Annotated in this window: 50 protein-coding genes; 8 read left to right on the plus strand and 42 right to left on the minus strand. The window is 43.9% G+C overall.

Going from position 1 to position 57,671, the window contains the following annotated elements; translation table 11 throughout:
• The 8 genes from H509_RS28230 to H509_RS26055 all read right to left on the minus strand — a co-directional run.
• The coding region (locus H509_RS28230; protein WP_028546581.1) for an alpha-helical endospore appendage domain-containing protein at positions 1-464 on the minus strand (464 nt) is incomplete at its 3' end.
• 48 nt (positions 465-512) lie between these two features.
• On the minus strand, positions 513-1,622 hold the full coding sequence (locus H509_RS0119625) for a YheC/YheD family endospore coat-associated protein (RefSeq protein WP_028546582.1): 1,110 nt from the start codon (positions 1,620-1,622) through the stop codon (positions 513-515).
• Positions 1,619-2,998 carry a YheC/YheD family endospore coat-associated protein gene (locus H509_RS26050; protein WP_051287430.1) on the minus strand — a complete coding sequence of 460 codons (1,380 nt, stop codon included), beginning with the start codon at positions 2,996-2,998 and terminating at the stop codon, positions 1,619-1,621. Before H509_RS26050 ends, H509_RS0119625 begins: the two co-directional genes overlap by 4 nt.
• A gap of 363 nt (positions 2,999-3,361) precedes the next feature.
• Positions 3,362-4,285: an MBL fold metallo-hydrolase gene (locus tag H509_RS0119635; protein WP_028546583.1), complete on the minus strand. Its 924-nt coding sequence runs from the start codon at positions 4,283-4,285 to the stop codon at positions 3,362-3,364.
• Positions 4,286-4,317: 32 nt separating this feature from the next.
• Complete coding sequence (locus tag H509_RS0119640; RefSeq protein WP_028546584.1) at positions 4,318-5,004, minus strand: hypothetical protein; 687 nt, start codon at positions 5,002-5,004, stop codon at positions 4,318-4,320.
• 30 nt (positions 5,005-5,034) lie between these two features.
• Positions 5,035-5,397, minus strand: coding sequence for an alpha-helical endospore appendage domain-containing protein (locus H509_RS0119645; protein WP_051287432.1), 363 nt, complete (start codon positions 5,395-5,397; stop codon positions 5,035-5,037).
• A gap of 39 nt (positions 5,398-5,436) precedes the next feature.
• On the minus strand, positions 5,437-5,739 hold the full coding sequence (locus H509_RS0119650; protein WP_028546586.1) for an alpha-helical endospore appendage domain-containing protein: 303 nt from the start codon (positions 5,737-5,739) through the stop codon (positions 5,437-5,439).
• A 212-nt stretch (positions 5,740-5,951) separates the two neighbouring features.
• Positions 5,952-7,058 (minus strand): YheC/YheD family endospore coat-associated protein, encoded by a 1,107-nt coding sequence (locus tag H509_RS26055; protein WP_036698204.1) that lies wholly within the window; start codon positions 7,056-7,058, stop codon positions 5,952-5,954.
• Between the two features lie 454 nt (positions 7,059-7,512).
• Between H509_RS26055 and H509_RS0119660 the strand changes: the two genes are divergently transcribed.
• Positions 7,513-8,421 carry a pentapeptide repeat-containing protein gene (locus H509_RS0119660; RefSeq protein ID WP_425414251.1) on the plus strand — a complete coding sequence of 303 codons (909 nt, stop codon included), beginning with the start codon at positions 7,513-7,515 and terminating at the stop codon, positions 8,419-8,421.
• 208 nt (positions 8,422-8,629) lie between these two features.
• Here H509_RS0119660 and H509_RS0119665 read toward each other — a convergent pair whose 3' ends face one another.
• From H509_RS0119665 to H509_RS0119700, 8 genes are all read right to left on the minus strand, one after another.
• Positions 8,630-9,283 carry a FusB/FusC family EF-G-binding protein gene (locus tag H509_RS0119665; protein WP_028546588.1) on the minus strand — a complete coding sequence of 218 codons (654 nt, stop codon included), beginning with the start codon at positions 9,281-9,283 and terminating at the stop codon, positions 8,630-8,632.
• A 377-nt stretch (positions 9,284-9,660) separates the two neighbouring features.
• Positions 9,661-10,671: an ABC transporter substrate-binding protein gene (locus H509_RS0119670; RefSeq protein ID WP_028546589.1), complete on the minus strand. Its 1,011-nt coding sequence runs from the start codon at positions 10,669-10,671 to the stop codon at positions 9,661-9,663.
• A 234-nt stretch (positions 10,672-10,905) separates the two neighbouring features.
• Entirely contained in the window at positions 10,906-11,256 is a 351-nt protein-coding gene (locus tag H509_RS0119675) for a VOC family protein (protein ID WP_028546590.1), read from the minus strand.
• Positions 11,257-11,505: 249 nt separating this feature from the next.
• On the minus strand, positions 11,506-13,788 hold the full coding sequence (locus H509_RS0119680; RefSeq protein WP_028546591.1) for a PA14 domain-containing protein: 2,283 nt from the start codon (positions 13,786-13,788) through the stop codon (positions 11,506-11,508).
• A 383-nt stretch (positions 13,789-14,171) separates the two neighbouring features.
• The gene (locus H509_RS0119685; RefSeq protein WP_028546592.1) at positions 14,172-14,651 is read right to left on the minus strand and encodes a DinB family protein; all 480 of its coding nucleotides are present in this window, start codon (positions 14,649-14,651) and stop codon (positions 14,172-14,174) included.
• A 239-nt stretch (positions 14,652-14,890) separates the two neighbouring features.
• Complete coding sequence (locus H509_RS26060; protein WP_051287438.1) at positions 14,891-15,886, minus strand: LacI family DNA-binding transcriptional regulator; 996 nt, start codon at positions 15,884-15,886, stop codon at positions 14,891-14,893.
• Between the two features lie 171 nt (positions 15,887-16,057).
• Positions 16,058-19,423, minus strand: a complete 3,366-nt coding sequence (locus H509_RS0119695; protein WP_028546593.1) for a GH36-type glycosyl hydrolase domain-containing protein — start codon at positions 19,421-19,423, stop codon at positions 16,058-16,060.
• 154 nt (positions 19,424-19,577) lie between these two features.
• The gene (locus H509_RS0119700; protein WP_028546594.1) at positions 19,578-21,743 is read right to left on the minus strand and encodes a glycoside hydrolase family 3 N-terminal domain-containing protein; all 2,166 of its coding nucleotides are present in this window, start codon (positions 21,741-21,743) and stop codon (positions 19,578-19,580) included.
• 157 nt (positions 21,744-21,900) lie between these two features.
• On the opposite strand from H509_RS0119700, the gene H509_RS27810 reads away from it, so the two are divergent.
• Positions 21,901-22,044 carry a hypothetical protein gene (locus H509_RS27810; protein WP_157277846.1) on the plus strand — a complete coding sequence of 48 codons (144 nt, stop codon included), beginning with the start codon at positions 21,901-21,903 and terminating at the stop codon, positions 22,042-22,044.
• Positions 22,045-22,099: 55 nt separating this feature from the next.
• Here the strand turns inward: H509_RS27810 and H509_RS0119705 are convergent, their stop codons facing one another.
• Genes H509_RS0119705 through H509_RS0119720 form a run of 4 tightly spaced genes read right to left on the minus strand, consistent with a single transcriptional unit; the run spans position 22,100 to position 26,365 of the window.
• Positions 22,100-23,695 (minus strand): type 2 periplasmic-binding domain-containing protein, encoded by a 1,596-nt coding sequence (locus H509_RS0119705; protein WP_028546595.1) that lies wholly within the window; start codon positions 23,693-23,695, stop codon positions 22,100-22,102.
• 55 nt (positions 23,696-23,750) lie between these two features.
• Positions 23,751-24,650 carry a carbohydrate ABC transporter permease gene (locus H509_RS0119710; protein WP_028546596.1) on the minus strand — a complete coding sequence of 300 codons (900 nt, stop codon included), beginning with the start codon at positions 24,648-24,650 and terminating at the stop codon, positions 23,751-23,753.
• Positions 24,651-24,665: 15 nt separating this feature from the next.
• Positions 24,666-25,628 carry an ABC transporter permease gene (locus H509_RS0119715; RefSeq protein ID WP_028546597.1) on the minus strand — a complete coding sequence of 321 codons (963 nt, stop codon included), beginning with the start codon at positions 25,626-25,628 and terminating at the stop codon, positions 24,666-24,668.
• Complete coding sequence (locus H509_RS0119720; RefSeq protein ID WP_245596195.1) at positions 25,625-26,365, minus strand: alpha/beta hydrolase; 741 nt, start codon at positions 26,363-26,365, stop codon at positions 25,625-25,627. The genes H509_RS0119715 and H509_RS0119720 overlap by 4 nt, the downstream gene beginning before the upstream one ends.
• 395 nt (positions 26,366-26,760) lie before the next feature.
• Between H509_RS0119720 and H509_RS0119725 the strand changes: the two genes are divergently transcribed.
• The gene (locus tag H509_RS0119725; protein ID WP_245596196.1) at positions 26,761-27,750 is read left to right on the plus strand and encodes a serine hydrolase domain-containing protein; all 990 of its coding nucleotides are present in this window, start codon (positions 26,761-26,763) and stop codon (positions 27,748-27,750) included.
• An 89-nt stretch (positions 27,751-27,839) separates the two neighbouring features.
• Positions 27,840-28,169 (plus strand): hypothetical protein, encoded by a 330-nt coding sequence (locus H509_RS0119730; RefSeq protein WP_028546600.1) that lies wholly within the window; start codon positions 27,840-27,842, stop codon positions 28,167-28,169.
• Positions 28,170-28,346: 177 nt separating this feature from the next.
• On the opposite strand, the gene H509_RS0119735 is transcribed toward H509_RS0119730, so the two are convergent.
• Both H509_RS0119735 and H509_RS0119740 read right to left on the minus strand, forming a co-directional pair.
• On the minus strand, positions 28,347-29,534 hold the full coding sequence (locus H509_RS0119735) for a hypothetical protein (protein ID WP_028546601.1): 1,188 nt from the start codon (positions 29,532-29,534) through the stop codon (positions 28,347-28,349).
• A gap of 191 nt (positions 29,535-29,725) precedes the next feature.
• Positions 29,726-30,442, minus strand: a complete 717-nt coding sequence (locus H509_RS0119740; RefSeq protein WP_051287440.1) for a YiiX/YebB-like N1pC/P60 family cysteine hydrolase — start codon at positions 30,440-30,442, stop codon at positions 29,726-29,728.
• Between the two features lie 489 nt (positions 30,443-30,931).
• On the opposite strand from H509_RS0119740, the gene H509_RS27815 reads away from it, so the two are divergent.
• Together H509_RS27815 and H509_RS0119750 are read left to right on the plus strand one after the other, a co-directional pair.
• Complete coding sequence (locus H509_RS27815) at positions 30,932-31,051, plus strand: YjcZ family sporulation protein (protein ID WP_211234366.1); 120 nt, start codon at positions 30,932-30,934, stop codon at positions 31,049-31,051.
• 274 nt (positions 31,052-31,325) lie between these two features.
• Positions 31,326-33,287 (plus strand): insecticidal delta-endotoxin Cry8Ea1 family protein, encoded by a 1,962-nt coding sequence (locus H509_RS0119750; protein WP_028546603.1) that lies wholly within the window; start codon positions 31,326-31,328, stop codon positions 33,285-33,287.
• 284 nt (positions 33,288-33,571) lie between these two features.
• Here the strand turns inward: H509_RS0119750 and H509_RS26065 are convergent, their stop codons facing one another.
• The 4 genes from H509_RS26065 to H509_RS0119770 all read right to left on the minus strand — a co-directional run bounded on the left by H509_RS26065 (position 33,572) and on the right by H509_RS0119770 (position 37,252).
• The gene (locus tag H509_RS26065; RefSeq protein WP_245596197.1) at positions 33,572-34,651 is read right to left on the minus strand and encodes a right-handed parallel beta-helix repeat-containing protein; all 1,080 of its coding nucleotides are present in this window, start codon (positions 34,649-34,651) and stop codon (positions 33,572-33,574) included.
• Positions 34,652-34,921: 270 nt separating this feature from the next.
• Positions 34,922-35,659 (minus strand): MBL fold metallo-hydrolase, encoded by a 738-nt coding sequence (locus H509_RS0119760; protein WP_028546604.1) that lies wholly within the window; start codon positions 35,657-35,659, stop codon positions 34,922-34,924.
• An 88-nt stretch (positions 35,660-35,747) separates the two neighbouring features.
• A complete protein-coding gene (locus H509_RS0119765; RefSeq protein WP_028546605.1) occupies positions 35,748-36,026 on the minus strand; it encodes a CD3324 family protein in 279 nt (92 codons plus the stop codon).
• Between the two features lie 173 nt (positions 36,027-36,199).
• Positions 36,200-37,252, minus strand: a complete 1,053-nt coding sequence (locus H509_RS0119770) for an LCP family protein (protein WP_051287442.1) — start codon at positions 37,250-37,252, stop codon at positions 36,200-36,202.
• Positions 37,253-37,567: 315 nt separating this feature from the next.
• Here H509_RS0119770 and H509_RS0119775 point away from each other — a divergent pair, with 315 nt between their 5' ends.
• On the plus strand, positions 37,568-37,915 hold the full coding sequence (locus H509_RS0119775; RefSeq protein WP_028546607.1) for an EamA family transporter: 348 nt from the start codon (positions 37,568-37,570) through the stop codon (positions 37,913-37,915).
• A 138-nt stretch (positions 37,916-38,053) separates the two neighbouring features.
• Here the strand turns inward: H509_RS0119775 and H509_RS0119780 are convergent, their stop codons facing one another.
• Positions 38,054-38,428 carry a TIGR02328 family protein gene (locus H509_RS0119780; protein WP_028546608.1) on the minus strand — a complete coding sequence of 125 codons (375 nt, stop codon included), beginning with the start codon at positions 38,426-38,428 and terminating at the stop codon, positions 38,054-38,056.
• Positions 38,429-38,506: 78 nt separating this feature from the next.
• On the minus strand, positions 38,507-39,433 hold the full coding sequence (locus H509_RS0119785) for a methyl-accepting chemotaxis protein (RefSeq protein ID WP_028546609.1): 927 nt from the start codon (positions 39,431-39,433) through the stop codon (positions 38,507-38,509).
• Positions 39,434-39,912: 479 nt separating this feature from the next.
• Here H509_RS0119785 and H509_RS27355 point away from each other — a divergent pair, with 479 nt between their 5' ends.
• The gene (locus H509_RS27355) at positions 39,913-40,068 is read left to right on the plus strand and encodes a DUF1540 domain-containing protein (RefSeq protein WP_084159300.1); all 156 of its coding nucleotides are present in this window, start codon (positions 39,913-39,915) and stop codon (positions 40,066-40,068) included.
• A 174-nt stretch (positions 40,069-40,242) separates the two neighbouring features.
• On the opposite strand, the gene H509_RS0119795 is transcribed toward H509_RS27355, so the two are convergent.
• The 14 genes from H509_RS0119795 to H509_RS0119860 all read right to left on the minus strand — a co-directional run bounded on the left by H509_RS0119795 (position 40,243) and on the right by H509_RS0119860 (position 57,615).
• The gene (locus tag H509_RS0119795) at positions 40,243-42,102 is read right to left on the minus strand and encodes an FTR1 family iron permease (protein WP_245596198.1); all 1,860 of its coding nucleotides are present in this window, start codon (positions 42,100-42,102) and stop codon (positions 40,243-40,245) included.
• A gap of 3 nt (positions 42,103-42,105) precedes the next feature.
• On the minus strand, positions 42,106-42,981 hold the full coding sequence (efeO, locus tag H509_RS0119800; RefSeq protein ID WP_028546611.1) for an iron uptake system protein EfeO: 876 nt from the start codon (positions 42,979-42,981) through the stop codon (positions 42,106-42,108).
• A 187-nt stretch (positions 42,982-43,168) separates the two neighbouring features.
• Entirely contained in the window at positions 43,169-45,532 is a 2,364-nt protein-coding gene (locus H509_RS0119805) for an S-layer homology domain-containing protein (protein ID WP_028546612.1), read from the minus strand.
• Positions 45,516-46,274: an Ig-like domain-containing protein gene (locus H509_RS0119810; protein WP_028546613.1), complete on the minus strand. Its 759-nt coding sequence runs from the start codon at positions 46,272-46,274 to the stop codon at positions 45,516-45,518. Before H509_RS0119810 ends, H509_RS0119805 begins: the two co-directional genes overlap by 17 nt.
• Before the next feature lie 101 nt (positions 46,275-46,375).
• Positions 46,376-46,579, minus strand: a complete 204-nt coding sequence (locus tag H509_RS0119815) for a hypothetical protein (protein WP_028546614.1) — start codon at positions 46,577-46,579, stop codon at positions 46,376-46,378.
• A gap of 385 nt (positions 46,580-46,964) precedes the next feature.
• Positions 46,965-47,894, minus strand: coding sequence for an EamA family transporter RarD (gene rarD, locus H509_RS0119820; protein ID WP_028546615.1), 930 nt, complete (start codon positions 47,892-47,894; stop codon positions 46,965-46,967).
• A gap of 105 nt (positions 47,895-47,999) precedes the next feature.
• On the minus strand, positions 48,000-48,677 hold the full coding sequence (locus tag H509_RS0119825) for a phosphatase PAP2 family protein (protein ID WP_051287444.1): 678 nt from the start codon (positions 48,675-48,677) through the stop codon (positions 48,000-48,002).
• A 14-nt stretch (positions 48,678-48,691) separates the two neighbouring features.
• Positions 48,692-49,831 carry an FtsW/RodA/SpoVE family cell cycle protein gene (locus tag H509_RS0119830; RefSeq protein ID WP_245596199.1) on the minus strand — a complete coding sequence of 380 codons (1,140 nt, stop codon included), beginning with the start codon at positions 49,829-49,831 and terminating at the stop codon, positions 48,692-48,694.
• A gap of 122 nt (positions 49,832-49,953) precedes the next feature.
• Entirely contained in the window at positions 49,954-50,490 is a 537-nt protein-coding gene (locus tag H509_RS0119835) for a hypothetical protein (RefSeq protein WP_036698210.1), read from the minus strand.
• Between the two features lie 75 nt (positions 50,491-50,565).
• Positions 50,566-51,978, minus strand: coding sequence for a sensor histidine kinase (locus H509_RS0119840; RefSeq protein WP_036698213.1), 1,413 nt, complete (start codon positions 51,976-51,978; stop codon positions 50,566-50,568).
• Positions 51,971-52,675, minus strand: coding sequence for a response regulator transcription factor (locus tag H509_RS0119845; RefSeq protein ID WP_028546620.1), 705 nt, complete (start codon positions 52,673-52,675; stop codon positions 51,971-51,973). Before H509_RS0119845 ends, H509_RS0119840 begins: the two co-directional genes overlap by 8 nt.
• 262 nt (positions 52,676-52,937) lie before the next feature.
• Complete coding sequence (locus H509_RS0119850) at positions 52,938-53,591, minus strand: helix-turn-helix transcriptional regulator (RefSeq protein ID WP_028546621.1); 654 nt, start codon at positions 53,589-53,591, stop codon at positions 52,938-52,940.
• A gap of 33 nt (positions 53,592-53,624) precedes the next feature.
• Positions 53,625-54,236 carry a superoxide dismutase gene (locus tag H509_RS0119855; protein WP_028546622.1) on the minus strand — a complete coding sequence of 204 codons (612 nt, stop codon included), beginning with the start codon at positions 54,234-54,236 and terminating at the stop codon, positions 53,625-53,627.
• Positions 54,237-54,453: 217 nt separating this feature from the next.
• A complete protein-coding gene (locus tag H509_RS0119860) occupies positions 54,454-57,615 on the minus strand; it encodes a hybrid sensor histidine kinase/response regulator (protein ID WP_028546623.1) in 3,162 nt (1,053 codons plus the stop codon).
• Between the last annotated feature and the right edge of the window lie 56 nt (positions 57,616-57,671).

Here is a 57,671-nt window from a genome sequence, read left to right on the forward strand (position 1 = left end):
GCTCCCGTAGCTCCTGCTTCGCCCGTTGCGCCTGTCGCTCCCGTAGCTCCTGCTTCGCCCGTTGCACCCGTCGCGCCTGTCGCACCTGTTGCTCCCGTAGCTCCTGCTTCGCCCGTTGCACCTGTCGCTCCTGTTCCTGTAGGCCCAGTAACACCTGTTCCTAGATCGCCAGGAATGACCGACAATACGGACTCTAATTTGTTATTTAACAAAATTTCAGTCTTAATCGCTTCCTGCAACGTTGATTTTACACTTTGGTCAATGAGCAATAAGTCACTGATTGTAGCGGGTACAGACAAACCTGGCAGCGAGCCTACTGCGTACTGTATTTTTTCCGCTTCAGCGTTAATAATATGACCTAATCCAAGCTCCTCGATGGCAATAGACGATAATAACAAATTAAATGAATCTTCACGTGTTAAAGTAATGCTCGGAGTAACATTTGGAATATTTGCTTGTGACATTGCTATACACTCCCTACTCAGCCTAATTTCTCCACACAATTCATCCGCTTATTCCTTATCTTTTTTCACACGCGCTAAGTAAGACGAATATTGAAATATACGTGTTAGCGATAACTTACGAATCTTCTTTTCATCAAATTTCATCGGACGTGCGTTCGCCTCAAACAACCACAACTTTCCTTTTACATCTACCCCAACATCAAGTGACATTTCACCGAGACTGTATTTCTCATTGCCTTCAATACAAGCGGCTACTTCAAGTGCACCCTGTTTAGCGCTCTTTATTACATCACTTGCCTTTTTGCCTCCAAATAAGGATCGAAGTAATGCAACCGGATTTCCTAACTTCCCTCCACGCGGCACATGAGTAGTAATACTTTTAGTACCAGCAATTCTAGCGCCTACACCTGTTACTTTCCAAACCCCATCTTTATTTTTTTGAACTAACAATCTCAGATCAAACGCTCTTCCTTTTATAGTCGCTAATGGAATCCCTTGTTGAACAATGTAGGCTTTGTTTCTGGCTTGTGCTCGAATAGTGTGCCATGCTTCTTGCTTAGAGGAATGGCGAACAGCTGACGTTTGAACATTGTTTTGAATTTTCACAACGTACGGCTGTGCATGGGTCGGCTCATAGGAAATGGTCATAATTCCTTTTCCGGAGTTTCCTGTTTCAGGCTTTAAGTATAAGTAATCAAATTCAGATAATAGTTGACGAAAGGAGGATTGAGTAAGCGGTTCTGTTGTCGGGAGCTGAATACGAGACAATGTTCCTTTTTTTAATCCCTCAAATAAGCGGCGCTTGTTGAAAAAAAAGGGATTGTAAAGCTTGATGTTTCCTGCCGTCAAACAGGCACGAAGCTTTTTTTTGACATATGCCTTCTTCTCCACCTTACGAGAAGGAAGACGGTTATAAATAACGGTAGGCAATGGAGATTTCTTTCTTTCCCATTTCTGAGAGGACTTCACATAATGATAGCCCCAAATTCGAGATTGACGCAGTCGAAGATCTTCAACAGTTACAATATAGGTGAGTATCCCCTTTGAGGTGCCTGTATTAATAATATCTTTAAAATTGCGGCGATCACCTTTAAAGCTGCGGCGCTTGTCTGCGGCAGTTAACACAGCTACGACCAGTGGTGTTCTACGCTTTTTCAATTCGTTGTCCTCCCACGGGCTTTTCCTAAATAAACGCAATGATTTACGATATATCTAATGGATGCTTTACCTCTCGCTTTTAGCGCTGGATGTTTAAATATAGCTCGCCCTGGCTTGGAATTGGCTTCAAACATCCAAATACGTCCAGACTTATCAATACCTAGATCAAAGCCGATCTCCCCAACTAAATGGGAATACTGCTGTTCGATTGCTTCGGCAAGCTGGATCGCGACCTGTTTAGCTTCTTGCAACAATTTAGTTGCTGATCTCCCCAAAGTTTGGGTAAGCGCCTGTTCAGGAGTCAAAATTTGGCCCCCGCTTCTTTGGTGTGTTGTAATACTGCCAAGGCCAGCCTTCTTTGCACCGATTCCGGCAATACACCAGCCCTTATCACCATCCTTATGGACGTGGACACGGAAATCTACTGGACAATGATGAAGCTCGAGTAGTTGAATACCCTGCTGTACGAAATAGTGCTTCAGTTTGCTGCCTTCTTGTTGGCGGAGAAACTTCATTACATCTTGTAACGCATGAAAGCTCATCTGTCGATTGACTCCATCTTGACGATAGCGCAGCAGAAATTTCTTATCTGGCAACAACGCAACCTTATAAATCCCAATGCCAAGACTTCCCGCCGTAGGTTTAAGATATACAAATTGATGGCGATTGAGCATTTGTTGCAGCTGTTTAACGGTCGGATTCACATAATATTCCGGTATATGTTTGTGCATCGCTTTATGTCTGGATACGAGTTGATAAACATCTGTTTTATTAAAATAACTCCAATTAAACACAGGTATATTGTTATTCTGAAATAATCGACGCAGCTTCAAAATGCCGACTGATTTCTCCATCTTTCGATTGAGCAGCCGATTGTATACAACATCAGGCAGTCGAGATAGGTGACGATTCCACCTTCCCCGTTCATCCAGAGTATAGGCGAGCACCTTACCTTCTCGAAGCCGTATATCGGTAGGACCAAAAATGATAAATTTCCCTTTGTGTAATCCCTCATTCACCAATTGCTTCATAAAAGGCGTACGCGAGCCAAAAGGATAATGAGTGGAAGAAAACACGACATCTGTCAGTATGCCGATCAGCGGTTTCGAGTGTACAGGGGATGGCGTCGAATCCATTACTGCGGAACTGCTTCGAAGTGATGGAGCTTCCGTTTCTGGCTCTCGCTTGCTTCTAACAACCACTTTTTTAACCCGTCTTCGTTGCTGCTCCACTGCAACCGGCTTACTTTCTCTTATTAGTTGTTCGTTAAAAACCGCTTGCTCCTTTCGTTTAAATTGTTCCAATATGTGATTGGAGAGTTGACTGACATTAACCGCATAATGCTTAAAGTTAGAGGATGAGACTGTGAAGCGCATAGATGTACCTCCTGCCATTCATTACATTCGCCTATCTTGTTGGAGGCTACATTATACGGAGAGGGAGGCCAAATGGTGACTGACGAAATGTTATGTCAATGTTTTAATATTTTACGTGCTGTCCATTGGAATATTACGCTGACTAGTAACGCTTACTAGATTACGATCGTAAGTTACTGTTGTCTGCTTGTCCAAAATGACTACACTTATATCCCGTAACACAGATTAACGTCTTCACGTTTGTACCTGTATGACTTAGCGCATACGGGTACATATGTGAAGACGTTATCTAGTTGGAGCTTTTTAGTTATTTTCATTATTAACATGTTACGTTATCATCCTTAGGAGGGAGAGGTATTACGACTAGGCAAGTATGACAGAGGCACGATCATAGTAATACAATATACCATCATTAACTGAAGCTCTAAGCTTTGAATCCTCATGTAATTCATTCAGATACGATCTAACGATCGTGTTGGCAAGGGTGAAATGACTCGACTTATTTTTTAGTTGATATTCCTTCATCACTCTTTGCACGATACCTTCCAGTGTCATCGGGTGCTCACTTATAATGCCAAATATAAATTGAGCCGTTTCATCGATAAGATGCTGGTGTTGTTGGATCAGCAACGTAACATCATTATACTTGCCGCCATGACTTAGCACATATGCTGCATACTTATGCGCTGTCAGCTTATTTAAGGAATCTTTAGCCCCTTTAATGTCTGTGTAATACAATAACTTCTGTTTAATTAAAGTTGTGTTTCCAAAAATAGCATCCGCACTATAAAATACCTGATCAGGAGTCACTATACCTACCATACCTGGAAAATGTCCTGGAAGTGCAACGACGGAGAAGGGGACCTCATCAATGACGATATCGTGGTCGCGATATGGGATGATGTCTGTTACAGCGTCCTTTACTATTCCCTCATCGAGTTCATTAGCCACACAAGGGATATATCCGGACAACCCACTCTCTAGCGCCCGATGTTCCAGAAATTGAGCTGTCCAGGAAGTAGCATATACCCTCAAGTCCGCATAAATCTTCTTCAAATGCGGAAGCCCACCCACCTGTGCCTGATGGCCATGTGTTACGATTACGGAAGAAATGTAGTATCCTTTTTTCTTCACAAAATGCTCGATTCGCTTTGCGGCGCTCTCGTTTGCCCCACTGTCAATTAAGACGGCAGCACGACTATCCTCATTAAAATAAACACCTACTGCCAAATTTGCGTCGTACATGTAACTATTTCCGTTAATCAGTTCTAACTTGGTATCTTTCATGGATGGATTCCCCTTTAGTCAAGGTTCCGTCTTCATTTTTGTTCATAAATCATACTCCCCACCTTTGCCTTAATAAAACTCGTCACAGGAGGAAGTTGCAAAGGACTAGCTTGTGACTTTTTGTTTGGTTGCTTTTTAATGAAAGTAGTGGCCTGCTGTGGTGGTGAATACAAGAGGGACACCTCCGGCTGAGGGAGGTTATCGTCTGTCTCGATCGTTTCCGACTCGACCTCTACTACGTTTGTATGCTGGTAAACTGTAACCACTTCGCTTGCCGTTACCTCGTCCTGTATGGATGGAGTAATTTGAAGCTCCTCAGATGAATTAAACGAATATGTTTGACTTTCTGTGTGATACTTAACGATAATATCTAATTTCACATTCATGAGATCCATATGTACAAGATTGTCAAACGGATTCTCGTTCATACTTTCTCGGATAAGCTGTGTTGAATTTATAATTTCGGAAATGATCTGCTTACTTTGAACATTTGGTTCGTCGCGCAGCTGTTCGGGCTGCATACCGCTGTTCCTACGGTCCTGAAATCGATGCAATTCCGTTATGATATGCAGCAGAGATCGCATATGAGATTCAAATACTACCGCTTCCTGCTCATTCGAATGCTGACGTCTCGAAAGCATTCCTCTGACTAAGTATAAAATTGCACTTTCCATACGGGAGAAAGGAATTTCGCTAATTCTACTATTGGAGTGTAGCATCCTTAACGCCTCTACTTTTTTTATTGATTTTTAATAATCAAACACATCATCTTGATATGAAGCTTCATGTTTTCGCCCTTCCTCTGACCTACTTATAGAACGATAGTCATGAACAAAAGATAACGTATCGAGTTTTTTTAGAAGCAGCCACTCAGCCATAAGCATCGTATCCAACAGCTGAATGACCGTATGATTAAACTGGATAATCTCCGATGTAGAGGGGCCTGTTGGAAAATCGAGGTTTTTACCAACAAACGCTAGAGCCTTATCAGCTTCTGTATTTATTAACTTGGACAACGCCTCTTCTTCTAAAGCAATTGCCTTAATTAAATGTGCTACCGCTTGATCCTTCGAATTGGTTTCCTCGTAAAAAGACTCGTCATTTATTTTCACAGTACTCCTCCTTCCTTCTGATCATATAAAAATTATAGATTATTCTTCGAAAAATTCATCACGTTCTTCCAATGAAATAACATCCTCCAGCTTAAACTGGAGCAGCATTTGATTTTTAATAACGTTACGCAGCATACGCTCAACACTGTGATTTATTCTTAACGCATCTTCCAATGTGACACAGTGGTCTTTTAAGATAGCCTGTATTTTTTCCCCTTCTGCATTAATAATATGGGACATCCCGATCTCTTCCAACGCAATTGAAGTAAGCAGCAAATTAATTACTTCGTTCCTTTTTAGGACGATTTCAGGTTTAATATCTGGAATATTTGGCATTGACATCGACAATCATCTCCCTTTAACCATTTAGATGATACAAACACACTCCACCCAAATCCATCACGCTTGTTTGCACTCGACATATTCTTATGAAGCTATCCATTTAATTATGAATGCAATTAATTTGGAAGTTGCCGTATACACCATAACATCCAGTGCAGCTCAAAGAGCGCATACCTATAAGGCACACGCTGAACGCAACCAAAAATCAACCACTATCGTTTGAGCTTATTTGCATATAACCACTTCGCATATCGGATAGGTTGAATAATCGCTTTATGATACGCCGCCTTGTCACCGATCCCTTTAAACACTTCCCGTGAAGGTTTTGGATTAACTTCCAGCAGCCAACAACGCCCCTGCTTATCAATCGCCCAATCCAATGCTAGCTCACATAAGGACCCATACTTTTTTTCCAAATACGCAGCGATGCGTATGCCCGCCTTCTCCATATTGTGCTGAATAGAATCGATGCGCTGCTGATTCCCAATCCAGCTTTGGAGCAAAGCCCTCATCGGAACGGCATGACCACCACCATGCAAATTGGAAGTAACACTTTTATAAGCCCCCACTCGACCTACACTTCCCGTGATCCCCCACTTCCCATGTTCATCTTTCTGGATAAGCATCCGATAATCATGAACCTTGCCATTCGACAGCTTCACCGGGATGCCCTGCTGCACTATATAACGATCCTGCTGCACCCAAGCTTCCATGTATGCCCTTAATCGATTCAGCTTTACATATTGCGGCGAAATGACACGACGGCTTCGGTTCCGTCCTTCTACATATACATATGAAGGATGTTTTCGTTTACGCTCAAGACGTAAAATCCCTCTGCCCCCTGTACCATTGATCGGCTTTACGTATACCATACCGGTTTTACTGAGCATGTCGTTAATATTTTGAGGTTCCCTATAAATGACCGTATGAGGCAGCAGCTTGTTGAACTCAGGAGTGTCAGATAATACGTTGTAAATTTTCCATTTATTACGCAGCGGTTGGTTAAGAAAAGTTAAATACCCGAATTTAGCACGGAAATGTTTCATAGATGAGAACTGTGCGGAGCGTTGATTACGGCATCTGTCAAAAATGAGCTGAGGCAATACGGACCACTTTCGTGTCCACTTACCCGTACCGGGGGTGTATACCATAACGTTTGCTTTTTTTCTAACATGATCTACATCTTGAGGTGTAAATACACACACATCCATGTCCATTTCATGTCCCGCCACAATCATTTGTTCATATACGTGACGTTCTTCAATGTCCCTCCTTTTATTTTTGTATAACGTTAAAATGCCTAATAATGGTCTTGACATGTGTGCACCTCTTATCATAGGTCGCCTGCATTTGTAGTTATCTGGGTAACCATTTTCCTCATATATAAAGCTTCTAGTTAGAAGTATACGCCGCTTACGATGGAAAAAATGGTGACTGCTTGTTGGAGTTTGAGCAACAAACAATCACCTATAATGTGTGTTTATTTTTTATTGTTCCAGACCTTCTATCACAAGGAAAAAAGGTCTATACAGAGCGTATACAGCAGAATATGTAAAATCAGGTTTAATGGTGCCTAAATCACACAGCACCCTATCGTTGCATTTCTATCCTAGTTTATTAAATGATGCTAAGCAAAGGAGCAAATAGCTAGCATTTTATTTCCTCCCTCGCCTGCGCTACAACTTGCTCTTTTTCGCTCATTTGCAGTAAAATAGGTTCGCTAGCTAGATCCAGGTTGACGTGATCTTTACTCTGGACTAACATATAAAAGTTATGAAATATGTTCAGATGGGGGAAATATTCAAAGTGGCGGATCAACCATATGTGTCTGAAACTTTTCTTGATGCGAATCGGCAGCAACTCCGTGCGAAGTGTGAGGACTGCTTTGGTTTATGTTGCGTAGCACTGCCCTTTGCCGCTTCAGTAGATTTCGCAGTAGACAAGCAGGCAGGATCACCTTGTTCTAATTTACAACCCGATTTCCGCTGTGGTGTGCATACTCGTTTGCGCCAGCTAGGCTTTCGAGGTTGTACCGTATATGATTGCTTTGGCGCCGGACAAAAGCTATCCCAACATACTTACGCTGGCCGTGATTGGCGGCATGCTCCTCAATATGCGCAGCAAATGTTTGACGTATTCCCCATCATGTGGCAGCTACATGAATTACTTTGGTACTTAACCGAGGCGCTTACGTTACAAGCCGCTCATTCTATTCATGCTACGCTTCGTGCAGCACTTTATGAGACGGAAAGCTTCACGAATCTTGACGCAGAAGCACTTGGCAAGTTAAATGTAGCAGCGCATCGGGCAAACGTAAATGCATTGCTTCTACAGGCGAGCGAGCTTGCGCGAGCGGATGCCGTTCGTTTGAACAATAGCACCAAAGGACACCGCAAGCGCACTTCGTACGGACGCGGTGCGGATCTGATCGGAGCAAAGCTGCACAAAGCTGATCTCAAAGGGGCTAATTTGAGAGGGGCTTACCTGATTGCAGCGGACTTGCGGGAGGCTGACTTGAGATGGACCGACCTTATCGGAGCCGACTTGCGGGATACAGATCTTCGCGGGGCAAATCTCACCACTACTATTTTCCTGAGTCAAGCCCAGCTCAATGCGGCAAAGGGAGATGCTTCTACCCAACTCCCGCCACACATGAACCGTCCCGCACATTGGACTGCGTAGCAGAGATCATGTAGGCATGCTGCAAGTATCCGGCATGCCTATAACAGGCAAGCACTTAGTATAGGGATAGGGATACTTCCTCAGGAGAAATGCGGCTTACGGAAATGGAGATTTCGCTTATCATTCATTAACGTGAAGCTTGCGGAACAGACGGCAGCTGTACCAAAAGAGGCTGCCGAATCACTTCGACAACCTCTCCAGCATCGTTTTATTTATCTATTATTCGATGGATAAATGTCTCCAATGCACTGACATCAGTTATATTGCTGTTGCATGTGCGGCTATCCACACACAAATAGTTACCGATTGCTTTATAATAATCAGAAGTTGCGTTAGCTGGCTTCGATCGAGTAATTGCGGAGAATAAAGCCACTTCCTCCTGCCTTTTGCACACAAAACAGGTACTCTTCCTGTTCAGGCGGGTAAATCTACCTTCAACACCAACGAGCTTACCAGCCAGATGGTAGACCAAAAACATCTTATTAGTCGCGATATCCGTCCAACCTAAATAAGAAAGTTGTCGATAATCAAGCGCTGCCAATGCGGGTACCTTCAGCTTCTTATTTTTAGGAAATAACTTCTGAAGCTGCTTCTCTGTCACCTGCCCAAATGCTAATAAGTAGGGCTCCAATGACCGTAAATAGTGTTGAAATTGCTCCACCGTGCTCTGTTCTGCAAAACTTGTCACCAAGTCACACGCTTCTGCAAACTCTGGGAACAATGCCATAACTTTGTCATGTGTACTGTATCTTATCGACTCAACGATCTTAGGATCAGATACTGTATTACAAGTATGCCGCAGTAATTCAACCTGCTTCTTGATAACATTATATTGATGGTTTCTAATAAATGGATTGACCATGCTTTTCAGCCCCTTATTTTGTAAATGAAAAAGAAAACAAGGTGCAAAGCCCATCATTAGAAACGATATCCGTTCTCACGGGCGACAATAATTCAATTCCACAACCTAATTGTCCAACCCCACGCAAAGTATCGCCCCTATGTTAGGCTTTGCATGAGTCGTTGCTCATTCTGGCAAACTGTGTTACCACCTCTTACCACCTCCCAGATATCGTATATTATATAAAAGATGCTGCTCTATTCGCAACTGATGTCAAAGCAGCTTCCCCTTATGAAGCTGGCACAAGTTACAGAACAGAACAAAATAAGCAAGCTGCCCAGCCAAAGGCTGAACCAGCTTGCTTGTATGTGCTCACTTGTTGATGTTGTTATGCCTATTTATTTGCTCAGCATTTTAGGAAGCTCTTCTAGCATCCATTGCCGCGTAAATGCATCTGAATCGGATCGTTGAATGTACATTCGGTATACATGTCCTTGCTTCACCGCAGGAAGTGTCTTCCAGACTGGGCTTTTTAATAGTGCCTCCGTTGATTGTTTAGCTTCATCATTCACAGGATCCAGTACAAAGATTCGATCCCCTGCAAACTCGCTCACCTTTTCGGCCGAAATCTCTCTGAAACCTTCATTGGCATCCAGAATGTTCTGAATTGGTGCAGTTGGTTTAAATCCACCTTCTGCATAAAGAAATTGTGGCAGCCCTGCTCTTGCCATGACAAACAATCGATCCCCAGGATAATACGTAAACACAGAAGCCGTCTCACCAGGCTTCAGCACGGTCGCATACAACTGCTTCCACATCTCTTCAGCTTTCTTGTTATAGGCTTGCAGCCATGCTTCTACTTCTTGCTTTTTATCAAAAATTGTCCCCAGTTCTTTCATTCGATAGTCAAGCGAACCAAACGTGTCAAACATAATGGTAGGTGCAATTTTGGAAAGCTGTTCGTACACTTTCTCGTCTGTATCCGCCACAATAATAAGATCTGGATTCAGGGAAGTCACTTTCTCCAAATTAAGCGGGAAACCAACGTTTTCGATGTTCGCTGCTTTCTCCTCATATACTCGGCCCTTTAGCTCGTCTCCATATATGCCGATCAAGGGTAAATTCAGTTCAATCAAATCCCCAGTAGTTTCTCCTGCAAACACGATCGCTTTTGGTGCTGTCGGTATGTCTACTTGATGCCCCTTGTAATCTGTATAAGTACGGGTAGGTGCCTGCTCGGAAGAAACCGCTTGTTCATTAGCGCTGCTATTGGCAGCAGTATCTGTTGAACTGCTGTTACTGGCCTGCGCTGGACCAGCTGCGTTGTCATTTCCTCCGCACCCTATTAATAAAAGTCCCATCACAGTAGTCAATGCGAAAACTGCAATTGTTTGTTTTACGCCTTTCATCACGATAATTCCCTCCTGCGTCAATTTAAAGCTATGTGAATGATAATCGTTATCACTCACATAGCTAACCTTAACTAACTTGGAGCGGAATCACAATGGACAAAATAAAGAACCCCATTTGATTTTGTACAATTGTAATGCATAATGAAGCTCGCCTGTGCGTGAAACTGATGGAAATGCTATTTAATAAATCCTTTCCTGTCAGCTACTCTCTGTTTGCAGCAAGTATGTACCTTACAAATAAGCAACGATGTTTATTAACTTGCCATATGGATCGCGGGCATAAAAACGGCGTACGCCCCATGACTCATTCACAGGACCATATTCAATTGGAAATCCTGCTGCTGTCATACGTTCAAATGCTGTATCCACATGATCAACTTCAATAGAAAGATCGGGTACCGGCGTACCCGCTCCTCCCTCTGATGCAAAGCTAACTTGAACGCACATCTCTTCACGTGAGCCATAAGAAGCGATCCAACCATGATCCATCAATAGCTCGAGTCCGAGTACATCCTGATAAAAACATTTGGCCGCTTCGATCTTTTCCGTCTCGATATTAGCAACGATTCGTATAACTTTCATAAGCAACCTCCATTCAAAGCCTGTCTAATCGGATCAAATACGAACACAATTATACTTGCTCAGTAAATAAAGTAATAATTGTAATACTTGCGCTCATAAACAACGCATACGGTTAGAAGCACCGCTAGCAAGTGCTCCTATCGTATGCTGTTTCGTTATTTATGAAGAGGTATAAGCAGATGGATGGTAAATGTACAATTCCGCGATTTCAGTAAGCTAAGTTATCCATAATCCGTTATACCTGCCAATTTAATCGTACAAGTGAATTTCTGCAACCTGGAGTATTCCATTGCTATTGTTGCTAAGATTCACTCTATAATAACGATAAGCGCTCGTATTGTTTATCGTGTATGACTTCGTCTGATAGCGGCTCGCAAAGCTCTCATTTGACCTTGTATCAAGTGCTGTCCAGTTCGTGCCGTCGTTCGAGCCAGACAACGTCCAATTCAATGGATCTCGCTCGGGAGCATCATTTGCTGAAGTAATCGAATATGATTTGACTGCATAGGCCGCGTTTCCTGAAAATTGATATTGAATGTAAGGATTGCTGTCAAATACAAGCCACTTGGATGCCTCGTTATGGTCGAACACATTTTCTTTTCCTTCACCAGGAGGACTGCTCAGGTTGCTTGCCGTCACTGTTCCGCCTACTGTAAGGCCTTGAGGCTGCTGGTTTGTTTTAAAAAATGGGCTATTATGGAGTGTAACCGCACTAACAGGGTCCCACACTGGAAGTTCGTTTTCTTTAAACATATAACCTCCTGCATCCTTTAACACAAAGAAGCGGTGCAGCCAGTCAAACCCACGCCACATAATCGAGTTTGGCCCACCCTCATGCGGGAGTCCTAACGCATGTCCAAGCTCGTGCAAAGCTGCCCCGTAGCCAATTGAGATGGCTTTCTGCACGGTAGTAGCCGGCTCGCCGACATAATCAGGATCAACCGGGCTCAGATCAGCAAATTTACTCTGTATTTGGGTCTCATCACTTGGGAACAACCATACTGTGGAGCCGCCAAACACACCATAATCACCGCCACCAAGCGCAGTATGGGCATACATATATTTAGCTGCGGCATCGTACTTTGTAAAGCCAACAAAAGCAAGATTTTTAGTGCCTGCTTGTGGATGCTGCTGCGGGATTAGTTCAGCTACTTCACTATAGAGGTTGTCTTTGTTGTAAGAAGTGTTGTAGTAGTAAGAGGTAGGATGATTACTTTTAAGTACGTGCACCTCGACTTTTCCGGTCGTCTGATTTTGCTCCAGATTAAACGTCTCCCGGCCATATCCGTTATTATTCATCGACTCAGCGGTAAACGATTGAATGACTTTCATGTAGGTGCTAAGCTTTGCCGCGTAGTCTTGCGGATCATTTGCCAATTGTGTTTGGTAATTTGTATTACCGTCACTTGGGACATACCAAAAAATACGAGTCTTTGCCTTGTTAGTTTGGGGGACGTAGTTTAATTTTAAAGTGGCTTGCTTCGTTCCGCTCTGAATGATCAGGTTGTTCTCACCTGGAACGAGATCAGCAAATACTTTGAACTGCCCTTGTTCCGAGATACCCTGCATCACCTTCGTGCTGCGATTGGATGAGGTATTGGTCAACGTAATAGTTGATGCGCTTATGTCGCTTACAAACCCGCGAATGAGCGGCAGCGAATATTGGATCGTTTCGTTGTTCGTGAAATTGGTTGCTTCAATATCAGAAGTTGCCAATGGGTAAAGCTGGGTCTGAGGCACGATGCTTTTTGCAGTAGACGTACTGCTCCAATATAACTTTGCTACTGCATCAAACGAATCATCGTAGAACTCTACTTTAATGGCGTACTTTTGCCCTGCTTGGAGCGCAATTGTTCCTGTATGCTCTGTCGCGGCATGGTTGTTCCATTGATCAATGAGCAGTTGATTGTTCACCCATAGGCGAATCCCGTCGTCGGACAGGGTAGTAAATGTGTAAGTTTCATTATGTTGTGCTTGAACTTCCCCTAGCCAACGGACCGAAAACAGATCCGCATCCATATTCGGTATAGGCGAGTTAGCACCCCAATCAAAGTTAATGATAGAGTCTAAGCGCTTTAACTTTAAGTTAGTCAAAGTTGGATTATCAAAGTAATACCCTGTTAAACCCGTACCATTCCCGATTGTTGGGGAAGTACCGCCACCACTCGTTACTGTAACCGTAACGGGCTGGCTGGAGGTGCTTCCATAGCTGTTAATCAGCTTAGCTATGTAGGTATACGTGCCATTCGCTTTACCCGTAATCTCTTTTGTTGAAGTTTGCGGGTTCGGTGAATGGTCTGTCAAAACAGTCGTATCAATCAAGTTTCCATTTTCATATAGCTCTAGCGACGTTCCGTTCTCTCCCCAATACATATTGGTAGAGATTTTGTAGCTGCCATCGCCATCCCAGTTATCATGTGCTAGAACGGGCGTGCCTGGCACGCCATTTGCCGCTGCTGCCACTGACCAAGGTAGAATCGTAAATACCAGTGCCATAACTACACTTAATATTGCCCACTTTGGAGACTTCATTTGCTTCTTTCACTCCTTCTACCATCTGTTCAAAGTTTAACTCGCAACAGAGCTCCCGCCCCCTTAGCAAGCAAGAAAGAGATATGGCTAGCTCATACATCGATATTGCTGCTACGATTGAGAAAATGGAAGTCTATTCCTAAAGAGTGTAATCTCATTTTCGTTGTTAATCAATATGTTTAATAAACAATTATAAGGAGAGACTGCTAGAAGAACGCGTTGTTATCAGTTTATGTGCATTCGGGCCATTGAGGTTTAGGACGATGACAGAAGATGCAGAATGATAGAACTGAAGGCGAACTGGGGACCAGATTATGATTACTTGAGAAAGCGTTAGCCTTTAACCAATTGCAACAAATCGGTAAAATATTGGGATTAAACAATTAATCCCATATCTTTGGGCGATTAATTCCCATTGTTCTCATATAGTCTAACAACTGCCCTGTATGAACAGCTTCGTGGTAAGGAATGCGTAATAACATATCCCCAAGCGTTCTAATAAAACCACCTGCTTCAAAGAGATCTATCTCGATATTAGCATAGTCGTTTATATGAATGGTTTTGATGTATTTCAAAAATTGTTCGCGGAAAGGTTGTACAAATTCAAGTTCATCTTCTACTGAAATAAATTCTTTTGTTGCAAAGGGATTAATTAAATTAGCAAGTCCCTTTTCACCTCTTCCTATAAGAACATGGTGATAAAGAAAGTCAGCTTGCAATATATGTCGAATCATTTCAGCACAAGTTAGAGCTCCTTCATCAGGTTTCCAACTTAACTTGTCTGCGGGTATTGCTCTCCAAACGATTATACTTCTACGCCTTACCTCTTCAAAATTAAAAAGGATTACATCCGTTGCATTCATCTCAACTTCACCCCTTCGCATCTATTTACAGGGATATTTTACCTCCATTATTATTAATCGGCAAGGATATTGTAATGGCTATTAAAAAGCAGCACCAATCAGTACGATTATTATGTAAGTGGACATTAAAATGACACATGCATATGCTCATTATTTTCGTATTTACTAACTAAAGGCCAGCAAACCGAATCCAAGACATATGCATGTGTTATATCTATCATTAAAATAAACTGTATATTTTAGGCGCCAGATGTATGCAGCTCAGATCTTTTCCTTTTCCGGACGGAGTCTCCTTCCACAAGCGTTACATAAATCCGTTCATGCTCCACTTTGTTGCCTGACATAATTTTAATTAGCTGTTCCGCTGCCAAAGCTCCCCATTTATGCTTGGAGTAATCAATAGTCGCGAGCGGCGGCTGCATATAACGTGTAAGTTCAATGTGGTCAAAGCCAATCACATGAACGTGCTCCCCAATACGGAGTTCTGTCTCTGCGAAGCGGCTGCATAGGCCAATTGCCATCTCATCGTTCAGGCAAAATACGGCTACGGGCGCTGTGTACTCCTGTAGTATTTGTTCCGCAGCACGTTCACCCCCGCTTTTTTTGAAATCACCTGCAATTTCGATCCATTCCACATCATCAGCCCGTTCCGCCACCATCTTTACAGCTTTCAACCTTTGATTAGAATCAAACGAGCCGGAAGGCCCCGTTACCACATAGATTTTGTGATGTCCCTGCTCAACCAAGTACTCTGTCGCCAACGTAGCCCCTGCCTTATTATCCAGCAGCACTTGATTAATGTTAGGGTGCTCCAACTCCCGATCTAGCACCACGATTTTATGATTACGATCTGCGTATTTGATCAGTTCCTCACTCGAAAACGTCTGATCCAATATGACAGCTCCATCAATCATCCGCTCGGGAAGCATACGGTGGGATTGCTTACCGCTGCATACGATCAGGTCGTATCCCTGCGCATTACATACTTCTTTCATACCACCGAGCAGTTCGCCGTATACATCTCCTTTAAAATCCGTTAAAAATACACCAATAATTTTCGATTCTCGCTTCTTTAGCGTCCTTGCCGCCGCATTCGGTACATAGTTTAACTCTTTGGCTACGGCCAATATTTTCGAACTGGTCTCGTCTGTCACTTTACTGCTGCCGTTCAAAGCATACGATACGGTTGAAATGGACACCCCCGCTTTTTTAGCGATATCCTTAATACTGACCACTGTTTCCCCGCCCCTCCGTCGGTTTACCAACAACCTTCTTTTATGTATGGGCATGGTATTGTACACCCGATAGTATGGTTAAAATGAGTTGTTCTCCTAGCTTGCGCCCAAGCAATTTCACCTTTCAGAGCGCCACTTGAGATCGTCTAGGAGAACACGTTACATGTACAATTACATATATATATCAATCTGGTTATGTCCTTGTGTCAGTTCGGATGCCAAATCGTCTTTCATAATACGTACGCCGCCTTGGCGATACGGGTTATTTATACGGGAAGTAGGAATCGCCTTTCCATTAATGACGATACGATGGACCGCCTCACCTGCAATATGGTAAACAAAGGTCACCTGTGCACCCGCGAACTGAAAATCAAACTTCATCCCGTCCAAACGAGCAGGTAATACAGGATCTACGATCAGATCGCCTGTTTCCTGCCGAATGCCAAGTGCATTGGAAATGAGCTGATTCATGTAAATTCCCGGTCCGCTGGAATAAATTCTCCAGCCGCCCTTCACTGCAACTTCTCCGCTGCGCAGTGCTTCCATATGCCCTTGTGCCTCATAACGTGTGCTGAATTTACCATCTGAGCTGCTAAAATAAGCATTGCTTTGACGAGGCTCCGCGTTTAGCACAACTTCGCCTATACCAACCGGGTTAATAATCGCAAGCCCGTCCCATACCTCATCTGCTTGGCCGAGCTTCGCCATTGCTTCCACGTAGCGAATATGCGCATGCACGTATTGAAGCCCCACTTCACGTCCAAAGTTGGACGCTTGCTCCGCACGCTTAAAGTGTGAGCTGACACCACCCGCGTATTGAGCGGGACGATCCATCAAACGCACGCCGTCAGGAAAAAACAGTTTATCCTTAATCAATTGATAATGGGACTGTGCCTGTGCTTGATTAAGCAGTTCCGCAATAATGCTGCGTGTCATTGGCAGCAAGCGGTATTGGATACCCGTATCCGTGTCAGTCGGATGCAGCATCATTTTTACTTGTTCAGGATGTTCCATATAGAGAAACCCTGGTATAACGTCTGTTTGCAGCATATAACGGTTATAGTCTCGACCAATACCAACTGCGATGTCAAGCAGTTCTGCCGCAAGCTCCGGCTCAACGGACAGCAGCGCGCTTGCAAGCTGACGCATCGTCTGATAAGTTAGCGCAACCGTCCAACTGCTGACCATGTACTGCTTCAACTGTGCATTTGCTGGCTGAAGCGTATCGTCCCAGTCACCATCCCCATATGAAGACAAGTACGTATCATGCAGGAAATGTGTTTGAATATAGTGCAGTTCTTTTTTTGCATGTTCGAGAATCGTTTCTTTGTTCTCACTAAATTGGAAGCTATGCTTAACGGTATACGGCACCTCTTCTTGCAAAATGCTGTAATCTTGTGTAGCCCTTAAATAATCACTAAGCACCTTCAGCGGCCAGACGATAATATCTCCATGACTTTCTTCCTGCTGAATCGCAAAATAACGATCGAACATAAACCACTGCGGCCAATTGCCATCCTCTTCATACTGATGTGTGTAAACCATTTTTATTATATCTCGTACTTGTTCAAACTTTTGTGTTGCCATAAAGTATTCAACAGGCCCTTGGCACACATCTCGAGTTCCCCAAGCCGCGCCTCCATACTGCTCCAACCCATGCGGTACTGAATAGTGAACCAGCATATTATGTGTGTACCACCAAGCAAGCGCGTTCACTTTAAATAGCTGCTCCGTCATCGCTTTACTCTCACTAGTGAGGTTGAATCCGTTCATGACGCCCTGATAAAATTCACGATAGCTTGTAATTTCTTCTTCCATGCTGCGCGTCGTTGGTGGAAGCTCTTCAGCGGACTGCAAACCTTGAATGGTGAGCGTCCACGCTGAGCTCTCATCAAGCTGCATAACGACAAGTGAAGCTTGCCCGCCCTGCAAACCATCGGCGAGCATCGTTTCATCACCTATAGTGACAGTTGCTCCCTCTACCCACATCCGATATTGGAGTTTAGGATACACGGAAGCACTCAACGACTTTTGATCTCCAGTAAATGTGAGCCTTCCTTCCTCCACTGTCATATGTACTGGAAGTTCGTACTCGTTCACATTCATCGTAACTTGATTCGTCACCACATATTTATAGGCGCGTCCAGACTCCGAACGGACGTGAAGACGCACTTCAGGTGTATCCAGTGCTGTATAGTTTGTAATGATCAGCATATCGGTTTCCAGCTTGTAGTACCAGCGCACATAGTTAAAGCCCATTTCAAATAAAGACGGCATCGTTAGAAGCTGGAACTGCTCTCCAAGCTTGACATAAATACGTTGTCCTGCCGTTTTCGGAATGTTAAGCGAGCTGCGGGCGTTACTCATCATTTTGTTATAGTTTGTGTTGCCAACGACGACATGTGAATTAAAGATGCCATACATATAGGATGTAGTTGTCATCACAGTAGCCCCAAGCTCAACATTGTTGCCGCTCATTAGGATGTGTCCATGAGGTCGTTCAACTAACAACTCTTTTTCCTTGCGTACAATATGCTCATATGTGTCCGTAAAGAAAGCAAGCAGTTCACCGTCTTGACGCTCCTCCTGATGGCATGCTGGAAAAAGCTCCTTTATTTCTGCTTCCGACATCAACATCGACTGTAGCGGCTTGCCAATGGACGCTTTTAAGCATACTTGTGGCAGTTCATTTACTGGCGCTGTCGTTTCAGTGGATAAATACGCTGTCCATGCTTGTTGAACCTCAGTCGTATAGGCAAGCTCGGTGACAGCAGCCGGATGATCTGGTTTAAAAAGACCATAGAACACAAAACGAGCATCACCATTTAACGTCACAAGGTCGGATTGCAGCGCTGTGTACGCAAATTCGTATTGATATATTTCGTTTGCAAGCTTTGCCTCACGCAAGCATGCTGGCACATTTGTTTCCTTGTAGGAAAGCCCGAAAAATTGAAATCCATCCGTCGAGTAACCAGTTGCTCCCGTCAGTGAACCTTGCTGAATATACGGAAATTGTCCACCTTGGGGCTGATTTTGCCGTGAACAGACCACATAACCGTTGCTCCCATTTTCAAATAGGGTGTGATCGATATACTGAGATAAATAAGCCTCATTACTGCGAACTGCCCCCGTGTCCGCGATACCGACGTCTTGACCGTAAATGACATCTATCTTTACACCGTGTCCTCGTGTCACCACGTCCCAGAACCAAATACTTTGATCTGTAAGCGCAAATGTTACCTCATATTCGATCTCTTCAACGATGCCTTTCCAAATCATGCTTTTTTCGTTTGCAAACACAGTGCTGTTCGAATGGATACCGAGAAGCGGGTAAAACGTAATGCCCGTTGCGCTATGAATGCGCAAATAAAGATTGTTTAAAGACCCGTCAATCGGACTTGTCATTAATTGGTTTATCATCGTGCGACCGCTTGCCGCCTCGTATAAATCACCACTACTCCAAAAAGTAAAGCGTACGTCGCCAGCCTCAATGTGCAGTTTGGAATCCGTTAATTTCTCTCTGTTAGTTGTTGTCATGTGGATGTCATTCCTCCTAGCTCCTAGCCTGAATGTCTGTCTCTGAGGATACCTCAGAAGATCTATATATAATGAATATAATGGCATCGCTTATAAAATGGATCGCCATACGGTATGACGAGCTCATGTACTTGCTAAATGATAATGATCCGCATCACATAAGCGTAAACGAACTCATCAGCGTGTCACGGCTGTTGCCGCCAACATACAGATGGAACGTGCCTGGATCACTCGTAAAACGTAAATCCGAATGATGATATCGCAACTGCTCTTCTGTCAGTTGGAACGTAACGACACGGCTTTCCCCTGGTGCAAGTTCAAGCTGCTCAAATCCTTTTAATTCACGAAGGGGACGAACTACTTCACCCGTGACGTCGCGAACATAAAGTTGAACGGTTTCCACTCCAGCAGTTAAGCCTGTATTCGTTACGTTGACACGGATAAAAAGGGGTTGTGCTGCCGACATCTCCTTGCTGGAAAGTGCTAGCTCGCTATATGCAAATGTTGTGTAAGACAGACCGAAGCCGAATGGCAGCAGCGGCTCGTTTGCGCTATCGATATACTTGGATACATATCGTTCTTCCAGCTTTAACGGATCAAGCGGGCGACCTGTATTAAAATGGTTATAATAAACGGGCACCTGTCCTACGGATTGCGGAAATGACATCGTCAACTTCCCGGACGGATTCACATGACCGAGTAAAATGTCGGCCACAGCAGCCCCACCTTCGCTGCCCGGGTACCAAGCTTCAAGCACCGCATCGACTTCATCCAACACACCGTGCAGATCAAGCGGACGGCCATTAAAGAGTACGGTTGCTATCGGTTTACCGAATGTTTTTAACTGTTTGATCAACGCCAGTTGCGCTTCTGGCAAACGGATATCGGTGCGGGAAGCACCCTCACCACTCATGGCGGAATCTTCACCGAGTGCAAGTACGATGACGTCTGCGCTTTGTGCGGCTTCAAGTGCGCTCGACAATTGCTCCGCAGACATTTGGTGCGGGCTGCATCCGGCCGCAACAAGCAAGGCCCCCTCCTGCATTCGTTCTGCCAATGCAGTGCTTAGCTTCGTCGCATCCTCTTTGACGCCCACACAAGACCACCAGCCCAAAATATCGTCGCTGTCTGCAAATGGTCCGATCAGCGCCACCTTGTGATGTGGCTTGAGTGGGAGTACGCCTTCGTTTTTAAGTAAGACACACGATTTAGCGGCCAAGTCATAAGAAGCTTGGCGGTGCTCCGCACAGAAAAGCACTTCCCCCTCACGTTCTGGGTCCGCCCCACGGAGCGGATTGTCAAACAGGCCGAGCTTTTCCTTTAACTGCAAGATCCGCAGCACCGCTTCATCTATAAGCGTTTCCGCAAGCTGCCCGCTTTGTACCAGCTCTGGAAGGTGCCGCACATAACAAGGCGTCATCATCTCGATATCAACACCCGCGCGCATGGCACGATATGCAGCCTCACGATCGTCGGCTGCTGCACCATGTGCAATCATTTCCCGAATGGAGGCCCAGTCCGATATGAGGACACCGTCAAAGCCCCACTCCCCACGCAGGATGCCTCTCATCAATTGCTCATTGCCAGTAGCCGGTATACCATCAACCGTGTTAAAAGACGACATCACCATCTCGCAGCCTTCGTCAAGCGCCGCTTTATACGCAGGTAAATAATACTCTCGCAATTGTCTTTCCGACATATCAACTGTATTATATTCACGCCCACCTTCAGGAGCTCCATACGCAGCAAAATGCTTCACACACGCAGCCATTCGATCCGTATTTTCTTTTAATTCGTCCTTCCCTTGATAGCCGCGAACAAATGCCCGTGCAAACATGCTGTTCAAATAAGGGTCTTCGCCTGTCGTCTCCATCACCCGTCCCCAGCGAGGATCTCGCACGAGATCGACCATTGGTGCAAAGGTGACATGGATACCCGATACCGCAGATTCTTTAGCTGCAATAGCTGCACTTTTTTCTGCAAGCTGTAAGTCCCATGAGCAGCCCATTGCAAGCGGAATTGGGAAAATCGTCTTAAAGCCATGTACGACATCCGCCATAAACATTAACGGAATACCAAGTCTGCTATGCTCCATATAAGACTTCTGCACTTGAATGATATCCTTTGCACCTGACAAGCCAAGCACAGAACCACTCGCGGCAACCATTTGCTCCGTAATTCCCATTTCTTCCATTGGACCTGTTACTTGTCCTTCACTGCCAGCACCCTCATGTAAATGAGCCGTAAGCTGCAATAGCTGTGCCGTTTTCTCTTCCAAAGTCATTTGCTGTAATAAGGCTGTTAATTGCTGATTATCCATGTTCTTTCCTCCACTGCTGTATTTGTAGAATAAGTTAATATTCGCGTTGAAAACGGGATGAAGTACATCAGTCTTCTCCTTTCTCAGGAACTTGCACAAAATCAAACTGCCGCCCACCTGCTTCTAGCCTCCCTGACTGATAACTTTCAGCAGAGCGGTGCAACAATTGCGAACAGACGTTGTGCAAATACCTCAATTAGAAGCTCCATCTGTTAGTCCTCGCATGGACGCTCTATCGGTCCGCGCTGTTGAAGAGAAGAACCCGGCCGCATCAGATGATGCTGCGCACCGGGTTCCATAGACTCGGGCCATCGGCATACGCCTCAGGCCAACTTCATATGGCAAGCAATATCGACTTACTTTAAGTTGTTTAGTTCATCCAATACCGGCTGTACAAGCGATTGCTTGCTCTCCACCCACTTTTTCCAGTTTGCTTCCAAATCTCCGCTTTGCAAAATCAGATTCGTATACTCTTTTTCATAATCAAAGGTCGCTTGATTTTTCACTTTAGAATCATACAATTGAACGGTCCAATCGTATTCAGCCAGCTTGCCGCCTTCTTTTCCCAATCTGGCTTTATCTTTAAAGTGAAGCACGGCTCTGTCACGATATTCCTTTTTAATCGCCGGGTTGATCATGCTGAAGTCATCACCCAACAGGTAAAGTCCTTCAAAGCGAGCAGGGTAAAGATCATCCAACGTTTTGCCTTCCGGCAGTAAGCTTACAAGTTCTTTATTGTCGTCATATTTCCAGTCTTTACCTTCAAAGCCCATGTTCAGCAGCATTTGTCCATCTTTAGAAGTGGAATAATCCAATAAGTCCATCACACGTTCGAATTTCTCTGTGCTGATGTTTGGCGAGAAAATCAGTGCTGACCAGAAATTAGCTTGCTCCAAGTTACGATATTTTCCATCTTCACCCAGCACAATAGCCGTTTGAACGACATCGTCACTTTCGATGTTTAAGTTCTTTTTCATATTGGTGTCTACATCTGTACGGAAAGAGGCCAGCCCACCAACACTTGTTACAGCGGCAGCACCTTTAACACGGAAGTTATCGTTGCCTTCATTGTTTTTCCATGTGTAGAACTCCGGATTCAGCAACCCTTCTTTGTAAGATTCCTGCATCAGCTTTAAGCCAGTAAGTGTCTCTGGATCAGCAGGCCCCCAATGATATTTTCCATCGTCACCTTTATAGAAAGCCGATTCTACTTTGGCATGCTCACTGTTTGGCATAATGATGTTTGTTAGTGCATCGGCCGCATTGTAAGAAATCGGAACTAGTTTTGAACCTACTTTCCCCGGATCTTTTTCCTTCACCAATTTGGCAAATGTCATCAGTTCTTTTGTTGTATAAACGTCCTTTAATTCAAAGCCTACCGCTTTGGCCCAATCCTTGCGCAGCGCGATAACCCCAATCTGATTCGTCAACGGATCAGCTGGTTTATTATCGTAATACACAGGACGCGGCAAAAGGTATGTGCCGCCCTTCATTTCTTCCAACTTATCGCCTAATCCTGTTAATTTGTATGCAGCCGCGACATTTGGCCAGCGTTCTTTCCAATCATCAGGAAACTTGTAGAACAATCCTTGATCGATATAGTTCATGGCATCGCCATGAATATAGTTCCAGGTTGCTACATCAGGCAAGTCTCCTGAGTTAATCCACAAGCGAAGCTTCTCGCCCCAGGAATCCCATTCCACAAAGTTGTAATCCCAATCGAGATTAAATTTATCCATCCAAAATTTGTGGAACTCATTGTCCAACTGGCCATCTTTAAGTTGAAGCGTACTTGCAACGGAAATTTTCAACTTATCTTTGTACGCTCCGTTGCTGTCCTTCTCATTTCCACCCTGCGCTTCTTGTTTTGAACATGCTGTCGCCATCAGCATAACCACACACATCGTTACGGCCAAAACTGATTTCCAAGACCACTTTTTACTTGTTTCCATGTTTTTGCGCCCCTTGTTGATTAGATTTTTGTTCCAAAAACCTATATCGCATTAATCAGGTCTTAATAGCCCCTGTTAATACCCCTTTAGCAAAATGCTTTTGCAGCATCGGGAAGAAGCACATAATCGGTACCATAGTCACAAATACCGCAGCCATCTTCATTCCCGTTGAAAATCCTTGCTTGCCAACCGAATCAACACTGGCCGCGTTAGAAGCGTTGGTAGACGATTCAACAATAATAGCTCGTAACACGTTCTGTAGCGGAAGCTGATCTGCTTTGCGCAGGAAAATCATGGCGTCATACCAACTATTCCAATAAGCGACCCCATAGAACAACGTAATCGTGGCCATAATTGGTGCAGCTAACGGCAAAACTACGGTCAACATAATTCGCCATTCGCCAGCTCCATCGAGTCGTGCAGATTCCATTAATGATTCCGGCAAACTCTGGAAGTAATTCATCATCAGAATCATATTAAATGCACTAAAGCTGCCCGCAAATATAACAGACCACAGCGTACCTGTAAGATGCATCGACTTCATCACGAGGTAAAGCGGTACGATACCGCCGTTAAAAATCATCGTAAAGAGAACTAAGAAAAAAATAATCTTTTTCCCTGGGAACTTGGCTCTGCTTAGCCCGTATGCCATACTGCTTGTCAAAAATAAACTTAAAGGCAGACCCACAATGAGCAGCTTAAACGTATTCCAATATCCAACCAATATACTGCCATCTGCAAACAACGCTTTATAGGAAGCGAGCGTCGGATTTCTCGGAAATAGCATCAATGGATTTTCGGCATATTCCTTTTGCGTTGAAAATGAAATCATGATGACGTTCCAGAACGGAATCAAAATCATAAAGCCTACGACCAGCAGCACTGCAAATATAAAATAGTCAAGGGCCGTCATTTTTCCTTTGCGGAACCCAGACCGTTTTCCTTTTTTACTCATCTCTTGCACCCCCTCCTATCGGAATAGACCGTCTCCGCCCATCATCTTAGCGACCCTGTCAGCAAGCAACAACAACGCCATATTTACTAGAGAACGGAATAAGCTTACCGCTGTTGAAAATGAGAAATCAGTTGCAGATTGGAACGTAATCCGATAAATATATACATCTAACACTTCCGATACATTTTTGGTTGCTGCGTTCGCCAAGTTAAAAATTTGATCAAAACCTGACGACATCAATCCGCCCACCGACAAAATAAACATAATTGTCACAGTAGGCAAAATGTTAGGCAGCGTAATACGGAACATTTGCTGCATTCGAGACGCGCCATCAATTTCGGCTGATTCGTATTGGTCCTGATCAATACCTGAGATAGCAGCTAAATAAATGATGGCTCCCCAGCCTGTTGATTTCCAAATATCTGTAAAGATGATCATCGGCACAAACATACTTTCTGAGCCTAGGAAATTAATTGTAGGCAAGCCAAACATCATCAACGTACTGTTCAGTAGCCCGTCATAAGCAAGTACATTGATGACTACCCCTGACACGATGATCCAGGATAAAAAGTGCGGAAACGTAAGCACAGTCTGGAACCATTTTTTTGCCCGCCGCATCCGCAACTCGTTAAGCATAAGCGCCAACAAAATCGGGAACGGAAATTGAATAACCAATTTAACGATGTTGATATATAACGTTCTCCATAAGGAGTCCAGAAACGCCGGATCACGAAATACATATTTGAAGTTTTCGAGACCAACCCACGGGCTCCCCCAAATGCCTAGGTTCGCTTTATACTCTTTAAAAGCGAGCGACAAGCCCCCCATAGGCAAATAAGCAAACAACACCAGCCAAATTAATCCGGGAAGCAACAGCGTATAAACCATACGATGTTTCCATATTTCAATGAAAAGTGACCCTAACTTAGAACGTCCTTTTCCATTTCCCCCCGGTCCCTCTAAAGCAGCAGATTTCAAAACGCATCTCCCCTCTCTGTCTCTTCGTTACGGGTAAACAAAAATTCAAATGTGGTTTTTAAGTGCTTTTCCCAGAACAGCCAATCATGTGCTCCAGCACCTTCCACATATTTGAAATCAAACGCCGTGTCCGTCATGTAAGCGGCAAATTTGCGATTCATCTCTACAAACGGATCACTTGATCCACAGCAGCATAAAATCGAAGGAAGCGAATCTTTATTCTTTAATCGCTCTTGCGCCAATGCGTACAAATCTTGTTCAGGAGATACCGTTAACTCCCTACCAAATACAGCCTGCATTTCTTTTATCATACCGTGTGACATCTCACCATCTCGAAGTCTCCGCTGTATATCCGTCACACCTGATAACGATACTGCTTTGGAATAGCGGTTCGGATACGTAAGGGCACATTTTAAAGCACCGTATCCTCCCATCGACAATCCGGCAACATATGTCCTTTGCGGATCAGGGTTCAATCGAAGCAAATGTCCACATAATTCGGGAAGCTCCTCTGTCATAAACTGAAAGTAATTTAATCCATACGCCATATCCGTATAATAGCTTCGATTAGCCTCTGGCATAATGACCGTACAATTATACTGCTGTGCGTACATTTCAATAGTCGTCAAGCGCTGCCATGTGCTTGCGTTGTCACCTGCGCCGTGCAGCAGGTAAAGTGTGCTGCTTGATGGGCGACGCGCCTCTAAAGGATAGACGACATGGATACTTGTTGACATGCATAACGTATTTGAGCCTGTTTCTATCGTGATATGCGCCATATGTAATCCCTTTCATTTTACGTAAATTAAAATCGCAGCCTGCTGTTGCAAACCCCAAAAGGCAGCTAAGTTGGCGTGCTTAGTAACAGCTGCTATTCTCACCTGCTGCTATCGAAATATCAAATAAAAACATCATATTCATCTGCGAAAGCGATTTATTCGAATCGTTTCGACTAAATCATAGTTCCAGTTGTGTGCTGCTGTCAATATCTTTTTTTCTTTTAAGGTTGTGATGTGATTTATGTTACTTTAATTCTTCTATTTAATCACTATTTAAAACATATATTTACTTTTTTCGTCAATAGTAAGCGCTTACTAAAATGATGTTGACACTCTATTAGGAGAGTTGTAAGATGACTACATATTCATATGGTCTTTTGATAAAAACGTTTCTATTAAATCACAAGCAGGGGAAGAAGGCACCGTTCAGTATGTCGAATATGCTCTCTAGCTTTATAAATCGTATAACCAGTCAACAGCTTCAAGTGCGTTCCGTGCGAGTGCTCCACAAAGGAGCTTTGCGTGCGAACTGGAATTTCACAGTAGATACAAGAAGATTGCAGCATTCGATAAGTAAATCATTTACCGCAATGGCGGTTGGTCTAGCTATTGAGGAAGGCAAGCTGACGATGGACACAAGATTAGGGCAATATTTTCGTGCTCCGATCTCGCCTGCTATAAAGGAGGGCTACACTCTTCACCCTGATCAGCTTTCGTTGCGTGACCTACTCCGAATGTGTACGGGACATGACGTGCCCCCGCTATGGGCTGAGGAAAGAGCAGCCTTAGCTGAACGGGACTGGGTAAAGTATTACCTGTCACGGCCGCTGGATAGACCTGCGGGTGAGCAGTTTACTTACAGCAGTGGAGATACGTTTATGATTTCAGCGTTGGTGCAGGCTGCTGTCGGTGAAACGGTGCACGCTTATTTGACGCCGCGATTATTTGAGCCACTAGGGATAAAGGAAGTGAAGTGGGAAACTTCGCCTCTAGGGATTACACTGGGCTGTGCTGGTTTGAAGATCAGTACGGAGGAACTTGGACGATTTGGCCAATTACTGTTGCAAAATGGCACTTGGGAAGGAGAACAGCTCGTGCCTGCACACTGGATACAGCAAGCATCGGCCAAGCAGATTGACACGATAGGGAGTGTGGATTGGAGTTTAGGTTACGGCTATCACTTTTGGCGATGTTCACACGGAGGTTACCGAGCAGATGGAGCGCATGGACAGTTCTGTATTGTCCTTCCCGACTACGAAGCTGTCATTGCAATCAACAGTGAGGAAGATCGTATGCAGCCTATACTAGATGCCGTTTGGACCGACATTTTGCCATTATTGTAATCGACAATTCCGATTCGTCCAAACCGTCTTCACCCTATCATCATACACATGTATAGTAGAGCACTTCACTCGAAATGAGGTGATTAAAGATGCATGCTATACCTGTAGTGGAAGCCAATATACGATCTTATATCGGAAAATCGATTTGGGCAGTCCAACAAGATGGGACGTGTATTTACGGGACGATAACCGATGTTCGAGACGGTAAGTTATATTTCAGAGATAGCTATAAAGGGGCCGAAACGGTACCGACAGCTCGCACCAAAGCTAAGGCTAAACTTGCCCGGCTTCGTGACAAAGCGTCTGTTTCTTCGTTTTTTCCAGGCTGTGGGTTTGGAGGCGGCGGATTTATCGTATCGATCGCCTTTATCGCCCTCTTATTTGCATGCCCCTTCTTTGGTATCCCGTTTCTCATCTAATAACACACTACCTCTCTGTTAACCAGCAAGCTCCCCCTCAGGTGCTGACCATGACCATCACGCAAACGCCCAACTGCTGTAAACCCGTTACAAGCTAGCAGTCACACGATATATGCCATCCGCCGTCAGGCCTGAGGGGTTGCATTAATATAACTTCAATGTTGGATATGCACAACATTAGCGATTCCATATTTTAAAATCATACAAAAATAGTGTGTTTTGTCCTAGCTTCTTGCTCAGCTCTGGGAGGCTAATCGTTCTTTTGATTTCACCTTGCAAATTATATTGCTCAATCTGATGTTGTGACGTATTTGGATTGTAGCGAAAAAAATACAAGTAATCCTGTTCAAAATATACCATTTCATCTTGCAGGCGCGACTCACGTGTATAATCTTTAAGATGAAATTGAAGTTCTAAACGTTTCTCTGGTAAATTGTACGCGTATACATCACCATATCCATCAACGAAATATACTTTACTTCCTTTGACATAAATACTTTCCTTATTAAAAAAGTAATAGTGTGTGTTTCTGCCATCATATTGGAGCAGCGGGTACTTTTGAACAACAGCCTTCTGGTGCTTGTCTATCCGCATAAGGTTTAGCTCTACTTTGCCCCCTAATAAATCTGCATAAATACCAAGCATGTCAGATCCATCAGCTATTAACTTCGTAAACATGAAACGGCCTTCGCCTTTACTTTGCTCCAGAAACGATTTTTCGGTCAGGACCTGATCTCCTTGAAGCGACATTTTCGTAAACGATTTCATATTTGAATTTGCTACGTCTGATGAAATGAAGTAGACGTCTGCTCCATCGTCCCCCGACACTTCCACATATTCATTTAGATTTTGACAATAATGTTTGGATTCGTCGCCCCATCGTATGGTGGAAATGTAATGCTGTCGGTCGTCACTAAAGCGTCCGTTAAATAATGCATAATACATACGGTTGTTGTTGATCCGTCCTGATGATTGTCCATATCCTGCGTACACCTTACATGTATCTTCATAATGATAAGACGTCGACGCAGCAGACTTCGTATTTTGAATCGCTAGCAGTTGCTTCTTTTGGTGTAATAATATCCGGTTATGAAAAGGAATAAGCGAATTTAATTCTAACCCGCGATAAGGGAGCGTCAGTAGTGTACCTTGCTGGTCTATGAGAAACATATAACTTAACCCGTCCCCTAACTTCTCGTGTGGCAGGTCAGTTGAATAATAAAGCGCAGCTAGCGGATTGCCGTTGTACTCAGGCGTTGTAGTCAATGGAGCACTGCCGCATCCGCCCATCGTACTAATGAATGCAGCACCGAGAACAAGAATGGCAACAATTTTGACAAGCTTACTAGTAAACACACATCTCATGTGGTTGCTCCTGTTCACGATTATAGGGGTAGTTTACATAATGAGTTTAACAATTGAAGGAATAGGCATTTAAAATAGAGAGGTCTGAACCGTTTGGGTAAGCATGAGGTTGTGATTGTGGGATTAGACCGTAATAAGGTTCCGATTTCGTCTGAACCTTATTACGGTCCCTTTATGACGAATACGAATACTTAGTACGTTTTAAGTGTGCTCACTTTGTTGGAATCACGAATGTCGACGGGATAGACACCCCAACCACCGTCTTGATCGATGTCGATGTTCGCTTTTTCCTTAAATGCGCACCAAACTAGCTGCGAACAATTAAAGGATTTGCCTGTGCAGGAGCGATTGTTGAAGAAATTGAGGTTGTATGAGCCTCCGACTTTGCCGTTAGCCCAATCTGCTGCGAGTTCATCTTGCGCTTTAGTTGTCACGTTAACCGCTTGAATTCGAGCCCCACTAGCTACACTTCTACTGGAAACGCTTACTTTTCGTACCCCGCCATCAATGTGTGATTCAACAATCTCACTGTTGGAGTAATAGAAGCCAACATGCCCATGCGGTATGCCAAGTGTGGAAGCAGGCTGAAAGAAAAACGTGCCTTTACGACTTGGATCAAGCGGATAATTGCCGCCGCTGCCACCGCCAGCTGACAACGTATTTACTTGTCCCGATTGTTTGGATACCAATTCTTTATAAATTCGTTCAGATACTTGCTGCTCACTCAACCGAGTTTCTTTTGCCATCTGAACAACACTTTTCTTTAGCTCTTGCTTCGTTAGGCCGTTACCGTGGAGAGAAATGATTTGATCCAACAGTTTGTCGTTCGAACTAGCACCTGCCTGCATCGGCAAAGCCATCAGCAGCAACGTGCACAATGCAAGGAACCAAAACTTCTTCATTTTCATTATTCATTCCTCTCAAGTAGAGTTTGTACAAACTCAGAAATCCTCTGGCCAGATCAATTTCTACTAGTAGACTATGTCATCAAAAATCGAGTGTCAACCCATTTAATATAATTTTAACAAACAAATAGCTCACAACACGCGATAACCCCCTTAGCTTGATACACTTTTGTCTTTCAAAACTCAATATGTATTCACTCCATCAGAAGTATGCTTAAGCTTCGTTACCCACCTAGATCGTTTGATTCAAGCCCGATTTTTATTTTACATGTTGATTCCAATCCAGTCGTTCAGTTTAGTACCGCCCTCAACTCGTCGTTACTTACTGTTCTGCTTGGCGGTTAATCTGTGCTGGTAGCTCACTTAGCCGTGATTAGGCGTAATTAAACTAAAATCGAACTGTTTTTCTCAGAAATACTATCCATTCGTCCAATCATGATTCATGTCACCTACATACAATTGTACGGTAACGAATTTAATCAAGAGAGGTGGATGTCTGTGTCTGAAGTTCGTGGTTATGGTGCATTTGGTGGAGGTTTTACAAGTGCTGGTGTTATTCTCGTATTGTTTATCTTGCTTGTCATTATTAGCAAGCCAATCCTTGGCTACTAAGTAACTAGCTCCCCTGCCTGTGACACAGTAATATAATACCAATCTGTATATCCCCCTCACCATCAAAACCGTGTGGTCAGGGGGATACATAACTAGCATTTTAGTCGAATATAATCGTCCCTGCCAAGCTAGTTAAAAGAGCAGACACTCCCTTTTAACATGTCCTCGTTTCGTTGTACAAATATTTAATTTACGAATACTTAGAACTATACGGATATAGATTAGATAGTGTAGTAGAAATCGAAATGGGAATACATACGAAGGAGTGGGATATATGGATTTAGACGGTAATAAAACTGAAACTGAGAGTGAAATTGTAAATGGTTCCGAAAGTAGTATCGATCCATCAAGCGTGTCTTATGCGGGAAATAACAGCTATTCTTCCGCTTTGAATCTCAATTCTTGTCAAAACAGAGGGATTGCACAGTGGGTTAATACGCTTGGAGGTGCAATCGGTCAGGCTGTATCCATAGGAACATCCATCATTTCCTTGCTTGCGGCGCCTACGCTTACTGGAAGTATTTCGTTAGCTTTTAATCTTATAAGGAGAATGGGGACAGGCAGTAATGGAAGCTCTATTTCGGACTTGTCAATATGTGACTTACTATCCATAATTAATTTACGTGTAAGTCAAGCTGTATTGAACGACGGGATTGCAGATTTTAACGGCTCAGTGGCTGTATATGATCTCTATTTGCATGCTTTACGCAGTTGGAACAATAACCCTAATGCTGCTACCGCGGAGGAACTTCGCACTCGTTTTCGTATTGCAGATTCCGAATTCGAACGTATCTTAACGCGGGGGTCCTTGACACATGGTGGTTCATTAGCTAGACAAGATGCTCAAGTGTTACTGTTACCTTCTTTTGTAAATGCTGCCTATCTTCATTTACTTATATTAAGGGATGCTAGCAGATATGGGGCTAGCTGGGGCTTGTTTAATACGACACCACATATCAATTATCCAGTAAGATTACAACAACTTATTGGTCTTTATACCCATTACTGCACACATTGGTATAATCAAGGTTTAAATGAAATCAGACAACGAGGCAATACGGCTGTCAATTGGTTGGAATTTCATAGATACAGAAGAGATATGACATTAATGGTACTAGATGTTGTGTCATTATTTTCAGCGCTTGATACTATAAGGTATCCGAACGCAACCGTTGTCCAATTAAGCAGAACCGTTTATACAGACCCGATTGGTTTTGTAAATCGTGGAAGCGGCAACAGATTAAGCTGGTTTGATTGGCGGAATCAAGCTAATTTTTCAACGCTAGAAAGTGAAATGCCAACCCCCTCGTCTCCACTTTCTTTGAATCATATGAGTATATTTACGGGTCCCCTTACTTTACCTGTCTCTCCTAATACCCATAGAGCCAGGGTATGGTATGGCAATCAAAATATGTTCACAACGGGTAGTCAAAATTCAGGTCAAACAACAAACTCTATTCAAAACATTTCGGGTTTAGAAATATTTAGAATAGATTCTCAAGCCTGTAATCTAAACAATAATTCGTATGGCGTGAACCGAGCTGAATTTTTTCATGGCGCTAGTCAGGGCTCCCAAAGATCTGTTTATCAAGGCTATATTAGACAAAGTGGATTGGACAACCCGGTAGTAATGAATCTTCAAAGCTTTTTACCTGGCGAAAATTCAGCGACACCAACCGCACAAGATTATACGCATATATTAAGTAATCCTGTTAATATAAGAGGAGGACTTCGACAAATAGTAGCTGATCGTCGTTCTTCTGTAGTCGTATATGGTTGGACACACAAAAGTTTGAGTCGACGTAGTTTAGTTGCACCAGATCAAATTACTCAAGTACCTGCTGTTAAAGCAAGTCCCTCATCCCATTGTACCATCATCGCAGGACCTGGATTTACGGGCGGGGATCTCGTAAGTCTGCAACCAAATGGACAACTCGTTATACCTTTTCAGGTATCGGCGCCAGAAACAAATTATCATATTCGAATATGTTATGTTTCTACGTCCGACTGTTCCCTAAATACAATATGTAATGATGAGACCCATTTAAGTACGTTGCCTTCCACAACCTCATCACTTGAAAATTTACAATGTAACCATTTGCATTATTTTAACGTGGGCACTTTCAAACCTACGATAGATAGTAAACTAACGCTTGTAAATACAAGTTCAAATGCAAATATTATCATCGACAAAATTGAATTTATTCCCGTAGATACGGCCCAACAACAAAATTAGCAGTTAACGTCTCACATCACATCAGAGTCGGATAAAATGAAAGGTACAGAGCGGATTCGGGCTGCCTTATGCTAACACGTATAGTTCGATTTACGTGAGCTAATGCGCAGTACCGAATCAGCTATCTGTACCTTTTTTGATGGTTGCTTCACCGCTGATCGCATTTTCTGTTCCTTGGTTCACCACTACAAATCGCAGCTTAACATATAAGAATACGAACCTATGAAATGGTACTTTTTTATACTATTATATACACTTGTTTACATGAGCCCCACACAAAACTGTTAATGAACCGTAATATTCCCTTTATACATATTGCCAGCTGGACTACGCATATTTTGTGACGCAAACGCACTAGTATTTCCGTAACCTGCTAGTAAAAATACAGTCGGATTATCCATATATAAAGTATTGTGGGACACCTGACTGCCTATTCCCCAGCCAGATACAATTTCGTGCAGTTGGATCGCATCTACCATATTATAATTATTAGATTGGTAACCCACATTCCCACGAATGATCGCGTCATTTCCTTTTATATCAATGAAGCTATCGGCATAATTAATGCCGCTAATTCCTTCTCCGTAAAACGTACAGTTTTCTACAAGTGTACCTATAGTCCGTTCTTTAATATCAATATGCTCCGCTGTTACGTGTGGGCCAATGATGACGTTCCGAATCGTATTGTAATGCGTCGCCTGATTATAGCTACCTCCTTCTGCAGAACCTACATACACACCTTCGCCAAAGCCAGGCGACGTTCTGCCCGTATGATGGATACGGGAGTTCTGAATCGTGCCGTAAGAACTGCTATCGCGAAAATGTACACCTTCATAGCCAATATTGTAGACTTCAACATCACTAATGAGCGTGTAATCTGCATGGTCCAAAATGATCCCTTTTTGCGCATTGGTCATTTGTAGATCGCGAATAATCCAGTGATCTCCACGGATGCGTAAGCTATATCCTGAACTTGTACCATATCCCGATAACACAGCGGGATGATCAGGATCTTGACTTCGAATTGTAATAGGCTCTGATCCTGTTCCATTTCCATCTGAAGAAAAATTTCCTTTGTACGTACCTGACGCAAGCTCAATAGTTGTGCCTGACCCTGCTGTTTTTAATGCACTGCTCAAACAGGTCGCTGTACTGCATGAAATTAGCTTTGTATCCCTATCCACTGCATTGTCTGATGCTGCTTTATTTAGCTGCAAGTTTTGGGGCATCATTTGTGCAAATACGTTACTGTAGTTGCCCTGAGCAAGTGCTGCTGCCAACATAAAAGCTGTTACACATAAAATAAAACCTCCACTACGTGCAACCAAGATCAACTTTGATGCGCTGTCTGTACCGTTTTTCAATGTCATCTCTCCTAAATGCCATTTGGTATGCGTTTCATGCTTGCATAAGACGCACTCCTCATCACGATACGATTCACGCTCCAATTATATGTGTTGCAGCCTGCTAAAAGTGACCCGCCTTATGCTGTACAAGTAGACATAACCAAGCGCTTTTGTCGCATGACCCCAAACCTATTTATACGAATTTACACGACAAAATCCCCCTTCATCTGTCCACAAATGGCGACTACCTAAAGGGGGAACATCATTAGGCCCAACATTGGGCTTTATTTATGATTCATAGGTCTGTAGCAGTGCTTGTAATGCTTGTTTCACGTGGCCTTTATACAAGCCGCCATGATAGCAAATGAGCTGATCGATATCATAAGCCAGCAATCGACGGACAGACCGAACCGCTTCATCTAAGTCTAACGTAAATTCAGGGTTTGCAATGGCTAATTTTCCTTCCTGAATGACAACAGCATCTCCTGCAATCAACGTTTTACTCGCAGGCAAGTACAATGAGATATGGCCTGGCATATGCCCTGGCGTATGAATGATCTCCATTCCACCACAAAAGTCCAGTCTTTCCTGATCCCGAACAGTTTGATCAACAGGAGCCGGCTCAACAGATTGCAGTAATCGCTTCAACTGCTCCGCACCTTGCTTGTCTTCAGTGCTCAATTCTCCCCATGTTGATTCCACTTGTGCCAGACGAAGCGATTTGCGCTTACCTGCAATGTAAGGTGCATCAAGTTCATGTGCAATGACGGTAACCTCGGGATAGGCCCGCTTCAAAGCCGCAAGTGATCCCATATGGTCCATATCATGGTGTGTTACAATTATCTTCGTAATCGATGCAATACTTATGTGATGACGAGCTGCCAGTTGTTCTATTTTAGGCAAAAATTCAGGATACCCACAATCAACAAGAATCGTATCTGACTCATCTTGAATGAACACAGGGGAAATCACTTGCTGCTGTCCTTGATACTCAAATTCAATATTCAGTACAACGTGGTTGCTCATACGATAAACGTCCTTTCGACTAAACTGCTCTATACCCATAAGTTTAAAGCAATCGCCTTCCCAATAAAAGGACAAGTCTATTACCGCATCAAAGTTGTTCACGTTTGTGTGCACGTACAATTCTTCTAATGCTATGTTCCGTCAAAAAATATTGCTGTGCAAGCGATCTAATCGAGGCCCCGTTCATATATGCCTGTGAGATCGCATCGTTACGCTGCTGTAGCAGCTGTTTCGAGCCCGTTCTTTCTCCCCACCGTCTTTTTTCTTCCGGTCGAGCCGGAATATATAAATAGCTGCCATGTACATATTGTTGTACTACACACAACAACTCTTCTGGTAATATTTCCTGTGCGTTAATATAATTCATTACTTCGCTCCTATCTATATAACCAATTCACATATATAGAAGCAAAGAGGTGCAGCCTGTTAATGAGGGGCAAGCTCCAAACAAAGGTATGCTACAACTCTTTGCTTAGAGCCATATTCGGCTGTTCGAAAAAGCATGGGCAGCATGCCATCAACTCCTTTATTTGCCTGTCGTTACTTATAAAGACGAGGAATGAGAAGTTCCGCTGGTGCTGTTAATGGATTTAACCATTCCTTTGTTAACGTTTTAATATACTGGATATCCTCTTCCTCAGGGATATAATACCACACATTGTCCATTCGTTTTCCTTCTCCGTGAAGCATGTAGCTGCTTATGGTTGGGGGACTCTCTGCTTGAAACATCGTTTTGGCAAGCTCGATGATATAACGCGGCTTCATGTCTGTTGTGAAATTGGAACCCATTATATCCATAAGAGCCGTAATTTTACTTATTTGTTGTACTTCAATTGCCCGATCCATAAGCGCTTTTAGAAATATGCGTTGTCGTTCAGTTCGATTCATATCAGAATCTTCCCGATAACGCACATAATTTAAAGCTTCAAGTCCGTTGTATAACGGCTTGTTTGCTTTAATATGGAACTTGTCATGCACAACTGCTTTATTCACGATATCTTCATAAATAGGCAACTTTACTCCACCCATCGTATTTACAACGTCTTTAAAGCCTTCAAAGTTAATCGTTGCATAATGGTCGATGTCTTGCTCCAAAAGCTTGCTGACCGTAGCCATTGTCATCTGTGGACCGCCTGCTCTGTTATCTTTTACACTTCCAAATGCATAAGCATGATTTAATTTGTCCGCGGAGCCATGCCCAACGATATCTGCATACGTATCGCGTGGAATAGAAACAAACAGTATTTTGTTGTCCAGTGGACGAACAATCGCATAAATAATCGTGTCCGCACGCCCAATCTCATCGTTACGTTGGTCTACGCCAAGCAACAGTACGGAAAAGGGCTCTGTTGTGTTCCGATCTATTTCCTCCCGACCTTCAATAGGCATGTACGACTCGTTTAATTTGTTTTCGACTACACCCGACATCAAAACATCAAATGTAAACACGGCCAACTGCTTCCGAAAAACAAAGACACTCAGCATCAAAAGAGCTGCAAGTCCTAGCCAAATGAATGTTCCCCCCCACCTTTTCGTTTTAGTTGTTAATTGTTTTTTTTGCCCTTTGGTGACTCCATGTTGTTCAGTTTGCATCTTACTCCACTTCTTTCTTCGTTACGGATTTAACAGAACATACAGGTATCGATTTCACAAATATGAACCTGTATGAACGCCATAACGAGCAACTAGGTAACTGACGCTCTTGGCGGGTTCCGCTTTATTGTATAAGCAACCGAAGGTGAAGTGGTTATGAAAAAGTAAAATGCCTATAACACATTAACTTCTTGTCTTGATTATGCGCAAGGATAAAATTGTTGGCATTAGGAAACATTAATCTCAAACGAGTTATGATAGCGCACATATTCGGATTCATTTGCATCACCGTAACCCGTTTGAAAGGAGGTACTTATGTATTACTTGTACAGTGTCATACTTTTATTTGGAGGTCTTTTTGCCATTAACTTCGTCTTTTCCTATCAAGGCAAACATATTGACGCCCACTTCTGGTCAACATTGAAGTTCCAATTGTGCATGATTCCTATCTTTCTAGTCGCTAACATGAGTGTTGGGTATGGGGTAAAATTCGGTCTCAAATCCACTGAAAATTTAAGCTACGTGTTAGTCGCTGCCAAATGTATGGAAATTGTGATTTCGATCATTATGGGGTATTTGTTTCTGAAAGAAATACCGAATTGGAAAACATGGGTTGGCCTCGCAGTTATAGTTGCGGGTATTGTGCTCGTCAAGCAAAAATAAATCAGCTGTAGAACGAGTAAAGTCCTTTCTCAACTTACAATCCTTCAAACATACAGAAAAAGGGACAACTGCAAGCACTTAGCTGCTTGCAGTTGTCCCTTTTTTGTATGGCTTCACCGATCCTAGCCTTGGTTCGGCTTATCCCTCTATGGAAATGCCTTTTGCCTGCAAGTTAGACACACATTCCTCCAGGTAAGCCTGATTATGCTCTGGATAAATGTATGTGCCTGCATCATAAATATCCGCGATAAGCCCGTCCCACGGGTCACATGTTTTGCCGCGATAGTTGGCATCATACCACAACGGGTCCACACGGTACCCACGTCGCTTCATTTCATCCATAATATGTACATGATATAAATACAATTTAAATGGACTATACAGAAAAACGTAGTCCACCGTTCGATGTTTCTTCTTCCAGCCGTTACCGCGAAGTGCGGCACATTCCCGATGCTGCCCGAGCAGTTGTGCCCTTGGAAGCACTGGAATAAGCTGCTCATGCCATAGCCTCATCTACTTCCTCCTTGTTCACAGTCACTGCCTGCATGAAATTTATACTATCGCTTCGTATCTTGTATCATGTTGCTAAGTTTAGACCATTTTACTTAATGTTTGAGCTTGGGCTTCTAAACGAACTGCTGCATCTCCGATTCCAACAAATTCTGCTACAGCTAACTGTATTTCGGTTTGGCTGCTGCTTATCGCTATTTGGGAATTTGTAGTGCTGCCATTAACACGCTGAACCTGGTCTGAAATGTCGTTTACGGTCGTTTGGATCGCTTTGGCAGATTCTTGTACATGTTGAGCTAACTTGCGTACTTCAGTGGCAACGACATTAAAACCACGGCCATGCTCTCCAGCATGCGCTGCTTCAATCGCCGCATTTAAGGCAAGTAAATTCGTCTGCGTAGCAAATTGCTGGATCGTCTTTACGATGCCGCGCACAGCACTCGTTTGTTGTTCCAAATCTCGAAGAAACTGTAAATTTGTTTCATGATCAACTGCTACATGGTCGATCGTCTGCACTACTTGTTGACTGCGTCTAATCCCATCCTCTGTTCGCGTCAGCAAATCAGCAGCCATTTGCTGTAGTTCCTGCATAACCTGGGTGGCGATTGCTTCACGTTCCGTAATGTCCGTTGCTACTTTTAAGACGGCAATCACTTGCCCCTCCTCATTGCGGATCGGCATATATGTTGCCTCAAGCCAAATGAGACGTCCACCATTGGCTACACGAACAATTTTCTCTTGAAACTTCCGTCCGCTCCGCAAATTATGCCAAAACGAATTGTATTCACTGCTATTTACATATTCGGGCGTACAAAATTGGCGGTGATGTTTGCCTGGCAGTTCATCCGTCTGATAGCCCATTGCCTGAGCGAAGAGTTGATTCGCCCATAACACTTCACCGTGCACATTAAATTCGATCATAGCCAGAGATTGCTCCAGTGCAGCAATAACAGCTTCGCCTTCCAACACTTGTGTACTTCTTTGCTGCGATTGCCTCTTGTCTAACATGAGCCACTTCCTTATTTCTGTATGATATAAATAACCAGAATGAAAGGCAAGCTAGCCTTCTACTCTGGTCCATGTCAGTACCTTCGCCTGTTAACCATTTATAATGGAGACTAAATATGAGTATACAAGGAATAGATAGTTCCATAAAGAAAAATATTCATGAACAAATGTTAGGTTTATGCACGTAAACACTACATATTTCCCCCTCACATGTGTCATATCTCTCTTTACAACATGAGCAAGTTACGCTTAGGACTAGTCACAAAACAGCATCCGACACCACTTTGAAATACCCATAATCATTTTTCCAATGGACTAGAAACCAGAATTGCTTGATGCGCTCATTCAATATGTTTCCTTCATTATATTTGCTTCATTTAAGCCGCACAAAGAACCCCTCATAAAAAGAAGGGTTCTTTATAGTATAAAATGATACTCATCCCGTCCATCCTATAACAATAGGAAGGTGGTGATAAACAATGGCAAAAGATGTATTGTGTGAAGTGAACAACTGTAAGTTCTGGGCACCAGGCAACAAATGCAGCGCTTCCTCGATCTATGTGGTTAGTAACCGTGGCAAACAGGCTAACAACTCCGAGGAAACGGATTGCAAAACGTTTGAAGCGAAAGTGTAATGGATACGGGGGCAGCTCTTTTAGAAGAGCTGCCCTGTTACATTGTAAAGCTTTGTTACTGCTAATGATAATTATTATCAATCTTTATCCATAATATGCATCCTGCTTTATTTTTTTGATGCCGCTGCTGAAAAAGGCGTTATACCTCGGCTCATCACGCGAGCACTCTAACTGCTACTTCCTCGTTCGGCGGCTTCCGCGCAGCCACAAATAAGCGATAACTAGCAGCGCGATCATTTGCGCGCCAAACGTTTCCCATGTTGGATAAGCACCGAGCCAACTCACAGATGGAAGTCCAACTTCACTATGCGCTGGAATTTGACCTGCAATTTGTAACGAATGAATACTTTCACCAAGGAAACGAACGACAAGATAATAAATAAGAGCAGTAGCTGCCATAAAGAATGGACGAATCGGCAGCTTGGCACTGAAATAGATCAGTGCAAATCCGAGGATGACTAAGACAAGCAAAGCTCCTGCAATACCGAGAACAAGCTGAAGCGGCTCAATTGATGGCGCCATTCCCACATAGAAGATTGCTGTCTCGGCCCCTTCCCGCAAAATAGCTAATCCAGATACCGCAAATAAAGACCACAAACTTCCTTTTGCTAACGCCCCATCCACCTGCTTACCAATATAAGCGTTCCAGGATTGCATATTGGATTTGCTGTGCAGCCAGTTTCCGATCGTCAGCATCATCACAACCGCAAATAAACCTGTAATTCCTTCAATCAGTTCACGTGTGCTTCCAGATGCCACTTGCGCAATTGTATACGTAAGGAGAACAGCCAGCACAGCACTAACTACCAGTCCTGTTCCTGCACCTGCCCAAATAAAATGACGTGCCGTCTTGTTGTCTGTCCGTTTAACGTAAGCTAACAATGCGGCCAATACTAAAATGGCTTCAAGACCTTCACGCAGCAAAATGACGGCTGCATCCCATGCGTTGTAGGACGTCGTGCTTGCGATCGCTTCAAGTGCAGGCAGCATCTTTCCAATTACAGTTCGAGCCTGTTCCACTTGAGGAGGGCTGGAAAGCAAATAACCTTGTACTTCGGACATCTGATTTTCCGTATCCGTATATACCGTAGTCGACGAGATCGAAACTTCTCCTTCAACCGCAGGCCAGATCGTTATAAAGGCTTGTACATGCTGCGAAGCAAGGTCAGCATCATTGGCTTGTAGAGCTTGATCCGCTTGCTGAAGCAGTACAAGCACATCCGATAATCGATGCGTCTGTGCGGCTTGGCCAGCAGTTCCGTCCATCTTACCCGCTTTGTAATCTTTAATAATGGCAATCAGATGTGTTAATTCACTCTGGGCTTGCTTTGCCTTGGGCGGGTCCGCCTGCAAAGCAACTCGGATTAGCGTCATCTTCGTTTCAAGTTGACTGTATACGGCAAAATTATCGTTACGAATCGGATTCTCAATCTTCTTCCAATCATTCACGATTTTGCGATAATCCGTCTGCGCTTGTTCGATGGAGCCTTGAGTCAAACTCTCATGCGTTTTCTTGACCATACCAAGTAATAACTCAGCTGCGTCTTTGCCTGAAGGCTTGTCTTTCGTGCTCTGCGCACCATCTACATACGCATTCACTTTGTTGGCTAATGCTGACAAGCTCTCTTTTGCTTTTGCTGCATTTTGTTGCTGCACAGACTCGATTGCAGCTGCTAAGTGAACGTTAATGTCGGTTGCAAGCGCAGCAGGTGCTTGATCTTTCATATCGTCCCACAACTGAGAAAATTGCTTCAGCTCAGCGGCCGCTGTCGCCCAATTTTGCTGTCCGGTTTCAACGAGCGCTCCGCCAACCAACGGCAGTAGTTGATCAACTGTTGCCGCAGCTTCCTCTGCCAATAGGATACGAGTCGGCATCAACAGCATACTCACGACTAAAACTACTGCTAACGTACGTCCAATTGCACGGGAAGTACGTGATATTATACGAAATGGGAACAACATACAGCGCACAGGTTGTACACATTTATGCCTTGTACTGCCTGGCGACGAATTGGTTCTAACACGATTGGCCATCGATTACACTCCCAACAATTTTCCCATATGTGAAAGCGGTTCTGCCAGTGCATCGAGGTTCTGACTCAGCCTGCGCACGTCTTCTTTAGTCAGTTCCGTGTATGAAACATACCCTTCCCCTTTTTTGAAGGGTGCCAATTCATCGGTTAAAGCTTTAAATCTCGTCTCGATTTGCTTGTCAAGCTCAGCATCTTTTTTCTCTAATTGCGGCTTTAATAGTTCATAAATTTTTTGGGCCCCTTCAACGTTAGCTGCAAAATCGTACAAATCTGTATGTGAGTAACGTTCTTCCTCACCCGTCACTTTAGAAGTAGAAACTTCATTTAGTAATTCAACAGCTCCCGTCACAAGCAGCGATGCTTCGATTTCAGTCGTCTCTACTTTGGCACGAAGCAGCTTCGCGTCACTTAACAAACGATCAGCATATGCTTGTTGTCCGTCTGTCGTCTTTTTGTCCCAGAGGGCTTGTTCAATGCGGTGGAATCCACGCCAGTCTTTTTCCTCCACGTCGCCATCACGCGCATCAATGTTCGGGTCCAGATCTCCCAGTGCTTCTGCAATCGGTTCAATTCGCTCATAATGCATCCGCGCAGGTGCGTACAACGATTTAGCTTTTTCCATGTCACCTGTCTTGACAGCCGCAACAAATTCACCTGTCAGCGTTACAAAGCGATCACATTCCTCAATCACGTATTTACGATACTGCTCGATCGCATCCTTAAAGTCTGCTTTGTCTGCTACTGCCGGGGTGGTAGTCGTCGTTTGTTCATTTGCTTGTGCTGCTAGTTTTTTCTCTTCTGCCACCGATTGTGAGTTGCAGCCAGACATTAACAATGTCGATGTGATCAGCATGGCCGGGATTGCTTTGCGTAAGTTCATAATAAAATCTCCTCTACAGTACATTTATTTTTGGATATGAAAGCAATTAAGACGATATTACATGCTAGCGCACGGTTTCATCATCATACATCAGTGCGCCAAACTTATTCAAAAAGGAGGCTAACAGCCACTCGCTAGATACTCACTGTATCTTCATGAGTGGCATCAGCTAGACTCCGTAATGAGATTATTTAACGGTCGAAAGCTTATGGAGCACTTGCTCCAGCATTACAGACACTTCTGCTCTTGTGGCCAAGTCGGCTGGATGCAGCTTACTGCCGTCTCCTTTAACAATGCCTTCAGCAAGCATCGTCAGCACAGCTGCTTTGGCATAATCTTGTACTTTGTCTGCATCTGTAAAGCGAAGCAGTACACTGGAATTTCCGCTTTGGAGTGGAATACCCGACTTCGTCAACGCTTTATGCAGCATGACCATCAGGTCTTGTCTGCTAATAGATGATTCAGGATTAAATTTGCCTCCACCAAGACCTTGTGCAATCCCCTCTGAATTCAGGCTTGATATAGCCTCGGCGTAGTAACTGCTTGGTGGAACATCATTAAATGCAGTGCTTGTATGAGCTGAGAAATGAAACAACTTCATCAGCAGCAGCGCAAAGTCACCACGTTTCATCGCTGCTGCCGGCGAAAACGTTTGTGCAGACGTTCCTTTAATGATCCCTTTGCTGCTTAATAAATCGATCGATTTTTGAGCCCATTTGTGCTTCTGCAAATCCGTAAACGCCTTTGCTTGCTCTCCACTTCCATCAGAACCTGCGTTAGTACTGTTATTACGTGGATCAGTTGTCTGTTTGTCACTGTTGTCAGTCGTAATACCTGCGCTGCTGTTTGGAATTGTACTGCCTCCGTTCATAATGGAGCCGGATCCACCCGCATTATTTGAATCAGGTGTTACAACTGAAATTTCGGCCTTTATAGCCCCTTCTGCCAACGCAGTAAATTCTAGTAACTGTCCAGCCACTTTTATCGAATAGGCATGCGCAATTTCAGCATCTTGCAGCAGCTTGTCTGCCATCTTCTGAGCAACAGTAGCTGCGTCATCCTGCGCGTTTACCGCCACCGCTAGTTGCTTGTCAATCGTCCCATCAGCTACATGCACAATTAGATGACCAGTGGCGTTTGCACCCGTCTGTACTGAAAGATTAAATTGAGCGTTCACGCCAGTTTGACCGAATTGTCCAGCAGTTTTAGTTTGCATGTCATCCCACACTAATCCCTCTACTGCTGGACCTTTTCCATTGTCCACTACACTTAGGTATACATCCTCATCAGAACCGCTACCTGACTTTTGCTTAATAATAATACCTGCTGGCGAGTCAGATGTCATCACTTCATAGTTTTTACCTTTGGGATGATGTAATAAAGCCGCTTTTAACACATTAGCTGCTTCACCAAACACATCCTCATTGCTCCACCCTACGTACAACTTCGTATTTAATGCAAGGCTCCGGCCTAAATAATCAATGGTTCTTACTTCTTCGTTATCAATGTACATTTGAAGCACCATAAGAGCTGTACCTGGACCATTGATCGGTTGACCATTTGAACCTGTAACCGCACCAGACAATGGCAAAAAAAATTCGCCCCACACTTCAGTTGTTACACGCCCAGGCTTCATCACGGTAACGTCACTCAACTTCACGTTTGTATGAGCAACTGCTGTAGCTTGTGCATTTACTTGCACGCTAGCAGCCGCTTGAATCGTATTCGACTTCACCCCAACTGGCAAGTTTATAAGCGATCCCGTTACAGTGAAGGTTTGGTCACTAGTAATCCGCTTATCATATCGAATGCTGCTTAAATGCCATAGTACGTCTGTATTCATTTGACTGCCATCCGTTAATTGAACTGTCACTTGCTTAGGTAAACTAAAAGCATCCGCCGTTGGAGCAGAACCGTTGTTAATGCCCGTAATCGCAATCTTCGAATGAACCCGATCCACGTAACGCATAGCATCAACTTGGACGTTTGCCTTTAGTTGTACTTGAGATGCTGCCGCCCCAATGGGAAGATGAACGAACGTTCCCTTCACTTCTACAGCTTGCTGCTGTGTATGGTCAGGGTCATATGTTGAATTTGCTAGCTCCCACGTAACGTCAACTTTGGCTTGCGTCCCATTCTCTAACTTAACATCCGCCTGTTTTGGCAAATAAAAGGCAAATGCTGTTTTACTAATGCCGTTAGGCACATGTGCTACTTGGATCGTACCTATATCCGTCACTTCAATCGCCTTTGCAACTTTCACGGTCGCTTTTGCTGCGACGGAATTCGGGTTTTGTAATCCATCGATGTTACCTTCAACCCTCCCCGTAACTTCAAACGTTTGCGCGTCCAGCTTGTCCGGATTGTAGTAACTTCTTTCCACATCCCATTTAATCGGCACATCCATCTCCGTTTGATCGTCGAGAAATGCTGTTACTTTCTCAGGAAGCCCTAATGCATCTGCTGTTTTAGCAGTCCGATAAGGTACACCACTTACTTCAACTGGCTTAAACCCTGTTATGATCCGTGCAGCTTTAAAGGAAACTTTCACACATGGCTTGAAGTGCTGCCTTGTTTTCTATCCCGACTGGCAATCCGTATCGATCACCCAATCGCCCTGTAAACTCTACACTGTGCGCTTCTTTCTTTTCCGATGTATACCCGCTTTGTTCCCATGTAATAGCGACCATCTCCGCTGATTGATCATCAAGTGTCACTTCGGCCTCATCTGGCAGGTCGAGGCTGTAGAAGCTAGTGCCGTTCAGGACATCGCCTATATCCGGTAATGCGGCTATACTTACAACTTGCTTTGGTGCGTCTATTACAATGTTGGCTGTAGCTTTAATATGATTGGGGTTCCCAATGTTGGAGGGGAGCGAATTCCCCCAAGGATTTTCCCGCAGTGTTCCTTCTGCTACAAAAGCCCCACCCGTACCGTTGTCCGGTTTGTATGCATGAAAGGACCAACCCACATACAATTCCGTTTCACTGCCATCGCTTAGCTGTACTTTTACTTTATCCGGTAAGGAAAATTCAAACGCTCGTGTCCGATAGGGATAAGAGGAGTCTGGAATAGCCTCCACGGATACGATTTGATAAACAGCTTGCGTTACGCTCGCTGCTTTTGCAGCAGGTGACGTTAGCGTGGTGCGTTGAACAGCAACATGCTGTTGCGAGAAGTCAATCGGGGCTGGCTGAAGCGTATTGTCTGCGGATACCCATGCTGGTAAAACTAAAGATGCAAGCAAACTCGTAGATACGAGCACATTAAATATTTTCTGTTTCTGTCTCATTGGTGTGACTCCCCTATTATGTATTCGACGATATACAATGCCGCTAAAATGAAAATGATTCTCAGTATCAATTATATGCAGGACAAATTATTAATTAAAATTTAATAGTTGTCAATCTTTTTTTGAAAAGGAGCATCTGAAACCAATAAAGGTGTTCGTTGCCAACCTGAAGATACGCCTCTCCACAATCGATCCATACTTAGTACGTAAGTGTGCGCGCCAAATAACAATAGACCGAAGGCGCTCGTATAAAGGACAACTGCGTACGTAAATATTTGCTGCTTCGATCCTTGTGAAAAACGCATCTCGTAAAACTCCTCATCCGTTGTAATTGAAAACGATTCTTATTATTAATAGATTAGATCGACTTGTCAATACACAGCAAACATAAAAATCAGAACCGAAAGCCCCCTGAGGGTAAGGCGCTAACGGTTCTGATTGCTTTAATTCGAACTGAATTTATAATTATTCAGATTATATACATTTTAGATTTATACCTTTTATACCTGTAATATTTCGTTTTTTAAAAGATTTATTTTATGCACATCATCAAATAAAAACCATTTCCAATACATGAAAAGCGTCCAGCTTATACATAAGTTATTCATGGAACATTCAACCAAATCATAAGAAAAGAAGGACCATCCTTTAATAGAATGATCCTTCTTTTAAGTGAGATTAAAGCTGTGATCATAAAGAAGCCTGAAGCCTGCTTTCTGCCTTTCGACGCAGCATTTCCCTAGTTCGTGATACAGAAAAGAGCAGCAGTGCAAGCCAAATGAGAATAAAGGCAAACAGTTGTGCTTGGCTAAAAGGTTCATGGAACAAGAATAAACCTAACAACAGCATAATCGTAGGTGCCATGTATTGAAGAAAACCTACTAATGTAAATGATATGCGCTGTGCTCCGGCTGCAAACAACAACAATGGAATCGCCGTTACGATGCCTGTACCGATCAGAAGTATAATAGTTGTCATATCCTGATCCCACATAGATACCCCGCTACGATCAAAAAAGAGAAGGTAAATAAGGGCAAAAGGTGCAATAATTAGCGTCTCAATCGTCAAGCCCGTCCATACGCTAACCTTTACTTTTTTCTTTATTAGACCATAAAAAGAAAACGTTGTAGCTAATATCAAGGCTGCCCACGGAAATTTCCCGTAATATACGGTGAGACAAAGCACACCGGTTCCTGCAATGACGACAGAAGCCCATTCTACCTTGTTTAAACGTTCCTTTAAGAAAAGAGTAGCTAGAAATACGTTCAGCAAGGGGTTGATATAATAGCCCATACTAGCTTCAAGGACATGGTCACTTTTAACAGCAAAAATAAAGACGAGCCAGTTTACACTAATAAGGATGGCAGCCAAAATCATGCTCGAAGCCTGTCTTTTATTAGTAAACACCGCTTTGATCTCTGTCATTACGCCCTTGAATTTACCTGCTGCAAGCAAAACAACGACCATAAAAACTAACGACCAGATGATGCGGTGCGCCAACACCTCTTCGGCAGGGACAGCACCAATTGATTTCCAGTATATGGGCAAAACACCCCACAGCAAATACGATAATCCGGTTGCAAGCACTCCCATTGCATACGGGCTCTGCTTTATGTTCATGATGATCCTCCACTCCAACTATCGATATAATATGTAAATGATGACTCTACTATATCAAAATTTATATAGAATGGGGAATCATTTTACAACACTTAACATCCACACCTAAATCTGCAACATCTTATGAGTTGGACCAAACTGACGTTTTTTATACCATTGAAAACAAGGAATCATTAGGGTTAACCATAAGCCACTGGCCAGCAATGCCCCAATAATGTCACTAGGGTAATGCGCACCCAAATACACACGACTCACACCAATCAAGGCCACGATCAAGCAATTAAATGTAACTAGCATGATACGGCCTGTTCTTGAAGAGATGTGCTCCCATAACAAAAACGTAATTGCACCATACAGTGCAACCGCCCCCATCGTATGACCGCTCGGAAAGCTGTAACCTTTTTCCACCACTAAAAAATGAACGGTAGGACGCTCCCTTTGAATTAAATACTTTAAAAGCTGGTTAAATACAGCAGCACCGCCTAATACGCCAAATAAAAATATTACATCGGCCCGATGTCGGAATATTACGTATAACAGGCCACCCGCAATTAACCCTAGCAGCACCGCCAGCTTAACTGAACCTATCGCCGTAATCATTTCCATAATTGTAGTCAATTCCGGGGACTCATAACTTTGTACGAATGCTGCTGTATGCAAATCGAACTCTTGAAGAAGCTGACTATGAATTCCAATTGTCACTGCGCCAAGAGCTATAATAAGTAACACACTTAATCCAATCCAAAAACGGTTCGATCTATCATAACTTCCGTTCAGTTTCACTTGCTAACCTTCTTTCATTTCGTAATATGGAGAACACTAGCCTTTCCTCTAACCGGCATGTCTAATAGGGGCTCGTCCTTATGAAGCTGAACACTTAAAACGAGTCCCATAGCCACCATATTTGTAAGTAATGCACTTCCCCCGTAACTGATAAAGGGAAGTGAAATCCCTGTTAACGGCATTAGCCCAATATGCATCCCGATGTTCACAAAAATTTGGAATACGAGGATGCCCAAAATACCTAGCACCAGGTAAGCGCCCGCAAAATCTTTGCTTTGCTTCACAATAAGTACCATTCGGTAAATTAACATAAAATAACATAGTAGCAACGCAGACGAACCAAGAAAACCATAATGCTCCCCGACCACCACAAATATCGAATCAGAATAGGCATAAGGAATAAAGCCGCGGCGCAAGTAAAATCCCATATTACCGCTCATTCCGCCAGCACCAATTGCGTTCATTGCGTTATTTACGTGCCATGCCTTGTCAGCATCACTGGCAGGGTCTAAAAACGTCTGAATCCGAGAAAATTGATGGGGCTGCACCATTTTTGCCAGCAGTTCTTGATCGGTATAATATAACCAACAGATCGAGCCAATGCTAATTGTTATCGCTCCCACACAGAGCAGCATGTACGTAGCCCGGATATTTCCAATCCATAACATACTTAGCAGCACGCCAACAAAGACAAGTGCTGTCCCTAAATCTGGCTGCTTCAAAATTAAAAGCAGCGGGATAAAAAATACGATGCAGATCGGTAATAAATCCTGTACGAGACGAAGACTTTCGCCCGCACGCTTCTTTAATAAGTAAGCTGCCAGCATAACCGTTGCCAATTTCATCATCTCAGAAGGCTGAAGCTGAAAACCTCCGATATTAAGCCAACGAACCGCCCCGTTAATATTTTCACCAATGAGCATTACCACAACAAGCAAGCCAATTCCAACAGCGTACAACACATAAGACAGCTTGGATATAAGGATTCGGTAATCCACCAATCCTAGACAGAGCATCGGAATGCAAGACAGCGCAACGAGTATAATATGGTTTACATGTAAACCGTGCAAAGCCGTGTCGGCTGTTGCTTCATAAATGGCGATTGTGCCGATCACATGCAGACAGAGCAGCGTAATTAGCATCCATTTGTCCATCTTCCAAAGCTTATTAACCATACTGATCAGCAGCCTTTAACCCGAGATGTCCCCACAAGCTCATTAAAAAAGCTCCCCTCTCAGAGAGCGTGTCGTGATCATCTGTGTGACAGAACGGATGACTATCCTCGGTCCAAATCAGTCGGACCACGGTAACCCTTTTGCTTCCATAGTTTAACGTCATTGTCCCTCCATACGTAAATATCAAGTCCCTTTTCGTCCTTGCCCAGTCTCCAGCCAAGCATAATGTCAGACTTTCCGTCTCGATCCGCATCGCGAAGCGCTGCGTAATCCAAGCCATATCCAGAACCGGCAGTGTCCCAAACGATTGCCCACTTATTTCCTTGCTGCTTAAACAATGCAGCCTTCATCATTTTCGCGGTGCGGGTACTCGCTTCATACACCACAACAGCTTCATCAATACCGTCTCCGTCTACGTCACCGTATGAAATACCTTTGCTTCCGGTGCCGTGAGCAGCGTTCAGCACTTTAGAGCCTTTCGGCAGCAACTCTTGAAAGTCAGCATGCGGGAACATAACATGACCAGACGGTGCGTTAATCAGGTCTTCTGGAGCTGCCGGCATTGTGCAGCCGCTTATCCAGCATAACGATGCTATCCACATACAAATCATACCTGCCATGATTCGTCTTCTTGTCATTTGGCTGTTGACCTCGCTTGTCATCATTCTATCGTTATTGTATACAGACATCGCTTCTAAAAGGTTATGAAATCGTTAAAGTTTCGCATTAGGGGTTCGCGGCAGGCAAATGTGAACTTTAGTGCCGTGTCCTGGTGTACTATCAATCAGTAGCTCCCCCTGGTGCAGCTTGATGATCTCAGCACATATCGACAAGCCAAGACCACTACCTGCGCCCTGATGCGTCCCCTTGTAGAATTTGGTCAAAACGTGATCGATATGCTGCGGCTCTATCCCGACACCTGAATCCTCAACCGTAATAACTACTTGTTCCAAAGATGAGTGGGTGTACAGTTGAATCCGCCCTTCAGCTTCCGTAAATTTGAGCGCATTATCCAGTAAATTAATAAGCACCTGCTTTAATCGATTTTCATCCGCGACAATCATTTCCGGTGTATGATCCACTTGCACGTCCAGTTTAATCCCTTGTCTCGCTGCCCTCGGCGCCAATTGTGCACCGACATGTCGCAGCAGCGCAGGCAAATGAACGGGTGCACGCTTCAGCTCCAAACGACCATTATCCAACTTTGAGAGGTCCAACAATTCATCTACGAGTTGAGCAAGTCTATCGGTTTCCGATTCAATGATGTCTAAACCTTCGGTAAGAAGCTGCTGCTCCGGTGCGTGCTCTGGCTTTAAGGTAACGACCCATCCTTTAATCGACGTTAGCGGGGTACGTATTTCGTGGGAAACGGATGAAATAAAATCATTTTTAAGCTGCTCGTTGCGTGTTATTTGGACAGCCATCGTATTTAACGTATCAGCCAAAGAGCCTAGTTCATCCTCGTATCGTTTTTTGGCCCGTACCGTAAAGTCACCTTCCGCCATCCGATCTGCTGCCAACTTCAAATCTCGAATCGAACTTGTTATCATACGTGAGAGCACAGCACCTAAGCCAGCCACGATCATAATGACGATGAGCCCAACACTAATAAGCATTGTGGTTATGTAACGGACGGTTGCCATCGTTGCGGTCAGCGACGTTACAAATCGAACGACACCCACTGTAGTCTGCTTGGCTTGTAGCGGATAAGATACAGCTAACAGACGTTCATTTGTAAGTGGATCTCGTCCCTGCCATACCCCTGCTTCTCCGCTCAGTGCCTGCTTCAAGTCTGGAAATTGGAGTCGCATCAGCTTGTGGAACTCTCCTGTAGAATCTTGCAGGAGCGTCCCATGCGAGTCTATAATTTGGACTTGAGCTGCGCTATTTTCAGCAAATCCTTGAAGCAGTCGTTCAGCTTGTGCTGCGAGCTCTTCCTCAGCAAAATAATGATGAAAAAACGAAGCAGATATTTCGGCTTGATTCGTTAATACGCGTTCCACGTTGTGCACGTAATAATAACGAACGGCCGTTATGAGCAATATTTCCAAAATAAATACAGTAAGGAAGATAACGACAAAATAACTGCCAACGAGTCGTTTTTGGATGCCAAAGTGTCTACTCATCTTTTCTCCAGCGATAGCCTCTTCCCCAGACGGTTTCAATGAGCTGGGGCTTGGAGCAGTCCTCTTCTATTTTTTCCCTTAGCTTGCGAACGTGTACGTCCACTGTCTTAGGATCGCCTACAAAGTCTTCCCCCCACACGAGATTGAGTAGATCATCACGTGTTAGTGCCAAGTTCGGACGCTCCAGAAATACACGCATCATATGGTATTCTTTGGGTGTTAATTCAATGGTACAGTCATGCTTATACAATTGATTAGCATCCAGGTCCAGTCTGATCGCACCAGAGGTCAGCACAGTTCTCGCCTTTATAGCAACCTGCTGTGTCCGACGGAGCACCGTATTAATTCTGGCTACCAGTTCAAGCGGATTAAATGGCTTAACGATATAATCGTCGGCCCCAAGCTCCAGCCCTTTGATCTTGTCCAAATCTTGTCCACGCGCGGTTAGAAACACGATGACGACGTGTGGATCCATCGCCCTTAATTCCTTGCAAATGTGGAAGCCATCCAAATCAGGCAGCATAATATCGAGCACAATTACGTCAGGCTTTATGTCCTTTAAACATTCCAGAGCTGCTTTTCCGAGTACAGACTCCGTAACTGTAAATCCGCTGCGCTCCAAGTTAATCGTAATAAACCGTCTAATATGCGCATCATCTTCAACGATATGCACATGATTCCGTGTTATTGTCGTCATAGCGCCTCCTGTTACTGATGGACTTCAAACTTCTTTTCCATTGTAAAACGATCAAGAATAACATAAAATACCCTCTAGCATAACTAGAGGGTACATTCATACAGATCAACGTATCCGTTCCCACAAGTTGAGTGTTGCCCATTGTACTTGAAAGGTTACTACCGATGGTAGCCTTATATGTGAACAATGTCAACTAAGCATACAGCTTCACCTTTCATACCCTTCACCACTTCTGACGTTGTCTTTCCCTCAATCGCGAGCACTACGTGCCCCTTTTGGCAACTAAATACTGACATATAGTGTCTCCATCTGCAATACATTGTAACCGCTTCACATCTGCATCCAGTAACTCTGCAAAGAGCGCAAGTTCGCAAGCACATGCTTGCCGATAACGAACTGCAATTTGGTAAATTGGGCAATTGGCTTCCTCAAACGAGTAGGAATCATCCCCATTCCGTTCCAATGTGACCATATATCCTTCTTTATTTTGGAGAACTGCTAAGGCTTGCATTCGCTCTTCAAAGCTACGATCTAGCATTAACAATTCATATTTACGCATCATCCGGTTTCTTCGTTGTTCAAATAACTGACCGATATGACTTTGTCCAAACAGTTGCTCTAGTTCATCCATTAATTCAGCAGCTAGCACTTCGTATTGACGTGGGAACAACTGCTCAGCCGCTAACGTCAACTGATATATATAAGTAGGCCGCCCAGCACCAGCATGCACACGCTGCTTGCTCATTTGCACATAGTTCTCTTGTTGCAGTGCGTTCAAGTGCCTCTGCACAGCCATTCCCGTTAATTCCAACTGTACCGACAATTGTTGAACGCTCGCTGTACCAAGCTTTTTTAACAACTGAATAATCTTTCGCCTAGTTGCAGAAAACCGTGAAGCAGCAGCATGCTCGCGCATGAACATCCCTCCTTTTACACCATTAAACGTTTCTCACATCGCTTCGTAATAACGTCGGTTTACTTCTTCCCAGTTCACTACGTTCCACCACGAGGACACAAAGTCAGGACGCTTGTTTTGATACTGCAAATAATAAGCATGCTCCCACACGTCCACAACGAGAATCGGAGTCTTCTGCTCCATAAGTGGCGTGTCCTGATTCGCTGTGCTCATCACCTCCAGCTTCCCGTTATGTACAACGAGCCATCCCCAACCGGAGCCAAATCGACTTAATGCCGCTGATGTTAATTCATCTTTTAGTTGCGCGTAGCTCCCAAATTGCTTTTCAATGGCTTTTGCAATATCACCATAAGGATTACCGCCTCCTATGGGGCTCATAATGGTCCAATACAGGCTGTGGCCGTAATGCCCGCCGCCATAATTTCTAATGGCAGCCCGGATATCCGCAGGTATATCATCCAGGTGACTTAATAATTGTTCAACCGTAGCATGTTGGAATTGAGGGTAACGTTCCAACGACTTATTTAAATTTGCAACATAAGCGGCATGATGCTTACTGTGGTGAATTTCCATCGTTTTCGAATCTAGGTAAGGCTCTAACTCGTCATATGCATATGACAGCTTCGGTAACGTAAAAAGCTCCATTGTCGTATTCTCCTTCCATATTCGTGCGTGTAATCTCACTCAGTTTACTAGATCGAAACTAATTTGTACATAGTCAAATATGTTTACTTAGGGAAACATTTTAAAACCATGTAAACTACATCTTTACAAATCAAAAAGAGAGAGCGCAGCTCATGCGTTCCCTCTCAGGTGTGCTCCTATTATGTATCCTTCTTCTAAACACAGTAATCCGTTACGTTTATTTCTTCATCCGGAAACTTATCGTAGTTCCCTGACCTAACTTGCTTTTCACCGTTAAACCTGTGCCGTTAAGCTGCTTCAAGCGATGATGTGTATTAATGAGACCAATGCCGCCCTTGCGATTAGGATGTTTATCAAATAAATACGACATCTTATCTGAGGCGATGCCTACACCATTGTCTGCAACCGAAATTTCAGCTTCTAGGCCGTAACTTTTTATTCTAATCCAGATTGTTCCACCTGCGGATCGCTTCGCAATGCCATGTCTGACTGCATTTTCCACCAGCGGCTGAATGGACAACGGCAAAACTTGAAACTCCAGTCCATCCTCTATTTCCCACTCCACGTGTAGTCTGTCATCATAACGTTCTTGCTCGATCCATAAATAGGAGCGGACAAGCTCAAGTTCATGTTTGATCGATATTAGCTGCTCGGAGTTACGAAAGTCAAAGCTGGCACGTAAATAGTCGCTAAAGGCTTGCAGCATCAGCCGCATACGCTCAAGGTCAAATTCGCTTAACGCAGCGATCGCATTAAGCGTGTTAAACAAGAAGTGCGGCTGGATTTGTGATTGCAGCCACGCCGCTTCCATGCGAAGCTGTTCGTTTACGGACTGCCGAATGCTAGTCAGTGAGTATACACGGCTTCTTAGTTCCGCAGCATCAACCGGCTTCGTTACGTAGTCGTTAGCACCTGAGAGGAAGCCGGACTCAATGTCCTCTGCCCGACTGCGCGCTGTCAGCAGCAGAATGGGCAGCTCCGTTAAGGAATACCGCTTCCTTATCGTGGCGGTCAACTCGTAGCCGGACATACTAGGCATCATCACATCGATAATGACAAGATCCCACTCACGCGTCTCCAACTGAGTTAAAACTTCTTGAACACTGGTTGTAGCCCACATCTCGTATTGGGATGACAACAGCACACTGCCCAAGATGTTTAAATTAACGGGATCATCGTCAATAGCTAATATACGAGGTCGATCGGACTGAAGCAGCGTTCTCGGCTTGTGATGCGCCAACGAAGCCGTCGAAGCTGTTGCAGCAGCTTCTGCATAGTCCGGCATCTTTACAGCCGATGCTGCTGATGAGATTGCAATTGGATGTTCCTTGAAGGTATCCGGTCCAGAAACAGGTATACTCGTTACTGATGCAGTAGATGCTCCTCCAAACTCTACACCTTGATTCGCAAGCGGTAGTGTAAAAGTAAATGTTGTGCCTTGCCCCACCACAGAGCGGACAGTGAGTTCCCCTTTATGTAGTTCGACCAGTTGCTTGCTTATACTTAATCCAAGTCCCAATCCCCCTGCACTGTTTCCTTCACCCGAATTTCCTTGGTCATATGGCAAAAATATAGTATGTAATAAGCTCGGGTCAATGCCAACTCCAGTATCCGCAATAGAGATTAATGCTAACTTTCCTTTTATGTCTGCCTGAACGGTTATCGTGCCTTGATCGGTAAATTTCACCGCATTGTGCAGCAGGTTAAACAGTACCTGAATGATACGGTTCTCATCTGCTGTAACAGACGGAAAAGTATCCGGAATTTGAATTACAAAGGTTAACCGCTTCCCCTCTGCCATTACCCGCATCATGTCCACTACCCCGGCGGCAACAGAACGGATATTAATAGTGGACATCTGTAATTTAACTTGACTTTCCTTCAATCGTGTAATATCAAGCAAATCGTTTAACATAAACGACATTCGTCTACCGACAGATAATAGCAGCTTCAATTTGTCGCGATTGGCTTCCACATCCTGCTCCTGTTTTTGCTCAAGGACCGTCTGTGCGATTGTTAATATGCCATGCAGCGGATTGCGGAGTTCATGTGACGTATTCACCAAAAAGTCATCTTTGCGCTTATCCGCTTCTTGTAGTTGTTCCGCCAGTCGGGATGATTGCTGCGCACTTCGTAAATATCGCTTAAACCAAAATAAGGAGAAGGCGATAAAGCCCGCAATAACATCAATGGGATAATAACCCATTTCCATCCAGACTGTATTTTTAACGACACCCCAAATTACATTTGCGGTAACTGCCGTTGTGCCAAGCAGTAAAAATAGGGCATCCGCATCCCCTCTGCAAAGTGCTCGAAATGACATTACAGGTACAAACAAATACGGGAAAAGCACTATAATCGTATGGATATAATCTACTACGATGCTCATAGGGAAAGGCTGCAATATAATACATAGTACAAACGCAGCACACACCATCATATAACCACGCAACCATTTACGCCGCAAATACAAAAAAGATGCTGGTAACAAATGATGGACATAATGGAGCAAGCTTAACGCTACACCCAAAAATGAGAGATAATACAACTTGTGCATCCACTCAAATGATAGTGACAGCCCATGTAACAATAGTCGATCATCATCAATTAATACCACCATGATTGCAAATAGGTTCAAGAGACCAAAGGAAAGCAAAGCTTTATGTCGAATTCCGATTGCGAACATAAGAACGGTATATAAAGCATGCAAAAGAAGAATTAAGCATACCGCTAATTGGCTGCCGATTGATAACCATTCCACCTTACGGATAGCTTGCTCACTGCCAAGCTTAACAGACCCAAACAGGCCACCCGTCAGACGGTCGTCATAATTGGCCGCTTGAATCACAATTTCAAGCTCGCGTTGATCCGTTGTAAAGGTGACTGTATACGGAACATTACGAGCGATATAATCATTTGAACGAGTTGCCGGTTGACCCGCATGCCCCACTAAACGACCGTTCACATACACTGCGGACGATGATGACACACTCGGCACTCTAATGCTGTAGAACTGCTGCTTGGAAGTTGGCATAAGTAAACGCAGGCGATAGGAACCATACCCAAATGTCGAGTCAATCTCGTTGGATATTTGTGCACTCCAATTGCCTGGTACTTGTATAGGCACGCCTTTATAGGGCTTAAACGGAGCTTCATCGGCTCGATTGTTGGTATACAAAAACCGATGTGGGTAGAACTCCCATTCCCCATTTAAAGAAACCGACTGATGCTGTTCGACTTCCCAGTGCCGCAGATCAATAATTCCTTGTTGCGCCGTTGATTGTATGGCGGGTGCAGTAAGCACTATCCAGCACAAACGGATACCCGTTAGAAAGGCTAAAAATAAAAAGATCAGTAGAAACACTTTTTTCTTTGTCATAAGGGAAATGGTAATAGCAGGTGAATAAGGTGTCAAGGACCAAATAAGACGACCTT

It is taken from the genome of Paenibacillus taiwanensis DSM 18679 (assembly GCF_000425125.1).
GTDB lineage: Bacteria > Bacillota > Bacilli > Paenibacillales > Paenibacillaceae > Paenibacillus_B > Paenibacillus_B taiwanensis.

Coding starts and splice junctions, on each gene's coding strand:
- H509_RS0119650 (WP_028546586.1), bottom strand. CDS start 5,739: ATGTCAATGCCAAATATTCCAGATATTAAACCTGAAATCGTCCTAAAA.
- H509_RS0119740 (WP_051287440.1), bottom strand. CDS start 30,442: ATGAAAATGAAGAAGTTTTGGTTCCTTGCATTGTGCACGTTGCTGCTG.
- H509_RS27815 (WP_211234366.1), top strand. CDS start 30,932: ATGTCTGTGTCTGAAGTTCGTGGTTATGGTGCATTTGGTGGAGGTTTT.
- H509_RS0119860 (WP_028546623.1), bottom strand. CDS start 57,615: ATGACAAAGAAAAAAGTGTTTCTACTGATCTTTTTATTTTTAGCCTTT.
- rarD (WP_028546615.1), bottom strand. CDS start 47,894: ATGAACATAAAGCAGAGCCCGTATGCAATGGGAGTGCTTGCAACCGGA.
- H509_RS27355 (WP_084159300.1), top strand. CDS start 39,913: ATGGCAAAAGATGTATTGTGTGAAGTGAACAACTGTAAGTTCTGGGCA.
- H509_RS0119780 (WP_028546608.1), bottom strand. CDS start 38,428: ATGAGGCTATGGCATGAGCAGCTTATTCCAGTGCTTCCAAGGGCACAA.
- H509_RS0119735 (WP_028546601.1), bottom strand. CDS start 29,534: ATGAGATGTGTGTTTACTAGTAAGCTTGTCAAAATTGTTGCCATTCTT.
- H509_RS0119640 (WP_028546584.1), bottom strand. CDS start 5,004: ATGCTACACTCCAATAGTAGAATTAGCGAAATTCCTTTCTCCCGTATG.
- H509_RS0119675 (WP_028546590.1), bottom strand. CDS start 11,256: ATGAAAGTTATACGAATCGTTGCTAATATCGAGACGGAAAAGATCGAA.
- H509_RS0119700 (WP_028546594.1), bottom strand. CDS start 21,743: ATGGATAATCAGCAATTAACAGCCTTATTACAGCAAATGACTTTGGAA.
- H509_RS0119815 (WP_028546614.1), bottom strand. CDS start 46,579: ATGCGTTTTTCACAAGGATCGAAGCAGCAAATATTTACGTACGCAGTT.
- H509_RS0119635 (WP_028546583.1), bottom strand. CDS start 4,285: ATGAAAGATACCAAGTTAGAACTGATTAACGGAAATAGTTACATGTAC.
- H509_RS0119725 (WP_245596196.1), top strand. CDS start 26,761: ATGACTACATATTCATATGGTCTTTTGATAAAAACGTTTCTATTAAAT.
- H509_RS0119685 (WP_028546592.1), bottom strand. CDS start 14,651: ATGAATGCAACGGATGTAATCCTTTTTAATTTTGAAGAGGTAAGGCGT.
- H509_RS0119770 (WP_051287442.1), bottom strand. CDS start 37,252: ATGCAAACTGAACAACATGGAGTCACCAAAGGGCAAAAAAAACAATTA.
- efeO (WP_028546611.1), bottom strand. CDS start 42,981: ATGAACTTACGCAAAGCAATCCCGGCCATGCTGATCACATCGACATTG.
- H509_RS0119760 (WP_028546604.1), bottom strand. CDS start 35,659: ATGAGCAACCACGTTGTACTGAATATTGAATTTGAGTATCAAGGACAG.
- H509_RS0119810 (WP_028546613.1), bottom strand. CDS start 46,274: ATGAGACAGAAACAGAAAATATTTAATGTGCTCGTATCTACGAGTTTG.
- H509_RS0119660 (WP_425414251.1), top strand. CDS start 7,513: ATGAAATATGTTCAGATGGGGGAAATATTCAAAGTGGCGGATCAACCA.
- H509_RS0119705 (WP_028546595.1), bottom strand. CDS start 23,695: ATGGAAACAAGTAAAAAGTGGTCTTGGAAATCAGTTTTGGCCGTAACG.
- H509_RS0119680 (WP_028546591.1), bottom strand. CDS start 13,788: ATGAAGTCTCCAAAGTGGGCAATATTAAGTGTAGTTATGGCACTGGTA.
- H509_RS0119830 (WP_245596199.1), bottom strand. CDS start 49,831: ATGGACAAATGGATGCTAATTACGCTGCTCTGTCTGCATGTGATCGGC.
- H509_RS0119845 (WP_028546620.1), bottom strand. CDS start 52,675: ATGACGACAATAACACGGAATCATGTGCATATCGTTGAAGATGATGCG.
- H509_RS0119835 (WP_036698210.1), bottom strand. CDS start 50,490: ATGACAAGAAGACGAATCATGGCAGGTATGATTTGTATGTGGATAGCA.
- H509_RS0119850 (WP_028546621.1), bottom strand. CDS start 53,591: ATGCGCGAGCATGCTGCTGCTTCACGGTTTTCTGCAACTAGGCGAAAG.
- H509_RS26050 (WP_051287430.1), bottom strand. CDS start 2,998: ATGCGCTTCACAGTCTCATCCTCTAACTTTAAGCATTATGCGGTTAAT.
- H509_RS0119730 (WP_028546600.1), top strand. CDS start 27,840: ATGCATGCTATACCTGTAGTGGAAGCCAATATACGATCTTATATCGGA.
- H509_RS0119665 (WP_028546588.1), bottom strand. CDS start 9,283: ATGGTCAATCCATTTATTAGAAACCATCAATATAATGTTATCAAGAAG.
- H509_RS0119710 (WP_028546596.1), bottom strand. CDS start 24,650: ATGAGTAAAAAAGGAAAACGGTCTGGGTTCCGCAAAGGAAAAATGACG.
- H509_RS0119855 (WP_028546622.1), bottom strand. CDS start 54,236: ATGGAGCTTTTTACGTTACCGAAGCTGTCATATGCATATGACGAGTTA.
- H509_RS0119765 (WP_028546605.1), bottom strand. CDS start 36,026: ATGAATTATATTAACGCACAGGAAATATTACCAGAAGAGTTGTTGTGT.
- H509_RS0119720 (WP_245596195.1), bottom strand. CDS start 26,365: ATGTCAACAAGTATCCATGTCGTCTATCCTTTAGAGGCGCGTCGCCCA.
- H509_RS0119840 (WP_036698213.1), bottom strand. CDS start 51,978: ATGAGTAGACACTTTGGCATCCAAAAACGACTCGTTGGCAGTTATTTT.
- H509_RS26055 (WP_036698204.1), bottom strand. CDS start 7,058: ATGTCAAGACCATTATTAGGCATTTTAACGTTATACAAAAATAAAAGG.
- H509_RS0119795 (WP_245596198.1), bottom strand. CDS start 42,102: ATGGCCAATCGTGTTAGAACCAATTCGTCGCCAGGCAGTACAAGGCAT.
- H509_RS0119775 (WP_028546607.1), top strand. CDS start 37,568: ATGTATTACTTGTACAGTGTCATACTTTTATTTGGAGGTCTTTTTGCC.
- H509_RS0119670 (WP_028546589.1), bottom strand. CDS start 10,671: ATGAAAGGCGTAAAACAAACAATTGCAGTTTTCGCATTGACTACTGTG.
- H509_RS0119785 (WP_028546609.1), bottom strand. CDS start 39,433: ATGTTAGACAAGAGGCAATCGCAGCAAAGAAGTACACAAGTGTTGGAA.
- H509_RS0119695 (WP_028546593.1), bottom strand. CDS start 19,423: ATGACAACAACTAACAGAGAGAAATTAACGGATTCCAAACTGCACATT.
- H509_RS0119750 (WP_028546603.1), top strand. CDS start 31,326: ATGGATTTAGACGGTAATAAAACTGAAACTGAGAGTGAAATTGTAAAT.